Below are 57,671 nucleotides of genomic sequence, written 5' to 3'. Positions count from 1 at the left end.
CAAGGGGTGATTCCCGGGCTGCCGTGGAACCCCGACTCGGAGAAAGCCGCGCTGGAGGCGGTGCAAAAGGCCGGCTGGACGCCGATCGGCGCTTCCCAGCTGGGCTACGACGGCAAGACCGACTTCAGGGGCACCTACTACGGGGAAAAGGCCGGCTACACCACGGCCCAGGCGGAAGTCCTCGGCAAGTACGACGACCAGGGCCACCTGACCTCCATCGGCATTGCCTTTCGCGGCACCAGCGGGCCCCGTGAGTCGCTGATCGGCGACTCCATCGGCGATGCGATCAACGACCTGATGGCGGCGTTCGGGCCAAAGGACTACGCGAAAAACTACGCTGGCGAAGCCTTCGGCAAACTGCTCGCCGATGTCGCGGCCTTCGCCCAGGCCAACGGCCTGACGGGCAAGGACATCCTGGTCAGCGGCCACAGTCTTGGCGGCCTGGCGGTCAACAGCTTGGCGGACTTGAGCGGCGATCACTGGTCGGGGTTCTACCAGGACTCCAGCTACGTCGCCTACGCTTCGCCGACCCAGAGCGCGGGGGACAAGGTGCTGAATATCGGCTACGAAAACGACCCGGTGTTCCGCGCCCTCGATGGTTCCTCGTTCAACCTGGCGACCCTCGGCGTGCATGACACGGCGCAGGAGTCGGCGACCAACAACATCGTCAGCTTCAACGACCATTACGCCTCGGCGGTCTGGAACCTGCTGCCGTTCTCCATCGTGAATATTCCGACCTGGCTGTCGCACCTGCCCACCGGTTACGGCGACGGCATGACGCGGATCCTCGAGTCGAAGTTCTACGACCTGACGAGCAAGGACTCGACCATCATCGTCGCCAACCTGTCGGACCCGGCGCGGGCCACCACCTGGGTCCAGGACCTCAACCGCAATGCCGAAACCCACAAGGGCAGCACCTTCATCATCGGCACCGACAGCAACGACCTGATCCAGGGCGGCCAGGGCAACGACTACCTGGAAGGTCGCGCCGGCAACGACACCTTCCGCGATTCCGGAGGCTACAACATCCTGCTGGGCGGGCAGGGCAACAACACCCTGGACCTGCAGCAGTCGGTGAAGAACTTCAGCTTCGCCAACGATGGCGCCGGCACCCTGTATGTGCGCGATGCCAATGGCGGCATCAGCATCACCCGCGATATCGGCGCGATCACCAGCAAGGAGCCGGGGTTCCTCTGGGGTCTGTTCAAGGACGACGTGACCCACAGCGTCACCGACAAGGGCCTGCTGGCGGGGAGCAGCCTGACCCAGTACGCCTCTTCGGTGAAGGGCGACGCCGCGGCCAATACCCTGACCGCTCACGCGGGCGGCGACTGGCTGTTCGGCCTGGACGGCGATGACCACCTGATCGGCGGCCGGGGCAACGATGTGCTGGTCGGTGGCGCGGGCAACGACCTGCTGGAGGCGGGCGGGGGCAGCAATACCTTCCTGTTCAGCGGCGACTTCGGCCAGGACCGCGTACTGGGCTACCAGAGCAGCGACAAACTGGTGTTCCTCGGCGTCGAAGGCGTCGTCGCCAACGACGACTTCCGCGCCCACGCCAGCACCCTGGGCAACGATACCCTGCTGACCTTCGGCAGCGACTCGGTGACTCTGGTGGGCGTGAGCCTGGACAGCCTCAACGGCGCAAGCATCACCATCGCCTGAAGCCGGACCGCGCGGGGTGGCGATTTTGCCTCGCGCGGTCACGGTTTTTCCTTCCTGCATTCCTCGACAGCATTTTTCGTAAAGGTCACCGGTATTCAGCCGAAGAGTGACCTATCAGTCGAAAAACCACTCCAATACCTGTCCCCTGTGACACGGCGGTCGATAAAACATCGGCCTGTGGCCAGGCGGGTCGATGGCGCGCGTGTGCTCCAGGGCCATTAAAGTCCACAGGAGCTTGCACGTTACCCAAGGCAGGCAGCCGTTGCCGAGGCAGCGGCCGATGCTCATTCAATGGCAACAATGAACAGCGGGAGAAACACAAGGTGAGTGATAACCAGAGGTTTGGCATCGGTCTGGCGCTGGTCCTGATAGCAGGCAGCGTTATGGCCGAGGACTTGCCTCAGCAATCGATCCTGAAGCGCTACGGCGTGACCCCGGACCAGCTACCGGCCGCTGCGCCGGCCACAGGCAAGGAAGTGGAGCACGAACCGAGCAGCCGCTTTCATATCGACGCGGAGCGGCCTTGGGCGAGCGTGACCTTGGGGGAGGGTAAAAAGCCTGAAACCACCGGCAATATCAGCATTGATAATGCGGCGGCCCGGGAGTTCGAGCGGTGTCAGCGGGTGCGCGGAGAGCTGCAGAAACGCGGGGAACAGCACTACATTTCCTGTGATAACAGCGTACCGGGGCAGAATTCGGCACCCTGGTCGCCCTGAGGGCGACCAGGTTCGATCGGTCAGTCCTCTTGGCGGACGGTGGCGACATCGGCCGCCTTGATGCGGATTTTCTTACCGGCGATGTCTTCGAATTCGTAGAACCCGTCGACGGTCTTGGCGTTAGGCATGTCCTTGGTCAGGTATTGCGTGCCGTTCTGCAGCGTCACCACGGTCGGTGAGGCGCAGCCGCCCAGTGCCAGGAAGGCTGCAACGGCCAACGGCAGGCCCAGGTATTTGACGTTCATAGACAAACCTCTCTTCATGAATCCCGTGAGTCCACCCACGATTGGCGGCTCGCGACTATATGGCTATCCGCCCTTGGTGTGATTAACCGCAAGAAAGTTCTGCGGCCCCGTAAAAAAACCTGTAACGCCACTTATCCAATAGTGTTTGCCAGGGCAGGTCGGCAGCTGTTATCTGTATGCATAACCAGTATCAACCTCTTTGCGGCGCGCCTGTCCTGTGACTTCCAACCCTCTGGAAAACCCTCTTTATTACCTGCACAACTTCCAGCAGGTGCTGGCCTGGCTCGAACTGCGCTACGCCGATGTGCTGTCACCTGAAGAGCATAGCTTCATCGACGACTTCGCGGCCCTGGCCCAGCCATCCCAGGCCTTGCTGGTGCGCATGATCATGCGCAAAGGCTGTCATTTTCGCATGTCCCGGCTGGTCTATGAAGAAATCGGTGATACCCGCGCGGCCGTCGCGCCGCTGGTGCGCCTGGGCTGGGTCGACGAACAGGCGCCGCTGACCCTGGAAGAGCTGTTCAACCTGTTGCAGAAGGCGGAAATCTTTCATGGCTTTCGCGCGGCGATCGAGCAGCCCAAGGCCCGCAAGTCCGACTGGCTGGCGGCGTTGGCGCCACTGTTCGACGAACCGCGGAGCCTGGACCAATGGTGCCCGGGGCTGGAAGACGGGGTGTGCAGCCTGACCGTCATGGCGCTGTGCGACCGCTTGCGCCTGATGTTCTTCGGCAACCTGTATCAGGACTGGTCGGAGTTCGTGCTGGCCGACCTGGGCATCTTCACCTACGAGAAGGTCGAGTTTCGCGACGATGCCCGGGCGCTGCGCAGCCGCGCCGACGTCGAGGGTTTTGTGTACCTGGAGGATTGCCGGCAACGCTTCGAAAGCGGTGAGGCGCTGGATGAGGTGCTGGCGAGCATCCAGGCGTTCGCCAGCGACAATCCCTGGTTGCAGCGGCGTCGGGCCAAGCTGCTGTTCCTGCTGGGGCAGCACTGCGAGCGACTCGCGCAATGGCCGCTGGCGGCCGCCATCTACCAGGCCTGCGCCGACCCCGGGGCGAGAGCGCGGCTGATCCGCGTCCTCGAGCGCAGCGGCGATTACCCGCAGGCATTGGCCCTGGCCGAGGCGGCGGCACTGGCCCCGCACAACGCGGCCGAGCAGCAACAACTGCTGCGGCTGCTGCCCAGGTTGCGGCGCAAGCTGGGCGGTCCGGCCACGCCGCGTGGCGGCACCCAACCGATGCTGCGCCTGGACCTCAGCCTGCCGCGGGCCGATCCGGCGCTGTCGGTGGAATTCCATGTGCAAGCCCATCTCCACGAGGAGCAGGCGCCGGTGCACTACGTGGAGAACAGCCTGATCAATTCGCTGTTCGGGCTGCTCTGCTGGCCGGCGATCTTCGCGCCGCTGCCCGGGGCGTTTTTCCACCCGTTCCAGCGCGGGCCGGCCGACCTGTTGAGCGAGGACTTCCACAGCCGGCGCGCCGAGCTGTTCCAGGCCTGCCTGGGGGAGCTGGATGACGGGCGTTATGCGCAGACCATCCGCCAGCGCTACCTCGACAAATGGGGCGTGCAATCGCCATTCGTGTTCTGGGGCGCCCTCAGCGAAGAACTGCTGGAGCAGGCGCTGGCCTGCCTGCCGGCCGAGCACCTCAAGCACTGGTTCGACCGCCTGCTGCAGGACATCAAGGCCAACCGCGCCGGCATGCCGGACCTGATCCAGTTCTGGCCGCAGCAGAAAACCTACCGGATGATCGAGGTCAAGGGCCCCGGCGACCGGCTGCAGGACAACCAGCTGCGCTGGCTGGAGTTCTGCCGGCAGCACCAGATGCCGGTGGCGGTCTGCTACGTGCAATGGGCGGAGCAGGACGGGTGAACTACCGCATCGCGGTACGGGCGCTGTGCGAATTCACCGCCAAGGTCGGCGACCTCGACCTGCGCTTCACGCCGTCGCCCACCGCGCTGGAAGGCATCCAGGGCCACCGTACGGTGGCGGCGCGGCGCAGCGCGAACTATCGGAGCGAGGTGTCCCTCGAAGGCTGCTTCGGCGCGTTGACGGTCAAGGGCAGGGCGGACGGCTACGACCCGGACGCCAACCTGCTGGAAGAGGTCAAGACCTACCGTGGCGATCTGGAACGCATGCCGGCCAACCATCGCCAGCTGCATTGGGCCCAGGCGAAGATCTATGGCTGGCTGCTGTGCCAGCAGTTGCAATTGAGCAGCATCCGCCTGGCGCTGGTGTACTTCGACATCCTCAGCGAGCGCGAGACGTCGCTGGTGGAAGAGCACGAGGCCCAGGCCCTGGAGCAGTTCTTCAACCGCCAATGCAGCCTGTTCCTGCAATGGGCCGAGCAGGAACAGGCCCACCGGCATGCCCGCGACCAGGCCATGGCGACGCTGAGTTTCCCCCATCCCGACTTCCGTCCGGGGCAGCGCAGCCTGGCCGAGTCGGTGTACAAGGCGGTGAGCACCGGGCGCTGCCTGATGGCCCAGGCGCCGACCGGGATCGGCAAGACCCTGGGCACAGTATTCCCCATGCTCAAGGCGATGCCGGGGCAACAGTTGGACAAGCTGTTTTTCCTCACCGCCAAGACCCCGGGACGCAAACTGGCGCTGGACGCCGCCGGGGTGCTGTTCGAGCGCAGCCCCGGACTGCCGTTGCGGGTGCTGGAGCTGGTGGCCCGGGACAAGGCCTGCGAGCACCCGGAGCTGGCCTGTCATGGCGAGTCCTGCCCGTTGGCCAAGGGTTTCTACGACCGTCTGCCGGCGGCGCGGCAGGCGGCGAGCCAAGTGTCGCTACTGGATCAGCAGGCGGTGCGCGAGATCGCCCTGGCGCATGGGCTGTGCCCGTATTACCTGAGCCAGGAAATGGCCCGCTGGAGCGATCTGCTGGTGGCGGACTACAACTACTACTTCGATTTCAGCGCCTTGCTGTTTGGCCTGGCGCAGGCCAACCAATGGAAGGTCGCCGCCCTGGTGGACGAAGCGCACAACCTGGTGGAGCGCGGGCGCTCGATGTACAGCGCCAGCCTCGACCAGTACCAATTGAACGCCGTGCGCCAGGTTGCCCCGGAGCCGCTGAAGAAGCCGCTGCAACGACTCAACCGGGAATGGAATGCCCTGCACAAGGAGCAGCTGCGGCCGTACCAGGCCTATGACCAGGCGCCGGCCGCTCTGCTCAAGGCGCTGTCGCTGTGTATCTCGGCGATTGGCGATTACCTCAACGACCACCCGCAAGGGTTGGACTGCCGGCTGCAGGGGTTCTATTTCGACGCCCTGCAATTCGCCCGGGTGGCCGAACTGTTCGACGGGCAGTTCCTGTTCGATATCAGCAAGCGCGAGCTCAATCCCCGCCGCAGCCTGTCCGAGCTGTGCCTGCGCAACGTGGTGCCGGCGGGGTTCCTGGCGCCGCGACTGAGCGCGGCGCGCAGTACGGTGCTGTTCTCGGCGACGCTCAACCCCTGGCATTACTACCGCGACCTGCTGGGGCTGCCGGAGAACACTGTGTGGGTGGATGTCGAATCACCGTTCAGTGCCGCGCAGCTGGATGTACATATCGTCAGCCGGATCTCCACGCGTTTCGCCCATCGCCAGGCGTCCCTGGCGCCCATCGTCGAGCTGATCGCCAGCCAGTTCCGCCAGCGCCCCGGCAACTACCTGGCGTTCTTCAGTAGCTTCGATTACCAGCAGCAGGTAGCCAGCCTGTTGGCCGAACAGCATCCGGATATCCCTGTGTGGCAGCAGTCCCGCGGGATGGATGAGGGGCAGCGCCAGGCGTTTCTCGAACGCTTCGACGCCGATGGCCAGGGGGTGGGTTTTGCCGTGCTGGGCGGGGCGTTCGGCGAGGGTATCGACCTGCCGGGCTCGCGGCTGATCGGCGCTTTTATCGCCACCCTCGGCCTGGCCCAACTGAACCCGGTGAACGAGCAGTTGAAACTGCGCATGGCGGCGATTTTCGGCGCCGGCTACGACTACACCTACCTGTACCCCGGCCTGCAGAAGGTGGTGCAGGCCGCGGGCCGGGTGATCCGCAGCCAGCAGGACCGTGGCGTGGTGATGCTGATCGACGACCGCTTCGCCGAGCCCCGGATCCGGCAATTGCTGCCGGGCTGGTGGTCGCTCGACGCCCCGGGCGGCGAGGGGCTTCAGGGCGCCGGGTAGGCAGCGTCGCGGATCTCCCGGGTGAAGGCCCCCGACATGCCCTCGAAGGCGGTATTGGTCAGCGCCACCACCGTCAGCCTGGCCTGGGGGTCGACAAACCAGCTGTGGCCGTAGACGCCGCCCCATTGCAAGGTGCCCTTGGATTGCGGGGTGCCGGCCAGGGTCGGATCGTCCAGCACCGCCCAACCGTAACCGAAGCCCCAGCCCGGCCCCTGGGCCTGGGCCTGGGCGCCGACCTGGTCGGTCATCATCGCCTGCACGCTAGGGGCTGAAAGCACTGGGCCGCCGCCCTGGCGCAAGGTGTCGAGAAAACGCGCCACATCGATGGCGGTACCGGCCATGCCGGCGCCACCGGAGGGATAGGCGCGCGGGTCGAAAATCCGCTGGAGGGAGAACAGGGTGGTGCTTTCGTCGACCCTGATCGCTGTCTCGTCCTGCATCCGGCTCGGGCGCGGATGGTCATCGCGGTAAGCGGCGCCAAGGCGGGCAGGGTCCTTGACCGAGAATGCGGTGTCGTGCATTTGCAGCGGCCCGGTCACCAGTTCTTCGGTCAGGGCCGGCAGGCTTTTGCCGCTGGCTTTTTCCAGCACGGCGCCGAGCACGTCGAGGGCCAGGGAGTAGCACCACTGCGTGCCCGGCGGGTAACTCAAGGGCACGCTGGCAATGCGTTTGAGGTTGTCTTCCAGGCTCATGCCCGGCTCGGCCAGGCCATCCGAAACGCCCGCCGTGCGATACGCCCCGTGCTCGGCCTCGAGAAAGCCGTAGCTCAGGCCGGCGGTGTGGGTCAGCAACTGCTTGAGGGTGATCGGCGGTTGCGTGTCATCGGCCAGTTTTGGCTGGAAGTCCGGCAGCCATTGGCTGACTGTATCGTCCAGGGACAGCTTGCCTTGTTCCACCAGGCGCATGGCGACCGCGGACACCATGGGCTTGGTGACCGAGGACAGGCGCAGGATGGTGTCACCGGTCATGGGCCGGGCCGTTTCCCGGTCAGCGAAACCGGCGGCGCGCTGGTAGACCACCTGGCCATCGCGCATCACCACCACCACGGTGCCGACGATCCGCTGTTGGTCTATGGCCCGTTCGATGGCGGTGTCCATGCGCCTGCCGAGTTCCTCGTCCGGCGTGGCGGCGCTGGCCAGCGAAGCGCCGAGGGTGGCGGCCAGGGCAACCAGGCCTTTATTGGGTAGATCCATGGGGGCAGCCTCTATAATCACAATGTCCGTTATGATTAACCGGCATTCGCTCTAATTTCAATAGTGATCATTATGATAAATAACCCTGCTGCCGTGGTGCGTCGTCGCGGACGGCCGATTGCCTTCGATCGCGACCAGGTCCTGGCCCTTGCGGCCGAGGTGTTCTGGCGCCTGGGTTATGAAGGCGCCTCGATGCCGGAGTTGTCGGCGGCCATGGGCATCACGGTGCAAAGCCTGTATGCCGCGTTCAGGTCCAAGGCCGAGCTTTACCAGCAGGCGTTGGCGCATTACCAGCGCAGCACCGGGGCCTTTGCCGAACGGGCACTGCGCGAGGAGACGGATGTGGTCGACGGCTTCCTCCGCCTGCTGCGCGAGGCGGCCCATGAGTACAGCCTGCCGGGCCGGCCGCGGGGCTGCATGATCTCCACCGCGACCCTGACCTGCGCGGTGGAAAACGATGGGATTCGTGAGTTTGTGAGCACCTTGCGGGCCAACACCCTCAAGGCCTTCGAAGCGCATATCGAGCAGGGCATCGCCAGCGGGCAACTGCGCGCCGATACCCAGGCAGCGGCGCTGGCCCGGTATATCGGGGCGATCATTCAAGGCATGTCGGTACAGGCCCAGGATGGCGCGGATTGCGCTGTGTTGCTGGCGATCGGCGAGCTGGCGGGGCGGGAAATAGAACGGGCCAGGGCGTGACGGGCATGCCGGCCCAATGCGCGAACCTCAGCGGTTGCCGAGGCCTGTGCCATCCTGTGAAACGCGGACGAACCGGCGCAGGGTTTCACCCGGCCCGGTGCGGAACTCGGTGGGCCTGGGCTGGCCCTCGTCCGCGGCGATGAAGACGAAGTCATCGCCTTCCAGTCGATAGCTGGCTGGCAAGTGCTTGCCGGTGTCGGCGCCCATGGAGTCGACCCAGGTAATGGACTTCGGCGTGGTCCGGGTGTCGAGGGTGAAACTACCCGCGAGCAACAACTCGCCCTCAAGCGTCACGACGCGAAACCCTTGCCCCTGGATCAGGGTAAGAGCTCCTGGGGGGCCATGTTCGTCAGGTGGGTTGCTGACCCCGTTGTCCTCGTACTCCACCTGTTCCCAGGCACCTTGAAGCTGTTGCAGGTCGAACTGGTCGTCGCAGGTCATCGTCGTTCGGGCCTTCTGTCTTCGCTGGATGGGAGGGGGTCAGTTGAAGATGTTGCGACCGATGCAGTACGTCAGCAGGTCCTGATCGCTCTCGACTTCCAGCTTGCGCATGGCGGAGATTTTCTGCGCGCTGATGGTCTTCGAACTGCGGTTCTGGCTTCGGGCAATGTCACTGACACTCTTGCCGGAAACGAACAGCCGCAAGATTTCAAACTCCTTGGGCGAGAGCATGGAAATCCGGTCGTCGATGCTCGCGCTGGATTCAATAACCGAGCTCGGCGCAGGTTCGAGACTCTGATAAGAACCTCTTTCGACAATGGTCTTGAGCGCCACTTGGATTTCATTGTGCAGCTGGCTTTTCTGGATCACCCCGACCACCCCCAGCTCATGCAGGCGCGTGAGGATCAACTGGTTGGAGATCATGGTCAGGATCAGTATCTGCAGGCGCGGGAAGTGGCGCTTCAGGTATTCGACCAGCTTGAGGCCGTCGCCGTAGGGCGAGTCCCCGGGCATGTTGTAATCGGTGATGACGATATCGACCGGCTGCTGTTCGAGGATCTCGATCAAGCCCTGGGAGCTGATCGCCTCACCGACTATTTCAAAGTCGCTTTCCCGCTCCATCAACTCGCGAACGCCGAGCAGAACAATCGGATGATCGTCGGCGATGACTACTTTATATTTTTCCATGACTAGCCACTCGTAATACGCCGGTTGGTAGGGAGCAAGAGTAAAGGATTGCGTTCATCAAATCTTGTCGCGTCTCATTCAAGTGCATTAAGAATATCCGTCAAGCTTTGTATCAGGCTTTTCACCTCCAGGGTCACGGAAGAAGTGATCGCGCTTTGCAGTATCCGGGATTCCAGTTCGGCGCAGCTTCTCGCCAGTCCGCTCAACTGCACGGCACCCAGCGCCCCGGCAGCACTGTGCAGCCGCTCGGCGAGCCGCTTGGCATCCTGGGCGTCGAGGGCGTCCGTCACGCTCTGGACATCCTGGCGCATGGTGCTGATGAACAGCTCGCGCATTTTCGGGGACAGCTCGATCATGGTGTCGCCGGTCGTGGGAGGAGGCGTTGCATCGATCATCGGTTGCGGTTCCTGGGCAGGCGCATTCGCGCAGAGATTCGACAGGTATTGGTGCAGGGTCTGCAGGCTCAAGGGTTTGACCAGCCAGGCACTCATGCCGACGGCCATGCAGCGGGCGCCTTCTTCGCGCATGGCATTGGCCGTGACCCCGACGATCGGAATCTCCCGGTCACGCTCACGCAGGGCACGGGCCAGTTCATAGCCGTTGAGCAGCGGCATGTTCACATCGGTCAGCACCAGGTCGAACACCTGCGGCTGCCAGAGCTGCAAGGCTTCTTCGCCATTGGAGGCGGCTGTCACGGTGCAGCCCAGGGCTTCGAGTTGCTCCTTGATGATCGCCTGATTGATCGCGTTGTCCTCGGCCACCAGGATATGCAGGCCGAGCCTGCTGCTCAGGTCGCCTTCGGGAGCGGCGGGTGCGATGGTTTTTCCGTGCAGGGTCAGCGAGACAGCCCTGGCAATGGCCCGTACATCATGGACATCCACGCTGCAACCCTGCAGAGGCTGGGCCGGAGGGTGCTCGCCGCTGACGCACAGGACCCGGGGGCCGGCCCAGGCGGGCAGGCTGTCGGAGGGTAGAACATCGACCAGCAGGTTGGCCTGGCGCGACTCTTCGACAAAGGCCGGCAATGGCTTGGCGACCACGCCGAGGCGATTCAGCCAGTCACAGGTGCTCTGCGTCAGTTCCACGGCGGGCGCCCGCACATACACCGCCTGGGTGGTTGGCAGGATGTCCGCGCAGTCTTCCAGCGAGCCTGGCATGACTTTCAGCCCCAGCCGCAGCGAGAAGCTGCTGCCCAGGCCGGGTTCGCTGACCACGCGCATCTGGCCGTCCATCATTTCCGTCAACCAGCGGCAAATCGCCAGGCCGAGCCCGGCACCGGCCTCGCTGGAAGCGTCGCGTACCTGGTAGAAGGTGTCGAACAGGCGTTCCTGTTGGGCTGGCGAAATGCCGATGCCGGAGTCGGTGACCTGCCATTCCAGGCTGGCCTGGCCATCCATGCATTCCAGGACCCTGACCCGCAGCACCACGCGCCCGGTGTCGGTGAACTTGATGGCATTGCTGAGCAGGTTGTTGAGGATTTGCCGGATACGCACCGGGTCGCCCAGCAGTTGGTCGGGCAACGTCGCATCGACACAGGCATACAGCAGCAAGCCTTTGTTTTCGGCGAAGACACTGTAGGCGTGCAGGGTGTCCTCGATCATCTGCAACGGGCAGAACTCCTGGGACTCGATCGCCATCTGCCCGGATTCGATCTTGGAAATATCCAGGACATCGCTGATCAATTGGAACAGGGTGCTGGACGAGCGCTGGATGGTTTGCAGGTGCTCGCGCTGCCGGGCATCCAGGCGCGTCAGCCCGAGCAGTTCCAGGGTGCCCAGAACGCCATAGAGCGGGGTGCGTATTTCGTGACTCATGGTGGCGAGGAACAGGGTCTTGGCTTCGCTCGCCGCAGCGGCGGAGCGTCGGGCCTGCTCCAGCATGGCCGCGCCCTCGATGTGACTGGTCACGTCGTGGAAGGCACAGAGCAAGGCATCCTCGCCCTGGTAACGGGTGGGCACGAAGCCTACCTGCAGGTGAGTACCCTCGATGTCCAGCCGGGCTTCACCGGCGACGGACAGGTCCTGTCGGCTCTCCAGGGCCGCTCGCAGTCTTGTGCTGCCTTGCCACTGCTGGGCTTTCCGGTTTTCCAGCAGGACCTTGAAGTCCGAGCGGCGCACCACGCACAGGCCGGTGGGCGCGCTATCGATCACGGCCCGGCTGAAAGCCTCGCTTTCGATGGTGCGTTGATAAGCCTCATAGACCGGTTTGACGATCCGCGACTGATACCGCCGACTGACCAGCCAGCCACAGCCAATGCCGCCGATCAGCAGGGCCAGCAAGACCGGCAGGGGCCACAGGGTGTAGTTGAAGTAGCTCTTGAAACCGACGGTGTAGAGGGCGGTCCAGGGCTCGGCGGAATGGCTCGTCACTTTGAAGACCATGCCGTCGCCGGTGATGTTCAGCCCGTCATGCAGCGTGACGCCCGGTTGCAGCGAACCGCTCAGCACCTTTCCGGAGGGGGCGACCAGGGCGATATGGTCATAGGTCGACCACGGCATGAGTCGCTTGATGTCATTGACCAGATCCATGCTCAACAGCGAGGCTATGCCGACCTGGTTACCGGTGCCCTGGACGCGTGACCATTGCGGCCCGAGATGGGCGCTGACATAGGCCAGCAGCCGGACGGGGGCCTCATTGTCTTGCTGCGGGGCAAGGGGGTGCCAATCGACCGCGCCATCGGTCCGCGCCGAATCTTTCGCCAGCAGAAGCTTGAGTGTTTGCAGGACGAGTGCCTTGTTGGGGGTGTCGTTTTTCCAGAGCGGGTCTCGTGAATGCCCGGCTGCTGGAATGCCGATATTGAAGTTGTCCTCGGCATCGAATAGAAAAAACGGCGGTGACTGGTAATGGGACGTGGACCAGAAGGCGCTGTAATAGTCGGTCAGGTGCTCTCCCAGCTCGGATAGCCTGGCCAAGGTGTCAGGCTCGACGTTCTGGTGATTGACCGACAGGCTGAAGGGCGTGGAAAAGGCAAATTCCTGGCCCAGGTAGTTGTGCGGTCCCTCTTCGGGCAAGGCGCTTTTCAGGTACGAACCCGAGTCGTTGGTGTGAAAGGGCACCTTGGTGCTTTGCACGGCCACGCCGCGGAGGAAGTCTTCATGTTCGCGGATGTCTTCCATCATCCGCGCAAAGTGCGCCTTGAACCTGTCGTGTTGTTCTTCGAGCAGTTTGTGCGACGACCAATAACTGATGGCGATCAACAGCAGGGTCAAGCCGAGAAAAATCAACAATCCCTTGTTCAGGCGAGTCGAGTATCGCTTCAGATTCTCGAGAAGCGTGTCCTGATGGTTCATCACTGGTATCCAAAAAAGCATGAAAAAGTCGAAGCCTTGAGGATTTTACCTTTAAACAACGACTTGTCAGTGATGTGGGGCATGTAATCCTGAAGGGGTGGATGTCCTCGGTTCAATAACTGGCGGCTGGACCGTCGTTCACCAGCAACTGTTGAAACTGTTCGGAGGGGACTGCGCGCGAGATCAGGAAGCCCTGCACCTGGCTACAATCGATCTTGCGCAACAGCGCCAGCTCTTCGGCGCTTTCCACGCCTTCGGCCACCACGGTCAGGCCCAGTTGGCGACCCAGGGCAATGATGCTGGTCAGGGCCTTGGTCAGCTCTTCGCTGGCGTGGCATCCCTGGACCAGGGCGCGATCGATCTTCAGTTCGGTGAACGGAGTCGAAACCAGGTTCATGTACGAGCTGTAGCCCTTGCCGAAGTCGTCCTGGGACAGGCCGAAGCCCTTGATGCGCAAACGACAGGCGCCGGCATAGAAGTTACTGATGTCCTGGGGCACCGAACACTCCATGAGTTCGAAACAGATCTGCCCCGGTACGCCCTGATGCTCCATCACAAAGTCGAACAGGCGGTCCGCCAGGTCGTGGCTGTTGAGCAGGTGGGTCGGCAGATTGATCGACACCGGAATATCGTAGTCCTGCTGGCGCCAGCGTGCCTGGGCCTGGATCGCCTGGCGCAGGACCAGCCACAGCAGGTCCTCCTCGAGATCGAAGGACTTGAGGGCGGGCAGGAAAGTGTCGGGCAGCATCATGCCTTGTGTCGGGTGCATCCAGCGGACCAGGGCTTCGGCGGCGACGATGCGGCCGTTGAACAGCGATTTCTTGGGTTGGAACCAGGCCTCGAACTGCTCTTCCTCGATGGCCTGGGCCAGCGCGGCCCGACTGAGCATGGAGGCCGGCAAGGGGCGCGGCGAGCTTGGTTGCGAAATGCTCAATTGGGTGGTCAGGGTTTGCAGGGCAGCAAGGTTCACCGGTTTCGAAATCAGGCCGATGACTTTCACCCCGAGATTCTTGGCAACCAGGCTGGCGCTCATCAGCATGCGCCGCGAAGCCGAGCTCATGATCGCCAGCGCCGGCTTGGAGTGCAGGGCCGCCAGCCTCTGGATGAACTGCACGCCATCCATTCCCGGCATCAACAGGTCGGTGAGCACCAGGTCGAACTTGCGCCATTTCAAGCGTTCCAGCGCCTCTTCGCCATCCCGTGCGCCTTCCAGGTAATAGGGGCCCAGCTCACCGAACAGATGCTGCAGGTACATGTGCTGGAAGGGATGGTCTTCAACGATCAATATGCTACAGGGCTTCATTCTTCGCTCTTTCATAGGGCGCTAGGTAATTGAACAGGGCGCGTAATGCAAAAGGTTTGACCAGGCAATGGTTCATTCCGGCCGCCAGACATTGCTCTTCTTCTCCACGCATCGCATTGGCCGTGGCGCCGATGATCGGGACCGTACAGCCACGGCGTCGCAGCTCCTTGGCCAGTTCATAGCCATTCATCACGGGCATGTTGACGTCGGTGAGGACCAGATCGAACCGCTCGGGATTCCACATCGACAGGGCTTCCTCGCCGTTTGACGCAAGTTCCACGCTGCAGCCCAGCTCTTCCAGCTGATCCCTGAGGATCAGCTGGTTGATGACGTTGTCTTCGGCCACCAGCACGTTCAGGTTCAGTTGTTTCAACGTCCAGTGTTCGTTGTGGTTCTCGGCCTTGGCCACCCACAGCCCCTGGGCCTGGCTGACCGCCTGATGAATGGAGCGCAGGTGGTTCAGGTTCACGTGCCAGCACCCGGTACGAACCTGGGGTTCGTTATTGCCGGTGCCGGTGGCGAGGATCAGCGGACCGGGCCAGTCGGGTTGCAGGCGCTGTTCCAGTTCGCCGGGGTGAACCTCGACCAGCAGACAGTCGCTGGTCGGCGCGATCTTCGAGGGATGGCAGAGCTGCACCCGCGCGCCCCACTGGCGCAGCCAGCCGCCGATGGATTCCGCCAGCTCCCGTACGCTGGACATCACATAGATGGTTTCCGGCAGCAGCTGCGTGGCGGGCAGGGTGACCGGCCCATCGATCGCCGCTTCCAGGGGCAGGGTGAGGGAGAAGCTGCTGCCCAGCCCCAGTTCGCTGACCATGCGCAGGCTGCCGTTCATCAATTGGGTGAGGCGCTGACAGATCGGCAGGCCCAAGCCGGTGCCCGCCACCACGTTGGCGTTGCCGCCGGTTTGATAGAAGGGTTCGAAGATCAATGGTTGATGATCCTGGGCAATGCCTTTGCCGGTGTCGGAGACCTGCCACAGGATGCTGGAGCGCTCGCCATCGCGGCTCAGCAGGTTGACCCGCAGCACGATGCGCCCCAGGTCGGTGAACTTCACCGCGTTGTTGAGCAGGTTGCTGAGGATCTGCCGGATGCGGGTGACGTCGCCGATCAGTCGCTCGGGGATTTGCGGGTCCACGCAGGAGTAGAGCAGCAGGCCCTTGTTCGACGCCGCCGCGGAATAGCCCTGGATCAGCTCGTGGACCAGGTCCAGTGGCGAGAACTCATTCAGTTCCAGGGCCAGTTGCCCGGCTTCGATCTTGGACACGTCCAGCACATCGCAGATCAACTGCAACAGGGTCGAGGAAGAACACTCGATGGCGCGCAGGTAGTCGCGCTGCTGGGTATCCAACTGGGTGCGGGCGAGCAGCTCCAGGGTGCCCAGCACGCCATACAGCGGCGTGCGTATTTCATGGCTCATGGTGGCGAGGAACAGGGTCTTGGCTTCGTTGGCCGCGTCGGCCATCTGCCGGGCTTCTTCCAGCGCGGCTTCCACCTGCTTGCGCGCGCTGATGTCGCTGAAGGCGCAGAACAACACGTCCTCGCCCTTGTAGCGGGTGGGCGCGGAACTCAGGTAAAGATGGCGCCCGTCGGTGGTCTCGAAGTAGTCGAAGCGGTTCGGTTCGTGGCTCTTGAAGGCTTGCTGGATCCAGCCGGCGCAGAGTATTTCCCGTTCGATACCGTCGCCCAGCCACTGCTGCGCCAGGGTGTTTTCCAGGACCACCTGGCCATCGGTACGGCGCAGCACGCACAAGGCCACGGGCGCGGTCTGGATCACGTCGCGGCTGAACAGCTCGCTCTCGACCAGGGCCTGGATACGGCTCAGCGCGGGGGTGATGAAGCGGTGTTCGATGCGGCGGGTCAGCAGGCAGATCAGGCTGATGCTGAACAGGCAGAACACCAGGGTGCCGGCCAGCTGGGGCCAGAGCGCGATCAGCAGGGCGCGCAGGCTGAAGGAGTAGACCAGTTGCCAGTCGGAGGTCATCAGCTGCTTGCGGATCACCAGGTGATCGGGCCACCAGCCACTGCCGACAAACCCGAAGAAGTTGCTGCCTTGCAGTTGCTGCAGGGCCTGGCCCAGGCGGCCGGCCGGGGTGTTGGTGAACAGCAGTGCGCCTTCGGAGTTGAACATCATGAACTCGCCGGCGCTCTGGTCGCTGAGGGCCTTGAGCACTTCCCGTCCATCCATTTCCAGGCCCAGCCAGCCGGAGTCATCGGAGCGCTCGTCGAGCCGGGTGAAAATGTACAGCTGCGAAGTCTGCGTGGACTGATCGGTGAGCCACAGCTCGTTGGTGTCCGGACGCTCCCCATGGTTGAGCGCCTCAAGCTTCGAGAGGATGGTACTGGGCAGGTTGGGGGAGGTGGGGTTGCTGCTGTAGAGGCGCATGACCCGAGCCTCGGGACCGGAGCTTACATACAGCAGGTTGACCTGCTTGGCCTTGAAATATTCGCGCATGCGCTGGCTCAGCCAGATGCTCCAGGGGTCATCGATGTCGCCCAGTTGCAGGTGCAGCTCTTCGCTGGAGGGCAGGTACACCAAGGCCTGGGCTTGTTTGGAACGGCGCACCGCGGACAGGCTGAGGCTTTCCAGCAAGGCCTCGCGGCTGGTGAAGAAGGTCTGGGCTTCGGCGATGGCGCTGCTCATGTAGCCGCGGCGCCGGGAAATGTCGTTGCTGAGGGTGGAATTGAGGAAGTTGTAGACGGCACCGAGGATGCCGACCAAAAGAATGAGCGCGAAAAGACGCAGCAACCTGCTGGCGGCTTCTGGACTGGAAAATACGGGACTGATCTGATGAAGGTAGGTCTTTAATCTCATTGACCCACTCTAAATAAAGCCTCAGAAATCCGGGATAGGACGATCCTTAAAGTCGCCGGTATTTCGCCGCTTCCAGCCCTGTTCACGGCGAAAAAAACCTGGCATGGGCGCCAGGTTTTTTCGGTGTGTTGCGGCTCGCGACAGCAGGTTCAGACCACTGCCAGTCGCTGCTTGCGCAGAGGCGCGGGGAAGGCTCGGTCGATGGCCACCAGGTCTTCGTCGTTCAGGCATAACCTGGCCGCCTCGGCGTTCAGCCGGACATGTTCGGGGTGCACCGCCTTGGGAATGGCGATCACGCCGTCCTGACGCAGGACCCAGGCCAGCGAAACCTGGGCCGTGGTCACGCCATGGCGTTCGGCAACCTGCTGTAGCACAGGGTGATGCAGCAGCTTGCCGGCCTGGGCGATAGGGCAGTAAGCCATGAGCGGCAAGCGCTGCTGTTGCGCGGCGGGCAGCAGGTCGAATTCGATGCCGCGTTCTTCGATGTTGTACAGCACCTGGTTGGTGGCGCAGGCCGGGCTCGCCAGTTCCTCGAGGTCATCGAGGTCGAAATTGGACACGCCCCAGCGACCGATCTTGCCGTCCTCGCGCAGGCGCTCGAAAGCCTCCACCGTTTCTTCAAGAGGGTATTGCCCACGCCAGTGCAGCAGGTACAGATCGATGTAGTCGGTACCCAGGCGGCGCAGGCTGCGGTCGCAGGCTTGGGGAATGCCTTTGCGGCTGGCGTTGTGCGGGTACACCTTGCTGACCAGGAACACCCGGTCGCGCTGGCCGGTGATGGCGGCGCCGACCACTTCTTCCGCGCCGCCCTCGGCGTACATTTCGGCGGTGTCGATCAGGCTCATGCCCCGTTCGATACCGGCCTGCAGTGCGGCAATCTCGGCGTTGCGCTGGTGGCGCTCCTCGCCCATGCGCCAGGTACCCTGGCCAATCACCGGGACGGGCACGCCCGCCAGCTCGAGTGTTCGCATGACAATCTCCTGAAGGTTGGCGAAGGCCCAGAGAAGCAAAGCCGTGTCGAGCGGTCAAGGCGACGCAGAGGCTGGCGGGTGTTTCCCGAGAAAGATCAGGGGAGGTTAGACCGATTATTTCCTTGGGTCATGGCGTGCGCCGGAAAGGCGTTACCGTGACGCGTTTGTCCGTCATGCGTTCACGGGTAAAGTTGTCGATCACGGTCAATGTGTGCAAGCGACGGCCGTCGAACAGCGCATCAGCAACGAAGTCCATGTTCCTTACCTCGTTGATTACACTGGCGGTGCGCCGTGGCGAGCCAAGGCAGGCGAAGTTCGTCTGTAGAATGCAGAAACCAGGGCAAAACCCTGGTTTCTGGTGACACCCGTCCCCGAAGAACGACCTATAAAGCGATTAGGTCGTCAATCGGATACCCGTAGCCGGTCTATTCGGAGTTTCCCTAGACAGGATATGGCCGGGTTGACCTTCTCGGTGCTTCCCTTACTGCAGGAATGGCACAGCCAAAGCGTCTGGTATTAATGCAATCGCCGCTACAGGGCTGCCAGAAAACTGAGGATTCGGGCTTGTGACTTGCGTTGGACCGCTCCATGTGTGCCCATCTGACGAAGTTATATAATAGAACTGCCCGGAGTTGGCGCCGGCACCTTGGTACGAAACGTAAATCTGGCTACCACTACTTCCATTAACAACTGCCACGGATGGCGATTGAGCAATGCTCACTCCAGGGATTTTGATGGGTGAAGACCAACCTTGTGAGTTGGACGGATTAGTCGATGTTACATACCAAAGTGCACCGTCATTGCTGCCGCCTTGATAGAATATATAAAGAGTCTGACTGCCGTTGACTGTATAAACCACTGCTGCTGGCGCATAGGACATATTCACTCCGTTGGCTGGAACATTTCCTTGCCAACTACTGCCACCGTCCGAGCTCCACGTATACCACATCTGGCTACTATAACCAGAGCCCGAAACGAACACATAAATATTGTTGTCCCATACCACCGGGCACGGAGAGTAGCTCATCCCAATGTTGGGAACATTCTTGTCTTGGCTCCATCCCCCACCCCCCTGGCTTGGATTCCAGATGCTATACCACAACTCACCATCCTCGGACCGCCCTTGATGAAAAATGTATATGGAGTTACCATATTGTATTGCAGAGGGAGAGTCCCACATCTGCGCATTAGTACCGGCAGCATACGATTGGCTTTCTGACCAGCCTCCCTCTCCGCTAAGGATGCTATAATAAAGCCCAAGATTATTACCTGGTCCTTTGTAGAATAAATAGAGAGTGTTGTTAGGGGAGAAGACTACAGCCGATGGTGTGTTCGACATGCTAACCTTGTTAAGTCTGGTCGCCCAGGACCAAACCTCATCAATAAACACGCTATATGACACCGCTCCCGTGTTGTTGTAATCTTGGGTAAAGCAATAAAGTTGCCCATTGTAAACGGCCATGGATGTATTTTCTGTGACGCTCAAATTGTTGATTTGGGCATCCGGAGACCAGTTTGTACCATCAAAAATAGAACACCATAGCTGGCCATTGAAATCCGCGCCCTCATGGAAAACATATATCTTCCCCTCGAAGGTCGTAGCGGAGACGCTCCCGGAAATATTGGCACCCGGCACAGTGTTGTTACCGGACCACGTACTTCCATTACTAGAGGTAGCATAGACTAGAGCTGCGTTGCTTCCTTCTGCTGCGGGATTTGCAAAACAATACAAGACATTATTTAGAACTGTCGCAGACGGTGATGCTGCGCAGTCAAGTCCTGTGGATAGGAATATGCTCTGCGACCAATGAACCCCGTCTGTAGATGTCGAGTAATAGACCTCCTTGGCATTTCCTTCCCCTTGGTAGAAGATATATAGGGTTTGATTTCCAGAAACAGGAAATACGACTGCGGAGGGTGATGCTGATAGTCCGCACGCGGGCACCTGAGTAGGTTGGGACCAGTTTACTGCATCGGTTGACGTGATATAGAGAAGCTCTCCATTTCCACTGCTGCTCTGATAGAACACGAATAATGTAGCGACCGCATTGACAGTAAACTCAACGGCAGACGGACTGCAGGACAAGGTTACATTGGGGATCGGCACGGATTGGCTCGACCAGGTGCTGCCGCCAATATAGGTGTTGTAATAAAGGCTGCCGCTGTTTTCGTAGAAGCAATAGAATTGATTGTTGAAGTTCACGCCAGATGGAAAGTTGTTCATGTTCTCAACGCCTTCCACCACTTGGATTATCTTTTTCGCCACATCCTGGATTATATCTGAGCATGCGCTGAAGATTATCGACTTAGGGTTCGATAGATCAGTGGCAAGGAATACAAGGCCGTCAGCTGCAGGGGAGTTTGTGTTCATGAGTTTCTCCTTGAGTTTTTTGTAAATCCAAATACAACATGTGAAACTCCGGCTGAAGAGCCCGGATGTCTGCCTTCTGGATTGATTTCCAATAGATGGATCATGCTGCTCTATAGCGAATCATAAAGACCTCCTTATTTAGCTGAATGAATATGTCAGCATCGGCCAAGAATATAACTAGCCCTACCTCGTACAGTTGACCGATGTTCTGAAGGGCCTGCTCGGCCGACCATGATCCGTACGCCTACTTGAAGGACGTACTCACGCTCCCGCCCGCTTACCCAAGTACGCAGAGGCCACTTATCCGCCTCTTAAATGGTTGAAATAATTGTTAACTGCTGCACAACCAGTCATCTCCCGTCATGCAGCAGTAATACCAGCGTTAACCCATAAGAACGAAGTTCATAATCTCACCAGTAATGGGACTGGCGAGGGCCTGGGCGGGAGCATTTGCCGCAGCCTGGCCAGCCGCTTCGATGGCCATATTGCGGATATCTCCTGTGGTGGGCAGCCCGACGAAAGCCAATGCCCCATTGACGGCTGCTAGGGTGTCGTTTATTTCGGTGCCAGTTGAGGATTGGATCGTCGTAGTAGTAGCAGGTACATACACAACATTGGTCGTTGGCTGCGGGGAGGACCAGTTCGATCCGTCTGATGTCGAGGTGTAGTAGATCACACCAGGTGGATTCACGCTCGGAGTCGACCCCCAGGAAGGGCTGCTCATGAAGAACACGTAGAGCACTCCATTGAACTCGACGGGGTAGACGAACTGGGCAACAAAGTAAGGAACAACACCATTAGTCTGCGTCTGGAAGGTTGCCGTCGAGCCGATAGTGTTGAGGCCAGACCAAGTCGTGCCATCGTACGTACTGAAGGAAACTGGGAAGTTGGTATACGGGGTTCCCTTTCCGCTGCTGTCGCCGGTGTATCCACCCGTTTTGGTTACGTAGAACACATACAGCGTGTCATTGAAAACAATGGCTCGGGGCGGGGTTCCAGGATCGATACCATTAATCGTCTGGGGATCAGCCATTTGGATACCATGCCACTCGCTGATGATCGTCGATGAAATATTCGGCACGGGGTACTGAGTCCACGTGCCGTTGGCATAGGTGCAATATTGCAACGCGACTGCGTCTCCACCGACAGCTCCGGAGCTTCCTGCGGCTTGATAGAAAACATACGGTTGAGCTGTCCCACTCCCGGATGCAAAGGAAACGGCAGATGGGGATAGCGACATGAATCTATCGGCGTTGCTTCCCGCTGGGACAACCTCGTTGACGCTGCTCCAACTGCCTGAAGGGCTCATCGATGCGTAATATAAGAAGCCCGAGTGATTCGAACCCTGCCAGAAGACATATAGCTGGTTAGGATCGCTTGGAAAATCGAGGGGCGGCATAGCGACGACAGCCACGTTGTCATTAGTGTAGATGTCGCTACTGATTTGGCTGGGGCTCGACCATTGCAAACCATAAGCGCTATTGGTTGAAGAGGGGCTGGCGTATGTGCCATCGGTGGTTGTGTATTGGATGTAACCGCCTGTGGCCGCAGGCCAGAAGACGTAAAGCAACTCGTCGCCCGAGGAGTCGGAGGAGGGGAATGTCGCCGCAATCGGCAGCACTGACGATGAGGGGGAAACACTGGCTGCAGCCGCTTCTGCGATTACAGTATTCCAACTCCAGCATTTCACATCGAAGGTGCGACTGAAGAACAGTTGGTTATCGGCGGTGATCGACCAGCCCTTGAAGGGTGAATAGTTGGAGGCATCTACGCCTTGGGTTACACACCACAGGTTGTTGTCAAAGGCTACGACCGACGGTCCTGTACTGCAGTTCATACGGCTGATCTGGGTGGCGGGTGCAAGCTTCATAGGAACCGTCTCCGCGGTCTGGGTAGTAACCTCGGGGAAGATATCGTAGTAAGTAGTCCCGTCATGCTGGTACATCAAATAGATTTGTCCATTCGCGACGCAGGCTAGAACCCCCTTGGTAGTCACGGTCAAGCTTGGACTGGTCTCAATTTGCCCCCACGTTGTGCCGTCGAGCGAGTAGCTACATTGTAGTGTGCCGGCGTCGTTACTGCCGGAACTCACCCAGAATAGGTACAATACGCCATTAAAAGTCACAATTGCCGGCGAGCAGGCGCTCGACACAGATGAAGCGCCAGGGATGTTCTGCGCACTCCCAGTCGCTATATTCGTGAGGTAGTTGATCGCCCCGCTGCCTGTATTGAAAAATACGTAGGGCGTACCATTAAACGTGACTGAAGCCGGAGAGTTAGCCATGGATATAAAGTTTGCATCACCGCTGAGGAAGCTGGAATTTTGCCCATAAGCGTCCCCAGCGTTATAGCCCACTGCTGCGATTGCTGGAGTGCCAAGGTCAACATTTTGAGCATCAGCAGTTGGCAATGGAACCTGCATGTAGGCCAGAGCCCCAGAGGTGTAGTTTAGTTCAGGAGAGCTTTCCAAGTATGTGCTGTTATAGAAAACGTAGATGTTGCCGTTAGCAATCGTTGCACTTGGAGCACCCGTCATCGCCGGGTAGTAGACATTATCAACGCCGCCATCGGAAGTGGTTTGATCCATGCAGAAAGCCCCCTCCATTAAACATCCTTGCGACGTACTCATGGGCATACATGTGCAATAGCCTATCTGTCCAGCGTTGGTGCCACTATTGTTGTGGTAGATATAGAGATACGAGACGCTGCTGAAAGAGTTGTAGTACATCATGGCGTTTGCCCAGCCATCGATGGTCTGGACCGTTGTGGTGCCAACCGGGGACCAAGACGAACTGCTTATATCATGAACGATATAGGCGAGTACTCCCGGGCTTGACGCTAATTGGAAGAAGATATTCAGTTTCCCGGAGCTCTGTAGCCAGTAGCTGGAAGGTGAATCGGTGATGAAGACGCCGGACACGGCCGCCTGCGTCCAGGACGTGCCGTCGGAACCTAAGAGGCAGTACATCAGCGGCACGCCACTACCGGAATCAATACCGCCGTAGAACACGAACAGTTGGTTGTTACCGGACGAGTCGGTGCATGCGCATGCCGATGGCGTTCCAGAAATGATGGCCGAAGAGGTCACTCCCTTCGGGACGATCTGAGTCGATGTTGACCACGTTCCAGTCGAACCGGAAAGGCAAGAGTAGAAAAGCGCACCGGAACTGCCTTCCCCCTGATAGAACACATATAGGTCGTTGTTATATACCGTGGCCGTGGGAGACCCAGTTAGTTGCACGCCGTTCACTGCATACGGTGTGCACCAACCCAAAGCATCACTATCAGTTACGTTCGGAGTAGATGTAGTGCAATAGAGCTTGCCGCTGGCGGTGTCCTGATAGAACAGATAGACCAAGCCATTGAAGTAGGCCAAGGCCGGCGATCCAGTGGCTGTGGTGCCGGAAATTGGGAGCGACGAGTTGGTAAAGGACCATTGTGTTGGTCCGCCGCTGCTCGCAAAAATTCCCTTCGCCGTGTTCACCGCCACAATACCAATCGAGCCAGTGCTTTCCGTAATTGGGAGTACCGCGGGCGAACCGGTGACGGAGGGAAATTCATTTCCCGGCTCTACGACGGCAGGCAGCGTAGCCCCCGGGGTCCACTGCCCATTTTCGTATACCGCATACTGAAATGCTGACGTAACGCCGGTCCAGTTGGAGTCAAACGAAGAATAGAAGAGCCAGGGTTGAGGCGCTGAAAAACCCGGTAGGTCAACTGCAAGCAGAAACGCCCCGCCTGGTCCGACAACGTTGCCATCGCTCCCAGCTCCGAGTGGAGTAGCTTGCGAAGTACCTGTACTGTCACTCATGGATGATACAAATGCCGCCAATGACCCTAGGAGGGCAGCCTCATTGGGAATGTTGCCGGTTGGATAGACGTTGTTCAACCCATTAATTATGGAAGTGAAATAGATATCCGATGTAGATGCCATGCTGTTATTGAATGATTCGGGCGGAAATGTCGCTAGGGTTGAACCGTATCTATCATCCACTGTTTTGCCATTTGACAGTGTCGACGCTGAACTCCAGGAAGTCCCATCGAAGGATACGTAGCAAGTAGAGAAGCCTTGATATCCTGCTGGTCCATAGCTTTGATAGAATACATAGAGGAGTGGGTCGGGTGCACCCGGCGGGGTATGAACGATGGCGCTGGAAGATAATACACAAATAGTTGATCCGTTAGCGGAAACAACCGGAACTGTTACGGGAGAGCCAAACCCTCCCGCTGAGTCGGGATAAGCAATGTAGCTTGGCTGCTCACTATTTTCATCCACATAGAAAAGAAGTATCTGCTCTGTGTCAGACCCAGGCGCTGAATAAACAACTGGTGAGAGCTGTCCAGTCCCAATGTTTGGGCCAATACCATTGGGGGCGAGATCAGTCCATGTCTGTCCATCGGACGTTGTAACGCAGCCAATTTCCAAGCTTGACGAATAGAACTCGGAATTCGTGCCAGTCTTCGCATAAAACAGGTACAGTTGAGGAGCTTGCTCTCCGGGCGGAGTGAAGACAACAGGATATACACCCCAGGTACCACCCACCATAAAACCATCTTGACAAACCATAGGGACGTTGATGATGGGGATTTGCGTTGGCTGAGACCAAGACCATGTTTGACTGCTAAAGATGTTGTAGTAAATAAGTCCGGTTTGCCCCTGGCTTCCCGGTTCGCCGCCATAGAACGCATAGACATTACCACCGAACATCACGGCCGAGATGGCGGTAGACGGTTGACTCGGTGGAGGATTGGTCATTGCGCAGAGCTGATCCGCACTGAGAGTCCCGTATTGCCTGGCGCTATAATAAGGGTAACCTCCAACACCGTCGTCTGAGGTATACAACGACTGTCCCTGGAAGAAGCTGTACATCGTAGTTCCATTAACTACGAGCGAGGGAACTGAATATACATTCCCAATGCCAGGTATATCCGCATAAGGCGACCAGTATAGCTCTTGCTTAGTGTTGATTTGATTGATCCCGGTACTGACGGCGTCACCCGTTACGTTTCCGAAAAAGTCAACGGCTATATCAGACCAACCTTTGTCATTTGTACCCAGCGCAATTCCGTAGTTGACTGCCCGCAGGATATTTTTGGTTGCTTTGTAGATAATAGGCATAAAAAGTTCCTTCTTTTAATCAATTGTGATTAATAGTCGATAGTTAAGTAATGTTGCTTCGGCAATCTAGCGTGCAGGCGAAAAGATCAAAGTGTTACGTCACCTTCAATCACAGAGTCTGCCTACCATGATCCGTACATCTACTTCCGGGGTGTACTTACCGTACCCACCCGTTACCACTCTCTTTGCGCATGATTGATGCGGTCCTCGACGAACACTGTTCAGAGGTCGATGAACAAGCCCATGTCCAATGCACTGATAATGCGAGGGCGTGCAGCCGTCTGAGCCCCAGTACACAGAGGCCACTTATCCGCAGTGCTGCGAATAAGCAGTGGCCAGCCGTATGTTGTATTGATTCTTTGCGTAATCGGGTCCGTTGTAGGCCGCTGCAAAAACGGCCCAGTCCTTCGTCCTCAACGCGTCGCGGAATGGAGGTCGATCGATGAACTGCACGAATGCCGCCAGCTGTTCATCTGCTCCCGCACGATGTGCTTCGGCGAAGTCGCGCACTGTCGAAAAGCCGCACGCGGGATAGTTGAAGCCCATCAGCTGGAACGTCCCCCAACTGGCGGACTCCAATGCCGCGTCGTGGTCCAGGGCCATAGCGGCATTAAGCCTGGCCCATTCTCCTTCCAGCGAACCGGCATACTTGGACTTGTCCCAGTGCGGATAACTCAGGTCGGGAGCAGTGGCATCGAAGTGCCCGCTCGTAAGTCGGTGAAAGATGTGCCCTTCGAAGAGCACCTTCGGTTCATTGGACGGCGGTGGAAGGAAGCCGGTGCCAGCCGACTCAACGCTGGCGACAGCCTGCAAGCAGGCGACTTCCACGCCAAGATTCCGTGCCGATGCGGCCCATGCCTGATCCGAGATAATTAGACTCATGCTTGTTTCCTCTAAGGTAGTGGTGCGGGTGAACTCGTGCTGTTGCCGCTGGAATCGCGCGGCGCAGTGGCAACAGGTAGATGGAGGGTGGCTGACGTCTGTGGAGTCCCCGAGGGTATTGACAGCGTGTACTGGGCCGGAGGCAGGTACACGGTCTTGTCGGGCAGGTTGAACTGATAGTGATGGAAGAGCGTGGCGCAGATCAGTCCTGCTCCCAGCACAACCAGAACGATGCCGGGAGAGGACGTGTTCAGCGCTACCTTCAATTGCGGTGTTTCTCCGCTGAGGGAGGTGGCTGGCTCTTGTAATCGACCAAGCACGAAGACCGCACCGACCAGACACAGCACCATTCCGGTCAAGAAGCCGAGGTTCAGCAACGAGGCCTGACGCAGAATCACCGCGTTGGTGGCCTGCTCTCTTGCTCGAAGCGTTTCACGCTCGAGAGTTACCAGGGCGTTCCACCGCATCAGCTCGGCCTTGGCTGCGCTTTCCAAGTCGTCAAGGGACGCCGATGCTTCCTCGACTTCAGGGGCAGTTTGCAGCTCGACGTGCATCAGGTGTATCTGGACGAAGCTACTCAGAAAGAACAGAAGCCCCATCACAGCAATGGCTCGAGTCATGAAGGGGAGGACCTTCAATTGCCATTGGTCGTTGGTCGTCGGCAGTGTTTCGATGGAAGCGTTCATGGTCCGTTTCTCTCCTCGCAATTGAGACGTTGCACTGCGAACCTCTCGGCGTGGTGTCATGCAGATAGCCAGCTGTAGCAGCTCCGTTGCTATCGACTTTCAGCCGCCTTTTCCCTTCACCTGAAGCCAGTGGATGACGGCATACCGCGGGGCGGTAATGAGCTCGCCAGAGGATTTGGTTCGACGATCAGGAGGCTAGTTCGAGCGTTTGGAACCTCGCTAGTACCAACGAGGTTTCCACTGCTCTCGTATGCTGAACCGCAGACATCGACGTCGGCGCCAACACTGCAAAACAGTGCGCCGGGATATCGACGTGGCGAACAAGTTGGGAAAGCCTTTGGTTCGGCGGGGGGACTTTCTTATCGTCTGACTTGCGGAGTCCCGTATTGTCGGTCGCTGAATCACCGCGGTACTCAAGGGGGGAGGACGAGGCCCAGGCGCTGGCACCAGAACACGGCTACAGACACCGAGTCAGTTCAGCGCCATTCAACGAGTGGTGCAACAGATTCACCGGATTGAGTCGTCGCTGATTGCTCGGCCCACGGAGCTGTAGAACGAGAACCAGCGATGGCTCGACTCGATGTGGCAGGGGGGAATTCAGTGCCAGAGCATTAGCTCAAGACTTCCGCCGCCTTGTGCCGTTCACCTGCGATGCCAAGACTGCGGCACAGGACATCACTGGCCAGTTGGATCGCCTGCTCACATCGCTTCAATGCCCATTCGAATGGGGCTTTCCATGCCTTGGCATAGGCATGCCAAGTAATTCCCAGGGTCTGAGCGCGAGCCAAATCTGAACAAGGGCGACGACCACTGCCCTGGCACTTTTGACAGGGCCCGGAACGTCCATGAACAAGCTGATACCCGGCTCCCTGACATATCGAGCAAATCACCGCGGTACTCAATTCGCCCAACACGCCACGAGTAAGGCGTTGATAGACGGAGCTGGGAGAGGGCCATCGTTGTTCTTTAGCCACTTCCATCGCGCTTCGATAGGAAGTAAGGCTACTTGCCGGGCTTTGCGAGCGATGCCTAAACGCGGTCAGATCGAGTTCCGCTATGTCATGAGCCAGCTGGGTAGTTAAAGCCTGAATTGCACGTACCTTGCATTGGTCCAGAACTTGCCGCAACAACATTCGCTCTATATCTCGTTTGTTGTGGGATGCGCTATCCGGCCACCAAACGTAGCAGAACAACTCTCGAGAGAATTCATCGTTGATCATCCTCAATGCAGCTGATACTTCTCGTGAGGATAATCCTGAATAGCCTCTCTGAATTACGCTCCATTCTGAACTGTTTTGACCCATGCAGCACAGTAAAGTACGACCGTCCATAGTCCTCTCCATAGAAGTCACAGCGACTCGGATGTCGTCCTGCCGGGCTCACTCACTATGGCGTTCGATAGGTCTCCGCTCGAGCGCTAGACGAAGTCGTTACCCCGTAGGCAACCCGCTCAGGGACACAGATGGACATCGTGCTGAGAGCAATGAATGGGAGTCCCCAAAAGTGTGATTTCAGGCCCCACGCCTAGTGAACTTGCCGGAGGAACTGGTCCGACGGTGAGGACGCTAGTTCGAGGTTTTGGAACCTTGCCAGTACCAATGCGTTGGATCTGCGACCTCGTGGACGTCGCAATCTGTGCGAGTCCAGTAAGCGCAAAGTTGTTGCTGATATTGACCGTGACCAGTTGTGCGCGATGACCACGCAGGCAGAATGCAATGGGAGTAAGAAACGCTTCCGTTAATGGCCGACCTCGGTAACTTCAAGAGACCAGGGTGGTCTGTCCCGGGCCGGGTGGACACTGACTCAAGGTGGAAATGTCCACCGCAAGGAGTGGTCATGACTCAGGCCGGACGTTTTCCCGAATCCTTCAACCGCGAGGCGGTAGATCAGGTACTCGCCGGTACACCACTTCGTCATGTAGCCGAGGCGCTGGGCATCGCTGAAAGCCTATTGGGCAAATGGAAGTGCCAGTACGAACAGCAAGGTGACGGTGCTTCTCCGGGTAATGGCAAGCAGCGCGGTGAGAGTGCCGAGCTTCGTCGTCTTAGGTCACCATGGAGCGCGATCGCAGCGCCTTCAGCGCCCTTCGTGCTGGCGGCGATAAGCCCCCGGCTGCACACCCACAGCCTTGGCGAAGGCCCGGGTAAAGGCGGCGACCGATTGATAACCCACCGCCGCGCCGACCTGTTCCACGGTGTGGTTGGCCTTGAGCAACTGGCAGGCATGGCGCATGCGCAGCGCCAGCAGGACCTGGCCCGGGGATTGCCCGGCCAGTTCGTTGAAGCGCTTGAAGAAGGCCGAGCGCGACAGCCCGGTACAGGCTGCCATGCTTTCCAGGGGCCAGGGCTGTTCGGGGTGCTCGATCAACTGTTCCAGCAGCGCCGCGAAAGCCGGATGGCGGGCCAGCGCCACCAGCCCGCCGAGACCCTGGTTGTCGGCCACCTGCTGGCGCAACACATAGAGGAACAGCAGATGGCTCAGGCGCTCCAGCAGCGCCGAGGAGGGCGCGGGTGTGCGCTGGCATTCTTCCAGGATCAGCTCGAACAGGGCCCGGGCCGCGCTCAGGGACGGGTCGCCGGCGCGCAGCACGATCCAGTCCGGCAGGCCGTCGATGATCAGCGACGACAACCCGGACCTGAAGTGAAAGAAGCCGCAGACCAACCCCACGCCATCCTCGGCGTCAGCGTCGAGCGCCTGCATGGCCATGCGCGGCAGTTCACGGGCGGCGCCCTGCGCTTGGGCGCTGGACAGGCGATAGTCCAGGTCACGCAGCAGGAACACCGCGTCCCCGGCATTCAGGCGCTGGGCCTGCTCCTGGCCCTCGATATGCAGCCAGCAATGGCCCTGCACGATCAGGTGGAAGCTGGCCCGGGCCAGGCCGTGGGTGCTGGCGTGCCAGCCGCCGCAGTAGCGGCCGACATGGAACAGGCTGGCGTCGAGTTCGAGGCTTTCTAATAACCAATCAACCAGTGGGCTGGACGAAATCATCTAATGGAAACACTCAGGAGCAAGTAATCGCTACTTTAGAATATGGATCGGAATTCTTATAACCAACAGACTTGCCGGACACCTACACAACAGGAGTCCACCGCATGTCGCGCATCACTCTACACAGCCTGCAAAGCGCTCCCGAAGCGGCCCGGCCGTTTTTGCAGAACGCCCAGAACACCTCAGGGTTCATCCCCAATCTGCTGGGCATCCTGGCCAATGCCCCGGCGGCGCTGGAGACCTACATTAGGGTATCGGAGCTCAATGGCAAGGCCGAGCTGAGCCTGGCCGAACGGGAAGTGGTGCAACTGGTGGCCGCCACCACCCACGGCTGCGATTTCTGCGTGGCCGGGCATACCGCGGTGGCGCAGAACAAGGCCAGGCTGCCGGACGAAGTGATCAGCGCGTTGCGTGAGCTGACTCCTTTGCCGGAGGAAAAACTGCAGGCGCTGGCCGTCTTCGCCGCCGAGGTGATCGCCACCCGCGGCAACGTCAGCGAACCGACATTCGCGGCGTTCAAGGCCGCCGGCTACAGCGAGGGCAATGCCCTGGAAGTGATTCTCGGGGTGAGCCTGGCGACCCTGTGCAACTTCGCCAACGTGTTCGCCCGCACGCCGCTGAACCCGGAGCTGGCCAAGTACCGCTGGCAAGCGCCGCAGCAGTGAGGCAACGGCTGGATTCAAGGCAGGGCCCTGTGGCCGATGCCGCGTAAAAAAGGAGAAAACCACATGCTCGACCCCGCATTGAGTCAATGGCTGGACGCCGAGGCCCAGGCCCTGGACTTGGGCCACTGCGACCCACAGCAGGTGCTGGCACGACTGGCCGAGGCCCAGGTGCTGCGCATCGGTATTCCAGCCGGGCAGGGCGGCAGCGACGGCGACCTGGGCGCTGCCGTGGAAGCGGTCGCCGCGGTAGCCAGCCATTCCCTGGCGGCGGCCTTTGTGTTCTGGGGCCAGCGGGCCTTTATCGAATACCTGCTGAAAAGCCCCAACACGGCCTTGCGCGAGCGTCTGTTACCGGACCTGCTCAGCGGCGAGCTGGCGGGAGCCACCGGGCTGTCGAACGCCATGAAGTTCCTCTCGGGCATCGAGGCCCTGCAAGTCCGCGCGTTGCCACGGGCTGGCGGCTGGCGCCTGAACGGGCGCCTGCACTGGGTCACCAATCTGCGTAAAAGCGGCTTTGTGGTGGCCGCGGCCATCGAGCACGAGCAGGGCGGCGCGCCCTTTATCCTGGCGATCCCCGCGGCCCTGGATGGCCTGCAACGCTCCGAGGATCTGCAGCTGATGGGCTTGCAGTCGAGCAATACCGCGGCGCTGGAACTGCAACAGGTCGAGGTCGGCCACGACTGGTTGCTGCACGAGGACGCCAAGGCCTTTCTGCCGGCGGTGCGCCCGGCGTTTCTCGGCCTGCAATGCGGCATGGCCATCGGCCTGGCGCGGCGCGCGCTGGATGAAGTGCAAGCGCATCTGCACAGCGGTCGTTCGATCCTGCGCGAGCCTTTCGAGGAGCAACGCCAGCGGTTGGAAGAGCACGTCGACCAGCTCAAGCGCGGCCTGCTCGACGGGTGTTTCCTCAGCCAGCCAGCGGCGCTGTTCCGGCTGCGCATCGCCCTGGCCGAAGCCGCGGCCAACGCCGTGCAGCTGGAGTTGCAGGCCAGTGGCGGCAAGGCCTACCTGAGCGAACATGGCAGCGGTTTTGCCCGACGCTGGCGCGAGTCGGCCTTCGTGCCGATCGTCACCCCGAGCCTGGTGCAATTGCGCGCCGAGTTGCGGCGTCAGGCCCGGGATGCGGCGGCATGAGCGCGGCCTTGCTCGAAGCCCGGCAGATCAGCCTTGGCTACCCCGGCGAACACGGCTCGCAAGCGGTGCTGGAAGGATTCGACCTGCGCTTGCAGCCGGGGGAAGTGGTGTCGATCCTCGGCCCCAGCGGCGTCGGCAAGTCCAGCCTGTTGCGGGTCCTGGCCGGCTTGCAGGTACCCCTGGGCGGCAGCGTCAGCCTGCTGGGCCAGGCGCTGGATGGCCCGCATCCACGGGTGGCGGTGGCTTTCCAGGACCCCAGCCTGCTGCCCTGGCTGAACCTGGAGCACAACGTCGCCTTCGGCCTCGACTTCGCCCGCCAGCCGGCGCTGAGCGCCCGGCAACGCCAGGTGCGGATCGACCAGGCAATCGCCGAGGTCGGCCTGCAACATGCCCGTGGGCATTACCCGGCGCAGCTGTCCGGCGGCATGGCCCAGCGCACCGCGCTGGCCCGTTGCCTGGCCCGCCAGCCGCAGGTGCTGCTGCTCGACGAACCCTTTGGCGCGCTGGACGAAGTGACCCGCGCCGACATGCAGCAACTGCTGCTCAAGGTGATTGCCGAGCACCGCACCGCGGCGCTGTTGATCACCCACGACATCGACGAAGCCCTGCTGCTTTCCGAGCGGATCCTGCTACTGGGTAACAGCCCGGCGCGGACCCTCGGTGAGTGGCGCATCGACCTGCCTCAGCCGCGCGCCGAGCTGGTGGAAGAACTGGGCGCCCTGCGTATCGAGATTCTCAAAACCCTTCGGCGGGCGAGCCGCGCTCCACAACCCCAAGCCTTAGCTCTTCCTCTGTAGGAGCGAGGCTTGCCCGCGAAAAATCTCAACGTTGACGGGGTGTCTGGAGCCCTGCGCCGCACTGACGTTTTTATCGCGAGCAAGCTTCGCTCCTACAGAAGAGGTGGTGATAGCTGGGTTCAACCCCTTGCCCGAATTGTCGGAGATACACCATGTGCCTGGATGACTTCACCCATAGCCGTCGCGACTTCCTCAAACTCAGTGCCTTGCTCACCGCTGGCGGCGCCTTGCCGTTGCTCAACAGCCTGCAGGCCCGCGCCGCCGCGGAGCCGGACGCGCCGGTGCGCATCGGCTACCTGCCGATCACCGACGCCACGCCACTGCTGGTGGCCCATAACAACGGCCTGTTCGAAGCCGAGGGTATCCGCTCCGAGCGCCCGGTGCTGCTGCGCAACTGGGCGCAGGTGATCGAGGCGTTCATTTCCGGGCAGGTCAATGTGATCCACCTGCTGTCGCCGATGACCGTCTGGGCCCGTTATGGCAGCAAGGTGCCGGCCAAGGTGGTGGCCTGGAACCACGTTGGCGGCTCGGGCCTGACGGTGGCGCCGGGCATCACCGAGGTCCGGCAACTGGGCGGGCAGGCGCTGGCGATTCCGTTCTGGTACTCGATCCACAACGTGGTGGTGCAGCAGCTGTTGCGCGACAACGGCCTGACTCCGGTCAGCCGGCCGGCCAGCAGCCCGCTGGCGGAGAACGAGGTCAATCTGCTGGTGCTGCCGCCGTCGGACATGCCGCCGGCCCTGGCCAGCAAGCGCATCGCCGGCTACATAGTCGCCGAACCCTTCAATGCCCTGGCCGAGGAACTCAAGGTCGGCCGGGTGCAGCGCTTTACCGGGGATATCTGGCGCAACCACGCCTGCTGCGTGGTGTTCATGCACGAGCAGGACCTGAACCAGCGCCCCGAATGGTCGCAGAAGGTGGTCAACGCCATCGTCAAGGCGCAGCTGTGGACCCGCGACAACCGCGCCGAGGCGGCCCAGTTGCTGTCCCGGGACGGCGCCAACCGCTACACGCCACACGCGCCCCAGGTGTTGAGCCGGGTCCTGGCGCCGAGTGCCGGCGAGCGCCAGCAGTACCTGGCCGACGGTGCGATCCGCCACGAGCACTGGGACGAGCAGCGCATCGACTTTCAGCCGTACCCGTTCCCCAGCTACACCGAGGAGCTGGTCAAGCGCCTCAAGGACACCCTGATCGAAGGCGACAAGGGTTTCCTGGCCAGCCTCGACCCGCAGCACACCGCCCGCGACCTGGTGGACGAGCGCTTCGTACGCAACGCCATCGCCACGGTCGGCGGGCTCAAGGCGTTCGGCTTGCCCGACAGCTTCGAACGCAGCGAGGAGTTCAGCCTCTGATGGCCAAGCGATCCGCATCGAGCCTGCCTTGGCTCCTGGGCGTGGCGGGGCTGCTGTGCCTGCTGCTGTTGTGGTGGCTGGGCGTGCGCCTGTTCGGCAGCGCCGACGGGCTGGCGGCGCGCTTTGCGCCGGCGGCGACCCTGGCCAGCCTGCTGGAACTGCTGGGCCGCGCCGAGCTGTATGAGCACGTGCTGGTCAGCCTCAAGCGCATCCTGGTGGGCCTGGCCCTGGCCTTGCTGGTCGGCGTGCCCCTGGGCCTGCTGATCGGCAGCTATCGGCACCTGGAGGCAGCCACCACCCCGGCGTTCCAGTTCCTGCGGATGATCTCGCCGCTGTCGTGGATGCCGGTGGTGGTGATGCTGATGGGGGTAGGGGACCAGCCGATCTACTTCCTGCTGGCCTTCGCCGCGGTCTGGCCAATCCTGCTCAACACCGCGGCCGGGGTGCGCCAGCTCGACCCGCGTTGGCTGCAACTGAGCCGCAGCCTCAGCGCCACCCGCTGGGAAACCCTGCGCAAGGTGATCCTGCCCGGGGTGCTGGGCCATGTGCTGACCGGTGTGCGCCTGGCCATCGGCATTTTGTGGATCGTCCTGGTGCCTTGCGAAATGCTCGGTGTCAGCGCCGGCCTGGGCTATTTCATCCTCGATACCCGCGACCGCCTGGCCTATTCGGAACTGATGGCCATGGTCCTGCTGATCGGTGCCCTGGGCTTTGCCCTGGACAGCCTGGCCCGTGGTCTGCACCGACGCTGGACGCACTTGCCGTAACGCCGCGACGGGCGCATTGTCAGTGGGAAGTCTGAAGTCATGCTGGCGTTCGATCCGGCGTTGACGCACCGGCGTATAGAGAAGCGGGCGCCAGTGGCCGGCGTGGGCGTCCAGCCTATCTGGAGGTGCGCCATGAGCCAGTACCAACGCTTGTTGCTGGTCATCGACCCGACAATGCGCGAATCCCCCGCGATCCCCCGTGCAGCCGCCCTGGCCAAGGCCAGCGGCGCGACCCTGCATATCGCAGCCTTGCTGAAACCGGCGTCGATTCTTTCCCTGTTCGAGCACAACGTGCGCAATGAGGCGCGCGAACGTTACCGCCTGGAACATCAGCACTGGTTGCTGGATGAGGTGCATCGGCTGCGTGCCCATGGGGTCACGGTCAACGGCGAGGTGACCTGGGCCGACGACCTGCTGGAGGAAATCCTGCAGCACGTCGCGGAAATCCAGCCCGACCTGCTGATCAAGGACGTGCAGCACGAACCGGCGCTGAAACGCGCCTTTCTCACGCCGATGGACTGGCACCTGCTGCGCCAGTGCCCGGTACCCCTGTACCTGATGGGCCGCCATGGCCACACCTTGCCGCAGAGGGTGGTGGCGGCGGTCGACCCGTCGCGGCCGGAGTACCAGCGCAACGGGCTCAACGACCGGATCATCCACGAAGCCAACAGCCTGGCCCTGCAATGCGATGCCGAGCTGCACCTGCTGCATGCCTATGACGTATCGTCGGTCTACCTGGGCGATGCCGGGGGCGGTGGCCTGGTGTTGGCGGACCTGACCCGGGAACTGCGGGTCACCCTGGAAAAAGCCTTTCTCGAACTGGCCGAGCGTTATGGCGTGCCCGAGGAACGGCGGCATTTCATCCTCGGACAACCGGTCACGGTGCTGGCCAATTTCGTCACCGAGAACCAGGCCGACGTGCTGGTCATGGGCCGGGTGCATCGCGAGGGCCTGGAAAAACTGGTGGGCAGTACCACCGAGCACGCGCTGTATCAGGTGCCCTGCAGCCTGCTGGCGCTGTAGCCGGGCTGCCTTGGGAGGTGAGACATGAGCGAATATCCGTCATTGCAGATGACCCTGCGCAACCGTCAGGCCGCTGGGCAAGGGCTGGTTGCGTCGTTGCAGAAATACAGTCGCCGGCCCGAGGTGATAGTGCTGGCGTTGCCCCGGGGCGGGGTGCCGGTGGCCTGGGAAATCGCCCGGGCCCTGGAGGTGCGGCTGGACCTGATGCTGGTGCGCAAGCTCGGCGTGCCCGGTCATGAAGAGCTGGCAATGGGCGCCATCGCCAGCAGCGGCATCCGCATCCTCAATCAGGACGTCCTGAGCAGCCATTACATCGGTGATGCCGAGCTGCAATCGGTGACCCAGCGGGAAACCCAGGAGTTGCAGCGTCGTGATCGGGTCTACCGCGGCGACCGGGCTGCGCCCGACCTGCGTGGCCAGGTGGTGATCCTGGTGGACGACGGGCTGGCCACCGGTGCCTCGATGCACGCCGCGGTCCAGGCCACGCGCCTGCAGCACCCGGCGCGGATAGTGGTGGCCGTGCCCCTGGCGCCGCAGGAAACCGTGGACACCCTGAGTTTCGAGGTCGACGAGCTGATCTGCCCGATCACCCCGCTGTGGTTCGTGTCGATCGGCAACGGCTATGCGGACTTTGCCCAGACCTCGGACGAGGAGGTGATCGAGCTGTTGCAGCGCGCCTGGCAGCGGCCGTGCGAAGGCGCTGCGGCATGAGCCTCTCGGCGGCCTGAAACCGGGTGCCTCGGAACCAAAACCGGTGTTGCCCCTCCAAGCTGTGCCCGGCGCTGCGTGCAGGCCGGGCGAGGGATCCATGGGCGAGGGATTTTTGCCATTGAGGTGACGACCGCAACGGTCCGACACAGGGCAAAACATGAAACGAGGCTTCAAGCTTCTCTGCGCAGTGCTACTCGCCGTCGGCCTCGCCGGTTGCATCGCTGCCCCCATCGAAATGACCGCGCAGACCGAGCAACGCCTGCGCGCCCAGGCACCGATCCGCTTTCTGCTGACCTTCGACGACGGCCCCAGCGCTTCCAGCATTTATAACCCGACCGAGCGGGTACTCGATGACCTGCTCGACAACCCGCTGCAACCGGCGATCAAGGCGGTGTTCTTCGTCCAGACCCGCGCCTCGCGGGCCGGCGGCAGCGACATAGGGCGGCGGATAATGGCCCGCGAGCACGCCGAGGGCCATGTGCTGGGCTTTCATACCGCCACGCCGAGGCACACCAACCATCGCTCGCTCGACCCGCCGGAGCTGGAGCAGTCCCTGAGCGACGGCAGCGCCGATATCGCGTTGATCACCGGCGTGTCGCCGAGCCTGGTGCGCCCACCATTCTGGAACTACGACAAGCGCACCTTCGCCGCCTACCAGCGGCATGGCCTGCATGTGTTGCTGACCGACCTCAGCGCCAACGACGGCAAGGTCTGGGGGTTCAACGCCAGCCCACGGCGCCGGGCCAATATGCTGCGCCAACTGTCGGAGGTGCGCGAACGCATTGCCCTGGGCCAGCTGCCGACGGTGGACGGAGCGATCCCGGTGGTGGTGACCTTCCACGACCTCAATCGCTACACCGCCCGGCATACCCGGGAATACCTGCAGATCCTGCTCGACAGCGCCCAGGCCACCGGCCTCAAGACCGCGCCCAAGCCGTTCTACGACGATACCGCGGCGCTGCAACGGGCGGTCATGGCCCGCACCGTCACCAGCAGCGAGCAGCCGGTGCGGTTGCCGGGGCTGTGGAACTGGCTGTGGGACAGGAATTCCCATTGAGCAGGCGTGACCGTTCGCATGGGACAAGACATGACCGTCGGTCCGCCAGTGCCTTGCCAGGATCGAATAAATCTCTGGTTTTACAGTCACATGGGTGGTTGCAGGCGCCGGCGCCGCCGGTTCGCACAGGGCCCGGCGCGTTGCCGGGCAGCTTTGCCAACCCATCGTTCTGACCCAGGTTCTAGGACACTTCCCATGAAGCGATTCGCGACACTCACCCTGACCCTTTGCTCCACGCTGCTGCTGGGTGGCTGCTACCCCCATTGGGACGACGGCCGGCGCTACGATCGCGACCATGACCGCTGGCGCGACCACAGTCGTTATGACCGCGATTACTACCGCGACCGCGATCATGACGACGACCGTTACGACCGCCGCTACGACCGGCGGGACAAGGACGGGCGCTATCGTCGCGACCGTGACGATGACGACGATGACGATTGAGTCGCAGGGCGGTTTTCGCCTGATATGACAACGGCGCCCTTGGGCGCCGTTGTCGTTTGTGCCGGGCGTTACTTCACCGCATAGAACTTGCGCACATAGGCCGTGCTGTGCCACGCGCAGGGCGTGCCCTGGGCAACGAACAGCGTAGCGCCGGGGCCGGCGGTCAGTCGGCTGCCATCCGCGCCCTCGAGGGTCACGCTGCCTTCCACCAGGTGCATCAGCTCATGGAGCTTGTGGGGCCGGCCATGACGGCGGTAAGGCGTGGAGTCCCAGACACCGATCCGCAGGTCGCAGGCGTCGTCCTCGAAGGCGTTGCGCGAGCGGCATTGCGGTTCCGGGCCGATCAGGATCTGCGGCTCGGGGGCCGCCGAAGGCGAGAGCATGGCCCGCGGGTCAAGCAGCGTCAGGCCCGGTTCGGCGCCCGCGGCGGCGCGTTTCACTGCGCAGAAGGCCCAGAGCGTGTCGGGTTCGGCCTCGAGCTTGAAGGTGCTGCCACGGCCGATCACCGCGCTGGCGCCCGGGGCCAGTTCCAGGGCCGGTTCCGCAGACGGCTCGGCGCTGTGGAGCAGCACCTTGCCGGCGTGCACCACGAGCATTTCGATGTGGGGGAAATCCTCGATGGCAAAACTGGCGCTGGTGCGCACGACACCGGCGGCAATCCCGTCGCTGCCGTTGTAGGCGACCAGCCGATCGGCGCCGAAAGGGTCGTGGCTGCCCAGGGCAGCGGGGGTGAACAGGCTGGCGTCGAAGCGACCGTCGGCGCCTGCCAGCAGCAAAGCGGCGGGTGTGGACATACAGATGACTCTCTGGGAAGTGGAAAAGGTGCCGCGCGGCGGGCGCCCGCGGCGTTGTGGATCAGCCGATGGCCTGGGTCACCAGGGCGAACTGGCGAACGCCGCCAAGCGCCCGGGGCGGAGTGCCGCGGGCCATCTGCGCGACCTGGTCGACCTGTTTCAGGCCAGCGCTTTGCAGCCAGTCGGCCAGGCCGCAGTCGGCCGGAATGTCGATGCGCACGAAGGCATCGGGAACCTTGCTCAGCAGGCTGGCGATCATCTGCCGGGCCTGCTCGGGGTTTTCTGCAATCACTGGGCCGATGCAGCGACCACGGCCGAACGGCCGCAGCAGGGCGAAGGCGCGCAACTGGCCGTCGCGCTCGATGCCGACGCTGTGCTCGACCACCGCGAACAGGTCTTCCAGTACCTGCTGGCGGTCCAGGCCGCTGCCGGCGTTGGCCAGGCTCAGCTGGCGCAGGCGGTCGGCCTTGCGCAGCGGCCGGCAGCTTTCGCCGGCGGGCAGGGCGCCGACCTCAGGCGCCTGCGCCTGGCCCTGATGCTGCTGGATCATGCCGAACTCGACGAAGCCCTGGCTGGCATACAGCGGCGCGCCGGCCAGGGTGGCGTTGAGGACCGGCGTGCGCGACCCGCAGGCGTGCAGGGCCTTTTCCATCAGGGTGCGGCCGATGCCCTGGCCCTGGTAGCCGTTGCTGACGATCACCAGGCCGATGGTGGCGTAGTCACCCTGGAGGCAGGCGAAGGCGCTGCCGATCAGGCGCTCGCCGTCTTCCACCACGAAGCCCTGGCTGACCCGTTGCAACATCGCCCAGTCTTCCAGGCGATGGGGCCACTTCAATTGCACCGACAGGGCGTGGGCCGCCGGCAGGTCGGCGACAGTCATCGGGCGATACACATAAGCGGGGCGAGGGGTGGCGGACATGGCAAGACTCCGTGGAAAAGATAAGCGCGATCGCCGGCTTTGCTGTGCGGCGATGCGCCTGTATCCCATCTGCGCCGAGACCTGGCAAGAGCCCGGCAGCGATTCGGCAGAATCCCTAAAAGAGCGGCCGGCAGACCACAGTAACTACTTAAAAGGGGCATAAGGTCGGCAGCAAATGCTTGCGCTTTTTTCCTAGGATGGAGGCCTGGTTTTCACCGGCCGGACCGGCCTTCGCCGACCTTATTGCCGCCTTTAGTGGAGTGCTCCATGGATAGCTTCGATCCTCGTCTTGTCGCTGTGCGCAGCGCTCATTTCATCGCCGGCCAGTACCGCGACGCCGCGCCCGGGCTGGAAGTCTTGCGCCCGTCGGACGGCCAGGCCTACGGGCAGTTGCCGATCGCCGACGCCGAATGGGTGGACGAGGCGGTGAACAACGCCTGGCAGGCCTTCGCCCGCTCCGACTGGGCCAGCCGTCCGCCCCGGGAGCGGGCGCGGGTGATGCGGCGCTGGGCCGACCTGGTGGAAGCCGACGCGGCGATCCTCGCGCCGCTGGAGGCCGTGGGTTCGACCCGTCCGCACCAGGACGTGATCGCCTGGGACATTCCTTATGTCGCCGAAGGTATCCGCTTTTTCGCCGAGCTGGCGGACAAGCACGGCGGTTCGCTGGCCGCCACCCAGACCGACCGCCTGGGCATGCAGATCGCCGAACCCTATGGGGTGATCGCCGCCATCGCGCCGTGGAATTTCCCGCTGAGCATGGCCTCGTGGAAAGTCGCCCCGGCCCTGGCCGCCGGTAACGCGGTGGTGCTCAAACCGTCGGAACTGACGCCGTACTCCAGCCTGCGGTTCGCCGAACTGGCGCTGCAAGCGGGGATCCCGGCGGGCATCTTCAACGTGGTACAGGGCGACGGCCGGGTCACTGGCGATGCCCTGTGTCGCCATCCGCGAGTGGCCAAGGTGACCTTTACCGGCTCCACCGCCACCGGTTCGAGCATCATGTCCACCTGCGCCCTGGTCGGGCCCAAGCCGGTGACCCTGGAGCTGGGCGGCAAGAGCCCGCAACTGGTGTTCGCCGACGTGCCGGACATCGCCAGGACCGCGCGCACCGTGGCCATGGCCATTACCGGCAACGCCGGGCAGGTCTGCGTCTCCGGTTCGCGGTTGCTGATCGAACGCTCGATCATGCAGCCCTTCGTCGAGCACCTGCGGACGTACTTCGAACAATTACGCCCGGGGCCGACCTGGTCGTCGGCCAGCACGCTGTCGCCGATCATTTCCCGGCAGCAGGCCAACCGCATCGACGGCATCGTCCAGCGTTCGCGCCAGGCCGGCGCCGAGGTGCTCTGTGGCGGCGGCTTGTTCGATGGCCTGGGCGGCGCCTACTACCAGCCGACCCTGTTGGCCGGCCTGGACAACAGCAACCCGGCGGTCTGCGAGGAGATCTTCGGCCCGGTGCTGACGGTGCAGGCCTTCGACGACGAAGCCGAGGCCCTGGGCCTGGCCGAGCACGCCACCTACGGCCTGGCCGCCGGGGTGCACACCGCCGACATCAACCGCGCCCTGCGCCTGGTCCGGCGCCTGGAGGCCGGCACGGTGTGGGTCAACCGCTACGGGCGCAGCAACGACTACATCCTGCCCACCGGCGGCTACAAGCGTTCCGGCATCGGCAAGGACCTGGGGCGCGAAGCCTTCGAGGCCAACCTGCGCTTCAAGAGCGTGCTGATCGATATCGCCGGCTGAAAGCCATGACCGGCAGGCGGCGGCTGAGCGGGGCGGTACGAAGTATGCATTGAACCTTCCGGCGCGGCCGAAGGCCGGCCGCCACCGGTTGGGGATTGACCGGGACACACTCTGCGATTCAGCGAAACGGGCGCTTCCAGACGGGGGCGCCCGTTTTTGTTGGGGCGGCGCAGGTTCTGCGGCGGTCGGGCCCTGGCTTGAGCCCCGGCGGCTGGAAAAGGTCCATAAAAGCGCATGAATACGGGCTTTGCCCAAGGCTGGCGCGCCCCGCAAAGTCTGCTGAGGGCACCCCGAAAAACGGTGGTTTGTATCGAGCAGCCCGCGCTTTTAACGCCATCTGCTGATTTCACGGTGTTGTAATGAAGCTGTGATTGCAACGCTGCATCAGGGCTCCGGCAGCCGCGCTCTTGCGTGTCACGCCATGACCTCAACGAACTTCAGGACCGCACTCAATGAGCTTTCTTCGTCCCAAATTCATTACGTTCGACTGCTACGGTACGCTGACCAACTTCCACATGGGCACCATGACCCGCGAGCTGTTCGCCGACCGCGTCAGCCCCGAGCAGATGGACCAGTTCGTCAAGGACTTCTCGGCCTATCGCCTGGACCAGGTGATGGGCGACTGGAGGCCCTACGACGAGATCCTCAAGACCGCGCTGGCGCGGACCTGCAAGCGCTGGGGCGTCGAGTACCGTGACGAAGGCCAGCTGTACTACGACGCGGTGCCGACCTGGGGCCCCCATCCCGACGTGCCGGCCGGCCTGTCGAAGATCGCCGACAAGATCCCCCTGGTGATTTTCTCCAACGCCAGCGACAGCCAGATCATGTCCAACGTCGACAAGCTCGGCGCGCCGTTCCACAAGGTCTTCACCGCCGAACAGGCCCAGGCCTACAAGCCACGCCTGGCGGCCTTCGAGTTCATGCTCGACAACCTCGGCTGCGGCCCGCAAGACATCCTCCACGTGTCTTCCAGCTTCCGTTACGACCTGATGCCGGCCCACGACATGAAGATCAAGCACAAGGCCTTCGTCGCCCGTGGCCACGAACAGCCGGCCAACGCCATCTACGGCTACCAGCAGATCCCCGACATCGGCGGCCTGGCCGCGCTGGTCGGTCTCTGATCGGTCATGGGCGCTCTTCAAGGCATGGTCAGGGAGTCAGGCATGGGCAGTGAATCCTATTGGCTCGACAGTGCGCCGGCGTTCACCGGGGCACAGGCCGGCGCGTTGCCGGACAGCGTCGACGTGGCGATCGTCGGTGGCGGGTTCACCGGGTTGTCCGCGGCCCGCGCGCTGGCCATGAAGGGCGCCCGGGTGGTGGTGCTGGAGGCCGGCCGGGTGATCGGCGAAGCCTCCGGGCGCAACGGCGGCCAGTGCAACACCGGGGTGGCCCAGGATTATGCCGCCCTCAGCGCCAGCCTCGGCGCCGAGCGGGCGCGGGCCTATTACCAGGCCTACGAGCGGGCGGTGCAGAGCGTCGTGGCGCTGGTGGAGCAGGAGGGCATCGGTTGCGACCTCAAGCGCAACGGCAAGCTCAAGCTGGCGGCCAAGCCCTTGCATTACGAAGGGCTGGCGCGCACCTGCGAGCTGATTCGCCGCGAGGTCGATGCCGATGTCGAGTTGCTGTCCGCCGAGCAGGTGCGCGGCGAAGTCGATTCCGCCGGTTTTCACGGCGGCCTGTTGCAGCGCAACGGCGTACAGATGCATGTCGGGCGCTTCGGCGTCGGCCTGGCGCAGGCGGCGGCGCGCCATGGCGCGCTGATCTATCAGGACTGTGCGGTCAAAGGCTGGCAAGGCAACAGTGGCGGCTACCGGCTCGACACCGCGCGCGGTTCGTTGCAGGCGCGGCAGATCCTGCTGGCCACCGGCGCCTGCCAGCATGGCGACCTCGGCTGGTACCGGCGGCGCATCGTGCCGGTGGGCAGCTTCGTGGTGACCACCGAGGTGCTGCCGCAAGCCCTGGTCGAGCGGCTGCTGCCGCACCAGCGTTCCTATGTCACCAGCCGCACCATCGGCAACTACTTCCGCCTGACCCCGGACAACCGCCTGCTGTTCGGCGGCCGGGCGCGTTTCGCCATGTCCAGCCCCAGCTCCGACGCCAAGAGCGGCAAGGTGCTGCAGGCGGCCATGGTGCAGATGTTCCCGCAACTGGCCGGGGTCGGGATCGACTACTGCTGGGGCGGGCTGGTGGACATGACCAGCGACCGGCTGCCCCGGGCCGGCGAACGCAACGGCATCTACCACGCCATGGGCTACAGCGGCCATGGCGTGCAGATGTCGGTGCACATGGGCCAGGTCATGGCCGAGGTCATGGACGGCAAGGCCAGCGCCAACCCCAACCCCTGGCAAGACCTGGCGTGGCCGGCGATTCCCGGGCACTTCGGCAAGCCCTGGTTCCTGCCGTTGGTAGGTGCTTACTACCGCTTCCAGGACTATCTGCACTGAGTTTGCTGCACCGTCGTTTTGCGTTTCCAGGACGCTCCGGTCAACCGCGAGCACTCGAGCCTTCTCATTATTCGACAGGTAGAACTGCTATGACTGACAACAAAGTCGATCCGCAACTGATTTCCGGCGAAGAAAGCCTGCGGGTTTTCGAGGGCCTGAACCGTGGCATGTCCCGCCGCAGTGCCTTGCGCATGCTTGGCGTGGCCGGTGTCGCCGCCGCGGGCGCCGGCAGCCTGTTCGGCAGTGCCGGCACCTTGCTCGCCAGCGACAGCGCGGCGCCGGGCAAGGGCAAGCCGGGCGGACGCATCCGCGTCGCCGGCATGTCCAGTTCCACCGCCGACACCCTCGACCCGGCCCGGGGCGCACTGTCCACCGACTATGTGCGGCACTTCATGTTCTACAACGGCCTGACCCGCTTCGACAGCCACCTGGTGCCGCAGCTGGAGCTGGCCGAGCGTATCGACAATACCGACGCCACCCTGTGGATCATCACCCTGCGCAAGGACGTGACCTTCCACAACGGCAAGGGCCTGACCGCCGCTGACGTGGTGTTCTCGCTGTCGCGGCACAAGGACCCGGCCACCGGCTCCAAGGTCATGCCGCTGATGGAGCAGTTCGCCGAGATCAAGGCCACCGGCACCCATGAGGTGCAGATCCGCCTCAAGGCGCCGAACGCCGAGCTGCCGTCGATCCTCGCGGTCTCGCACCTGCTGATCGTGCCCGAAGGCACCACCGACTTCAGCCAGGGCATCGGCACCGGGCCGTTCAAGGTCAAGGAGTTCAAGCCGGGCGTGCGTTCGGTCTCCGCGCGCAACCCGAACTACTGGAAGCCGGGCCTGCCGTACCTGGACGAGATCGAGTTCATCGCCATCGCCGACGAGCCTTCGCGGGTCAACGCCTTGCTCTCCGGCGATGTCAACCTGATCAACGAGGTCAACCCGCGCTCCACCGCGCGCATCGCCGCCAGCGCCGGGCACCGGGTGGTGGACGCGCCGTCGGGCAATTACACCGACCTGATCATTCGCCAGGACCAGTTGCCTGGCCAGAGCCCGGAATTCACCCAGGCGCTGAAGCACCTGCTGGACCGCGAACAGGTGAAATCCGCGGTGTTCCGCGGCTACGCCGTGGTCGGCAATGACCACCCGATCGCGCCCGGTTCGCGTTACTACAACGCCGACCTGCCGCAGACCGTGTACGACCCGGAAAAGGCCCGCTTCCTGCTGAAGAAGGCCGGCATGGAGAAGGTCAGCATGCCGCTGGTGGCCTCGCCGGCCGCCACCGGTTCGGTGGACATCGCTGTGCTCCTGCAGCAGTCGGCCAAGCAGGCCGGGCTGACCCTCAACGTCAACCGCCTGCCCAGCGACGGCTACTGGTCCAACCACTGGATGAAGCACCCGCTGAGCTTCGGCAACATCAACCCGCGGCCGAACGCCGACGTGATCTTCTCGCAGTTCTTCCAGTCCAGCGCGCCATGGAACGAGTCGGGCTGGAAGAACGAGCAGTTCGACCAGTTGCTGATGCTGGCCCGCGGCGAGACCGACGACGCCAAGCGCAGCACCATGTACGCCGACATGCAGACCCTGGTGCACGACCACTGTGGCATCGGCATCCCGGTGTTCATCAGCAACATCGACGGGGTCGACCAGCGTATCAAGGGCTATGGCAGCAACCCCCTGGGCGGCTTCATGGGCTACATGTTCGCCGAGCAGGTGTGGCTGGACGCGTGAGGGGCGAAAGCGGGTTCCGTCGGGGCTGCAAGGCAGGAGGGAAGGGCGATGAATAGCAACACACTGTGGTTGATCGGGCGGCGCATGGGCGCCGCGGTCGTGACCTTGTTGATCGTCTCCATGGTGGTGTTCGCCATCACCGCGGTATTGCCGGGGGACGCGGCGCAACAGGCCCTGGGGCAGTTCGCCACGCCGGAACAGGTGGCGGCGCTGCGCCTGAAACTGGGCCTGGACCAGCCCGGTGTGGTGCGTTACCTGCACTGGTTGCTCAGCCTGCTGGCCGGCGACATGGGCACCTCGGTGTCCAACGCCATGCCGGTCAGCGAGCTGATGGCCGGGCGGGTGCCCAACACCCTGATGCTGGCGGCGGTGACCGCGGTGGTCTCGGTGCCGGTGGCGCTGACCCTGGGCATCGGCTCGGCCATGGGCCGCGGCGGGCGCCTGGACAGCGTCCTGAGCTTCATCACCCTGGCCCTGGTGGCGGTGCCGGAGTTCCTGGTGGCAACCCTGGCGGTGCTGGTGTTCGCGGTGAACCTGGGCTGGTTGTCGGCCTTGTCCTACGCCAGCGAAATCCACTCGCCGCTGCAGTTCCTGCGCACCTACGCCTTGCCGGTGATGACCCTGTGCTTCGTCATCGTCGCGCAAATGGCGCGCATGACCCGCGCCGCGGTGATCGACCAGCTCGACAGCCCCTACGTGGAAATGGCCCGGCTCAAGGGCGTCAGCCCGGTGCGCATCGTGCTGCGCCACGCCTTGCCCAACGCCATCGGGCCGATTGCCAACGCGGTGGCGCTGAGCCTGTCGTACCTGCTGGGCGGGGTGGTGATCGTCGAGACCATCTTCAACTATCCCGGGATCGCCAGCCTGATGGTCGACGCGGTGACCAACCGCGACATGGCGCTGGTCCAGGCCTGCACCATGCTGTTCTGCACGGCCTACCTGGGCCTGGTGCTGATTGCCGACCTGTGCGCGATTCTTTCCAATCCGAGGCTGAGAAACCAATGAGCAATCTCATGCTGAAGTCGACGCCTGCCACGCCCGACCTGGCGCTTGGCAAGGTGTCCCACGGGCCGTCCTGGCTCGGCCTGACCGGGGCCGCGATGTGTGTGCTGTGGCTGCTGGTGGCGCTGTTCGGCCCCTGGCTGGCGCCGCACCCGGTGGGCGAAGTGGTGTCCGCCAATGTGTTCGACGCCATGGGCGCGGCCTATCCGTTCGGCACCGATTACCTGGGCCGCGACATGCTCAGCCGGGTGCTGGTGGGCGCGCGGTTCACCGTCGGCCTGGCGCTGATTTCCGCGGTCCTGGCCAGCGGCCTGGGCACCGCCTGCGCCTTGCTCTCGGTGGTCGCGCCGAAATGGCTGGATGAAGTCATCAGCCGCCTGATGGATGCCTTCATCTCCATCCCGAGCAAGATGCTGGCGCTGATCATGGTCTCGGCCTTCGGCTCCTCGGTGGTGCTGCTGGTGTGCACCGCGGTGCTGAGCTTCACCCCCGGGGCGTTCCGTATCGCCCGCAGCCTGGCGGTGAATATCGAGGCCCTGGAGTATGTGCAGGTGGCCCGCACCCGGGGCGAGCGCCGGCTGTACATCGCCTGCGTGGAGATCCTGCCGAACATGCTCAACCCGGTGCTCACCGACCTGGGCCTGCGCTTTGGCTTCATCGTCCTGCTGCTCAGCGGCATGAGCTTCCTCGGCCTCGGCGTGCAGCCGCCGGACGCCGACCTCGGCTCGCTGGTGCGCGAGAACATCGGCGGCCTCAACCAGGGCGCGCCGGCCATCGTCATCCCGGCGCTGGCCATCGGCACCCTGACCATTGGCGTGAACCTGTTCATCGACAGGATCTCGTCGCGCCGCAGCCGCCGTCCGGGAGGTCATTGAGATGAGCCAGTTGATTCGAGTGGAAGACCTGCGGGTGGTTGCCGGCGGCGAGAGCGGCGAAGTGGAGATCGTCAAGGGCGTGAGCTTCGCCCTGGAGCAGGGCGAGGTGCTGGCGTTGATCGGCGAATCCGGCTCCGGCAAGACCACCATCGCCCTGGCCCTGCTGGGTTATGCCCGCCGCGGTTGCCGCCTGGCGTCCGGGGTGGTGCGGGTCGGCGAACACGACATGCTGGCCCTGGGCGAGGAGCAGTTGCAGGGCCTGCGCGGCAATCGCGTGTCCTACATCGCCCAGAGCGCGGCGGCGGCCTTCAACCTGGCGAAAAGACTCCTCGACCAGGTGGTGGAGGGCGCCCTGATCCATGGCCTGGACAGCCGCGCCAACCTGGAGGCCAAGGCCATCGCGCTGTTCCGCGACCTGGCCCTGCCGGACCCGGAACACATCGGCCAGCGTTACCCGCACCAGGTCTCGGGCGGCCAGTTGCAACGGGTCATGGCGGCCATGGCGCTGATCAGCGACCCGCTGCTGGTGATCCTCGACGAGCCGACCACCGCGCTCGACGTCACCACCCAGATCGACGTGCTGCGGGCCTTCAAGCGGGTGGTGCGCGAACGCGGAGCGACAGCGGTGTATGTGTCTCACGACCTGGCGGTGGTGGCGCAGATGGCCGATCAGATCGTGGTGCTCAACGGCGGCCAGATCCTCGAACAGAGCGCCACCGCGCCGCTGCTCGAGGGCCCGGCCCACGACTACACCCGCAGCCTGCTGGCGGCGGCGCGCCCGGACTCGACCATTCGCCCGCCCAGCGATATCGCCGAGGACCAGCCGCTGCTGACCATCAAGGGCCTGACCGCCGGCTACGGCAACAAGAACCTGCAAGGCATGCCGATGATCCGCGTGCTGGAGGACATCGACCTGACCGTGCGCCGTGGCCAGGCCATTGGCGTGATCGGTGAGTCGGGCTCCGGCAAGTCGACCCTGGCGCGGGTGGTGGCCGGTTTGCTGAGCCCGGCCCTGGGCCAGCTGAGCTTTGACGGCCAGCCCCTGGGCGGCAGCCTGTCGAGCCGCACCGACGAGCAGTTCCGGCGGATCCAGATGGTGTTCCAGAACGCCGACACCGCGCTCAACCCCATGCACAGTGTCAGCGCCATTCTCAGCCGGCCGCTGAAGATGTATTTCGGCCTCAAGGGCGCGGCCTTGCGCCAGCGCATCGACGAACTGCTGGACCTGGTGCGGCTGCCGCGCAAGCTCGCGGACCGGCGGCCCAGCGAGCTGTCCGGCGGGCAGAAACAGCGGGTCAACCTGGCCCGCGCGCTGGCGGCCAAGCCCGACCTGATCCTCTGCGACGAGGTGACTTCGGCCCTGGATACGGTGGTTGGGGCGGCGATTCTCGAATTGCTGCGCGACCTGCGCCAGGAACTGGGGGTGTCCTACCTGTTCATCAGCCACGACATTTCCACGGTGCGCGCGCTGTGCGACGACATTGTGGTGATGTACAGCGGGCACAAGGTCGAGGCGGGCAGCCGCGCGGCCTTTGCCCAGGCGCCGTTCCATCCCTATACCGACCTGCTGATCCACTCGGTGCCGGAGCTGCGCCAGGGCTGGCTGGAAAGCTGCGGCAGCACCTGCGCCAGCCTGCCGCCGATCGGCGTCAAGGCCAACGTGCCGGAGCTGTGCACCTTCCTCAATCGCTGCCCGGTGCGCATCGACGGGTTGTGCAACCGCACCGCGCCGAACCGCCGCGCCATCGACGGCGGCAGCGAGATCCTCTGCCACCGCGACAGCGGCGAGTTGCTGCAGAGCCAACAGAACTTCAATGGCATGACCGAGGGAGCCTACGCATGAAGGGGCGTTTTGTACGGTTGGGCGAGCGCGAACGGGCGCCGGTCAGACTGTGGGTGGATGGTGCGCCGATCGAGGCGTTGCAGGGCGACACGCTGATGGTGGCGTTGCTGACCCAGGGGACGGCCCTGCGCCAGTCGGAGTTCGATTCCGGCCGGCGCGCCGGCTTCTGCCTGATGGGCGCCTGCCAGGACTGCTGGGTCTGGACCCGTGCCGGCGAACGCCTGCGCGCCTGTTCCAGCGAGGTCCGCGAGGGCCTGGATATCCTCACCACACAACCGGAGGCGGTATGGCCACTGCACGGCTGAACATCCCGTCCGGCGCCGCGCCGCGGGTCGTGATAGTCGGCGCCGGCCCGGCCGGTGTCCGTTGCGCCGAAACCCTGCTGGCGGCCGGCCTGGTGCCGACCCTGGTCGACGAGAACCGTCGCGACGGCGGGCAGATCTACCGCCGCCAGCCCGAAGGTTTCCGCCGCGACTACGCCACCCTGTACGGCAGCGAAGCGCACAAGGCGCGGGCCCTGCACGACAGCTTCGAGCGCCTGCGCCCGCGCATCGACTATCGCCCGGACACCCTGGTGTGGAACCTGACCCCGGGGCAACTGTGCTGCGTCAGCCAGGGCCGGCACTTCACCCTGGACTATGACGCGCTGATCCTCTGCACCGGCGCCACCGACCGCCTGATGCCGCTCGAAGGCTGGCAACTGGCGGGCACCTACAGCCTCGGCGGCGCGCAGATCGCCCTCAAGGCGCAATCGGTGTCCATCGGTCACCGCGTGGTGTTCATGGGCAGCGGGCCGCTGCTGTACCTGGTGGCCAGCCAGTACCTCAAGGCCGGGGCGCAGGTCGCCGCGGTGCTCGACACCTCGTCGCTGGGCAAGCGCATCGGCGCCTTGCCGAAACTGCTGGCGCGCCCGGGATTGCTCTGGACCGGCATGAAGCTGCTGGCGCAACTGTGCCTGGCCCGGGTGCCGGTGCACCTGGGGATCCAGCCGGTCCGGGTGCTGGGCGATGCCCAGGGCGGGGTCAGCCTGGTGCAGGTCAAGACCGCCAAGGGCGACAGCCTGGATGTCGAGTGCGATGCCCTGGCCCTGGGCTATCACCTGCGTCCGGAAACCCAGCTGGCCGACCTTGCCGGTTGCCGCCTGGCCTTCGACCCGGCGTCCAGCCAATGGCTGCTGGAGCTCGACGAGGCCGGGCGCACCAGTGTCAGCGGGGTCTATGCCGCCGGCGACGGGGCGAAGATCCGTGGCGCCGACGCCGCCGAACACGCCGGGCGCCTCGCGGCGCTGGCCCTGCTCGAGGATCTGCAACTGCCGGTCAACGCCGCGGAACGCGACGAACAGCGCCAGGCCCTGGCGGTGATGGACCAGTTCCGCCTCGGCCTGGCCCAGGCCTTTCCCTGGCCGAGCGCCCAGGCCGAGGCACTGCCGGACACCGCCATCGTCTGCCGTTGCGAGATGATCAGCGCCGGCGAACTGCGGCGCACGGTGCGCGAGAAGGGCGCCTGCGAAGTCAACCGCGCCAAGGCCTTCAGCCGGGTCGGCATGGGCCGCTGCCAGGGTCGCTACTGTTCCCAGGCCGGGGCCGAGGTGATCGCCGCCGCGGCCGGGGTCGCGGTGCAGGAGGTGGGCCGGCAGCGAGGCCAGGCCCCGGTCAAGCCCCTTTCGATGCTCACCGGGGAGGTGACGCCATGACGGTGCAACAGTCCGATGTACTGATTGTCGGCGGCGGCCTGATGGGCTCGGCGGCGGCGTTTTTCCTGCGTCAGCGCGGCCAGTCGGTGACCCTGCTGGAGCGCGACCAGATCGGCCAGTACGCCAGCGGGGTGAACTTCGGCAACGTGCGGCGCCAGGGGCGTTATCTCGGCCAGCTGGAGCTGGCCAACCGTTCCTGGGCCCTGTGGAGGCGCCTGCCGGAACTGATCGACGACGACCTGGAATTCATCGCCAGCGGCCATATGCGGGTGTGTTACCGCGAGGACGAGATCGCTGAGCTCGAGGCCTATGCCGCGGCACCCGAGGCTCGGCAGCTGGACCTGAAGATCTACCGCGGCCGCGAGCTGCACGAGCGTTTTCCGTTCCTCGGGCCGGACGTCAAGGGCGGCTCCTACGCGCCCCATGACGGCCATGCCAACCCGCGCCTGGCGGCCCCGGCCTTTGCCCGGGCGGCGGTGCGCGCCGGCGCGCGGATCGAAGAACGCACCGAAGTGGCCGAGGTGCAGAAGGTCGGCGGCGGGTTCCGGGTCGGCACCACCGACGGCCGCCAATTCAGCGCCGAACGCCTGCTGATCACCGCCGGCGCCTGGGGCCAGAAACTCTCCGAGCAGTTTGGCGAGCCGGTGCCGCTGGACACCAACGGCCCGCAGATGGCGGTCACCGAGCCGGTGCCTTACGCCTTGCCGACGGTGATCGGGGTCTACACCAAGATCCCCGAGGAGGTGATCTACTTCCGCCAGATTCCCCGCGGCAACATCATCATCGGCGGCGGCTACCGCAGCAAACCGGACATGCTCACACGGCGCGCCCAGGTCGAACCGCGCAGCATCCTCAACCAGATCCAGCAGATGCGCCGGCTGCTGCCGGGCGTCGGCAACCTCAACATCATCCGCGTCTGGAGCGGCATCGAAGGTTATCTGCCCGACTCGCTGCCGATCATGGGTCCCAGTGGCCAGGTCGACGGCCTGTACTACGCCTTCGGCTTCTGCGGCCACGGCTTCCAGCTCGGCCCGGGCGTCGGCGACGTGATGGCCGAGCTGATCGCCACCGGCAGCACCAGCACCCCGATCGAGCCCTTTTCGATTCGCCGCTTCGCCGGCACAACCGCACAACGGAGCAAGGCCTCATGAAACCCCGGGTACTGGAGATCCTCAAGCGCCTGATCGCCTTCGACACCGTGTCCTCGGAGTCGAACCTGGCGCTGATCGAATACGTGCGCGAGCTGCTGCTGGGCAAGGGCATCGAGTCGCTGATCGTCAAGGACGAAAGCGGGCGCAAGGCCAACCTGTTCGCCAGCACCGGGCCGCGGGAGCTGCCGGGGATCCTGCTGTCCGGGCACACCGACGTGGTGCCCGTCGCCGGCCAGGCCTGGACCCTGCCGGCGTTCCAGGTCACCGAGCAAGGCGGGCGCCTCTACGGGCGCGGCAGCTGCGACATGAAGGGGTTTATCGCCCTGGCCATAGACGCCATGCTCGATGCCGCCGACAGCACCTTGAGCCGGCCGCTGCAACTGGCGCTGTCCCATGACGAGGAAATCGGTTGCGTCGGCGTGCGCCGCCTGCTGGACGTGCTGCACCTGGCGCCGGTGCGGCCGTTCCTGTGCCTGATCGGCGAGCCCACGCGCATGCAGTTCGTGCTCGGGCACAAGGGCAAGGGGTCGTACCGCGCCTATTGCCGTGGCCAGGAAGCGCATTCCTCCCTGGCGCCGCTGGCAGCCAACGCGATTCACCTGGCCTGCGATTTCATCGCCGGTTTGCGCGACAGCCAGCAGCGTCTGCGCGAGCAGGGCGCGCGGGATGCCGACTACGACATTCCCTACAGCACCGTGCACGTCGGGCAGATCGGCGGCGGCAAGGCGCTGAACATAGTGCCGAACCTGTGCACCCTGGATTTCGAGGTGCGCAACCTGCCGGCGGACGATCTCGAGCAGTTCCTCGAACAGATGCGCGAACGCGCCGAGCTGATCGTGCGCGAGGCCCGCAAGGTCTCCGAGGTGGCGGCCATCGAGATCGAAACCCTCAATGTGTACCCGGGGCTGGAGACCCATCCGAGTGTCGAGGCGGTGCGTTTGCTCCACGCCTTCGCCGCGCCGGGCACTGGCTACGCCAAGGTCGGCTTCGGCACCGAAGGCGGCCTGTTCAGCCAGCGCCTGGACATCCCGGTGGTGGTCTGCGGCCCGGGCTCCATCGAGCAGGCGCACAAGCCCGACGAGTTCATCGAGGTCAGCCAGATGGATGCCGGCCAGCGTTTTCTCGAAGGCCTGCTGGGTTCCCTGAAACGTTGAGCGGTCACCTGTAGCCGCTGCCGGAGGCTGCGATCGGGCGCTAGCCCGCCAAGCCTGTATCCCGGATCGATCTGACGCACCGTGGTTATCTGTTTTGCGACGGCTGCGCCGCCGATCGCAGGCTGTGCCAGCGGCTACAGGGCGCTGTTCATGTTCTCGGTAGAGCCTGCTGCGCCGCCGCGTTTTTCAGCATCCGACGCTGTCGGCCCGGCGCTTTCAGCATCCTGGGCTGTGGCGCCTGCTTAGACTGGAGGCTGTCTCGGAACAGGACTCGACCATGCTCAAGAATCGTTTGAAAGACCCAAGCCTCTTGGTGGAACTGGCCTATATCGACGGGCAGTGGGTGGCCGCCGACGATGGCGCGACCCTGGCGGTGCTCGACCCGGCCAGCGGCGAATGCCTGGCCCGGGTGCCGGCCCTGCAGGGCGCGCAGACCCGCCTGGCCATCGCCGCCGCCGAACGCGCCTGGCCGGCCTGGCGCGCACGCGCGGCGGCGGAGCGGGCACAGCTGCTGGAGCGCTGGTACCAGGCCATGCTCGACAACCTCGACGACCTGGCCCTGATCATGACCGCCGAACAGGGCAAGCCTTTCGCCGAAGCCCAGGGCGAAATCCGCTACGGCGCCGGTTTCGTCAAATGGTTCGCCGAGGAGGCGCGGCGCATCTGCGGCGACACCCTGCCGGCGCCCGCTGGCGACCGGCGCCTGCTGACCCTCAAGCAGCCCGTGGGGGTCTGCGCGGCCATCACCCCGTGGAACTTCCCCAACGCGATGATCACCCGCAAATGCGCGCCGGCCCTGGCCGCCGGCTGCCCGATCATCGTCAAGCCTTCGGACCTCACGCCGCTGTCGGCCCTGGCCCTGGCGGTGCTGGCCGAGCGGGTGGGGATTCCGCCGGGGGTGTTCAGCGTGCTTACGGGCATGCCGACCGGCATCGGCGAAGAGCTGACCGGCAACCCGGCGGTGCGCAAGATTTCCTTTACCGGTTCCACCGCGGTCGGCCGCCTGTTGATGCGCCAGAGCGCCGAGCACATCAAGCGCCTGAGCCTGGAGCTGGGCGGTAACGCGCCGTTCGTGGTGTTCGACGACGCCGACCTGGAACAGGCGATCGCCGGGATCATGCAGAGCAAGTTCCGCAACGCCGGGCAGACCTGCGTCTGCGCCAACCGCATCCTGGTCCAGGACGGCATCTACCAGCGTTTTGCCCAGCGCCTGGTGGAAGAGGTGGCCAAGCTCAAGGTCGGCAACGGCCTGGAGCCGGGCGTGAGCATCGGCCCGCTGATCAATGCCGCGGCGGTGAGCAAGGTCGCCCGGCATATCGACGATGCCCTGGGCAAGGGCGCGACCCTGCTGTGCGGCGGGGTTCCCCAGGGCGAAAGCCAGTTCGTGCAGCCCACGGTGCTGGGCGAGGCCAGCACCGAGATGCTCCTGGCTCATGAGGAAACCTTCGGCCCGGTGGCGCCGCTGATGCGCTTCCACGACGAGGCCGAGGCGCTGGCCATCGCCAACGCCACGCCCTACGGGCTGGGCGCCTACTACTTCACCCAGGACCTGCGCCGCTCCTGGCGTTTCGGCGAAGCGCTGGAGTTCGGCATGGTCGGCCTCAACACCGGGATCATCTCCATGGAAGTGGCGCCGTTCGGCGGCATCAAGCAATCGGGCCTGGGCCGCGAAGGCAGCAAGTACGGCCTGGACGAATACCTGGAAATCAAGGCTTTCCACATCGGCGGCCTGTGACCGGCCCGCACCGACTTCGAGGAGACATGCGACATGAGCAAGGCATTCAGGATCGCCGCCATCGCCGGTGACGGAATCGGCAAGGAAGTATTGCCAGAAGGATTGCGGGTGCTGCGGCAGGCGGCGCGCACGTGGCAGCTGGACCTGCAGATCGAGGTGCTGGACTGGGCGCACTGCGATTACTACCTGGAGCACGGGCGGATGATGCCCGAGGACTGGTTCGAGCGGCTCAAGGATTTCGACGCCATCTACTTCGGCGCCGTGGGCTGGCCGGACAAGGTGCCGGACCATATTTCCCTGTGGGGTTCGCTGCTCAAGTTCCGCCGCGACTTCGACCAGTACGTGAACATCCGCCCGGTGCGGCTGTTCCCCGGGGTGCCGTGCCCGCTGGCCGGGCGCGAGCCGGGGGACATCGATTTCGTGGTGGTCCGCGAGAACACCGAGGGCGAGTATTCCTCGGTGGGCGGCAAGATGTTCGAGGGCACCGAGCATGAGTTCGTGCTGCAGGAGTCGGTGTTCACCCGGCGTGGCGTGGACCGCATTCTCAAGTACGCCTTCGACCTGGCCCAGACCCGGCCGCGCAAGCGCCTGACGGCGGCGACCAAGTCCAACGGGATTTCCATCAGCATGCCGTACTGGGACGAGCGCACGGCGCTGATGGCCGGGCAGTACCCGCAGGTGAGCTGGGACAAGCAGCACATCGATATTCTCTGCGCGCGTTTTGTCCTGCAACCGGAGCGTTTCGACGTGGTGGTGGCCTCCAACCTGTTCGGCGACATTCTTTCCGACCTTGGCCCGGCCTGTGCCGGCACCATCGGCATCGCGCCCTCGGCCAACCTCGATCCGCAGCGGCGCTTCCCGTCGCTGTTCGAGCCGGTGCACGGCTCGGCGCCGGACATCTACGGGCGCAATATCGCCAACCCGATCGCGATGATCTGGTCTGGCGCGCTGATGCTGGATTTCCTCGGCAACGGCGACCAGCGTTATCGCGCCGCCCACGACGGGATTCTCGAGGCCATCGAACAAGTGATCGCCCAGGGCCCGATCACCCCGGACCTGGGTGGCCAGGCCTCGACCCAGGAGGTGGGCGCGGCGATTGCCGATAGGCTCTGAGCCCCGTCTTGTAGCTGCGGGGGCGGGCGGCGCTCTGACCTGGCGCGCCCGCCAAAGCCTATTCCGGATCAGCCTGATACACCGCTGTCAGCGGTTTGCGACGGCTGCGCCGTCGATCGCAGGCTGCGCCAGCGGCTACAGCGAGGGCGGGGTTCCTGCGTGCTTTGCCAAACGCCGAACCCTGTAGCCGCTGCCGAAGGCTGCGATCGGGCGCCAGCCCGCCAAACCTGCGTCCCGGATCGCCCTGACGCACTGCGGTCAGCGGCTACACGATCGCGGGGGCTTTCAATAACCCTGGCTGCGGTCGATCTGCCCGAGCATCGGTTCGCCGCGCTGGTGGCGGCGGATATTGTCCAGCAGCACGGCGAAGGCGCTTTCCGGCTGGGTCATGGCGGCGATGTGCGGGGTCAGGAGGATCTGCGGGTGATCCCAGAACGGGTGTTCGGCCGGGGCCGGCTCCTGTTGCAGGACGTCGAGCACCGCGCCGCTGAGCTGGCCGCTGGCCAGGGCGTCGAGCAGGTCCTGCTCCACCAGGTGGCCGCCACGGCCCATGTTGATCAGCGCCGCGCCGCGGGGCAGTTGGCGGAACAGCTCGCGGTCGAGGATGCCCTGGGTCTGTTCGGTCAGGGGCAGCACGCACAGCAGGATGTCGCACTGGCTGAGAAAGGCCGGCAGCTGCTGGTTGCCGGCGAAACACTGCACGCCGTCGATGCGATGGGCGCTGCGGGCCCAGCCGGACAGGGCGAACCCCAGCGGCCGCAGGGTGGCGAGGATCTGCTGGGCCTGTTGGCCCAGGCCCATGACCCCGACCCGGCGTTGCGCCGCCGGTTGCAGCAGGTGCGCCTGCCAGCAGCGGGCGAACTGCTGCTGCCGGTAGCGCAGCATGTCGCGGTGCAGGCTGAGCACGGCGAAGCTGGCGTATTCGCACATGCCCCGGGTGATGCCCGGGTCCAGCAGGCGCACCACCGGCAAGTCCGGCGGCAGGCGCGCGAGGTCCAGCTGATCGACCCCGGCCGAGAGGGCGAACAGCACCTCGAGGTTAGGTAAAAGGCTCAGGTCGTCCGGCGCCTGCCAGGCCGCCAGGTAGCGGATGTCCTCGGGGTTGCCGAGGTCCGGCCAGGCACGCCATTGAATGTCCGGGGCCTGTTCGGCGAACAGCGCTCGCCAGTGTTCGCCACGCACGGGGTCAGCTTTATAGAGGAGGGCCATGGGCGGTTCCTGATCGATGGAGGGATGGGTTTCATGATGCCGCAACGGCAAAGCAGGATCTGTCGAAAGGCCGCGTGCGAAAGCCTTGTGCCGCGC

The 57,671-nt window shown here is 63.4% G+C and carries 45 protein-coding genes and 1 pseudogene (1 of these 46 only partly in view); 28 read left to right on the top strand and 18 right to left on the bottom strand.

The window, feature by feature from the left end; all coding sequences use genetic code 11:
* Positions 1-1,665: the 3' portion of a polyurethane esterase gene (locus tag C4K38_RS16540; RefSeq protein WP_053279314.1), read on the top strand. 189 nt of this gene lie to the left of the window's left edge; only the last 1,665 of its 1,854 coding nucleotides appear in the window; the start codon falls outside the window, past its left edge; it ends in the stop codon at positions 1,663-1,665.
* Between the two features lie 323 nt (positions 1,666-1,988).
* Complete coding sequence (locus C4K38_RS16535) at positions 1,989-2,381, top strand: hypothetical protein (RefSeq protein ID WP_053279313.1); 393 nt, start codon at positions 1,989-1,991, stop codon at positions 2,379-2,381.
* 20 nt (positions 2,382-2,401) lie between these two features.
* On the opposite strand, the gene C4K38_RS16530 is transcribed toward C4K38_RS16535, so the two are convergent.
* A complete protein-coding gene (locus tag C4K38_RS16530; RefSeq protein WP_053279312.1) occupies positions 2,402-2,626 on the bottom strand; it encodes a YgdI/YgdR family lipoprotein in 225 nt (74 codons plus the stop codon).
* 217 nt (positions 2,627-2,843) lie between these two features.
* On the opposite strand from C4K38_RS16530, the gene C4K38_RS16525 reads away from it, so the two are divergent.
* Together C4K38_RS16525 and C4K38_RS16520 are read left to right on the top strand one after the other, a co-directional pair.
* Positions 2,844-4,496 (top strand): VRR-NUC domain-containing protein, encoded by a 1,653-nt coding sequence (locus C4K38_RS16525; protein WP_053279311.1) that lies wholly within the window; start codon positions 2,844-2,846, stop codon positions 4,494-4,496.
* A complete protein-coding gene (locus tag C4K38_RS16520; RefSeq protein WP_053279310.1) occupies positions 4,493-6,781 on the top strand; it encodes an ATP-dependent DNA helicase in 2,289 nt (762 codons plus the stop codon). The genes C4K38_RS16525 and C4K38_RS16520 overlap by 4 nt, the downstream gene beginning before the upstream one ends.
* On the opposite strand, the gene C4K38_RS16515 is transcribed toward C4K38_RS16520, so the two are convergent.
* Positions 6,766-7,974 (bottom strand): serine hydrolase domain-containing protein, encoded by a 1,209-nt coding sequence (locus C4K38_RS16515; protein WP_053279309.1) that lies wholly within the window; start codon positions 7,972-7,974, stop codon positions 6,766-6,768. The genes C4K38_RS16520 and C4K38_RS16515 overlap by 16 nt on opposite strands.
* A 72-nt stretch (positions 7,975-8,046) precedes the next feature.
* Between C4K38_RS16515 and C4K38_RS16510 the strand changes: the two genes are divergently transcribed.
* The gene (locus C4K38_RS16510) at positions 8,047-8,673 is read left to right on the top strand and encodes a TetR/AcrR family transcriptional regulator (protein WP_053279308.1); all 627 of its coding nucleotides are present in this window, start codon (positions 8,047-8,049) and stop codon (positions 8,671-8,673) included.
* Positions 8,674-8,700: 27 nt separating this feature from the next.
* Here C4K38_RS16510 and C4K38_RS16505 read toward each other — a convergent pair whose 3' ends face one another.
* From C4K38_RS16505 to C4K38_RS16455, 12 genes are all read right to left on the bottom strand, one after another.
* Positions 8,701-9,114 carry a TIGR03067 domain-containing protein gene (locus tag C4K38_RS16505; RefSeq protein WP_053279307.1) on the bottom strand — a complete coding sequence of 138 codons (414 nt, stop codon included), beginning with the start codon at positions 9,112-9,114 and terminating at the stop codon, positions 8,701-8,703.
* Positions 9,115-9,153: 39 nt separating this feature from the next.
* Positions 9,154-9,801 carry a response regulator gene (locus tag C4K38_RS16500; protein WP_053279306.1) on the bottom strand — a complete coding sequence of 216 codons (648 nt, stop codon included), beginning with the start codon at positions 9,799-9,801 and terminating at the stop codon, positions 9,154-9,156.
* A gap of 74 nt (positions 9,802-9,875) precedes the next feature.
* The gene (locus C4K38_RS16495) at positions 9,876-13,091 is read right to left on the bottom strand and encodes a hybrid sensor histidine kinase/response regulator (protein WP_053279305.1); all 3,216 of its coding nucleotides are present in this window, start codon (positions 13,089-13,091) and stop codon (positions 9,876-9,878) included.
* A 112-nt stretch (positions 13,092-13,203) separates the two neighbouring features.
* A complete protein-coding gene (gene pvrR / locus C4K38_RS16490; RefSeq protein WP_462687213.1) occupies positions 13,204-14,346 on the bottom strand; it encodes a response regulator cyclic di-GMP phosphodiesterase PvrR in 1,143 nt (380 codons plus the stop codon).
* Positions 14,347-14,380: 34 nt separating this feature from the next.
* Entirely contained in the window at positions 14,381-17,209 is a 2,829-nt protein-coding gene (locus tag C4K38_RS16485; RefSeq protein WP_053279303.1) for a response regulator, read from the bottom strand.
* A 149-nt stretch (positions 17,210-17,358) separates the two neighbouring features.
* Complete coding sequence (locus tag C4K38_RS16480) at positions 17,359-18,180, bottom strand: aldo/keto reductase (RefSeq protein ID WP_053279302.1); 822 nt, start codon at positions 18,178-18,180, stop codon at positions 17,359-17,361.
* Between the two features lie 127 nt (positions 18,181-18,307).
* Positions 18,308-18,436: a hypothetical protein gene (locus C4K38_RS32730; protein WP_269458477.1), complete on the bottom strand. Its 129-nt coding sequence runs from the start codon at positions 18,434-18,436 to the stop codon at positions 18,308-18,310.
* A gap of 225 nt (positions 18,437-18,661) precedes the next feature.
* A complete protein-coding gene (locus tag C4K38_RS16475; RefSeq protein WP_124345289.1) occupies positions 18,662-20,551 on the bottom strand; it encodes an exo-alpha-sialidase in 1,890 nt (629 codons plus the stop codon).
* Positions 20,552-20,933: 382 nt separating this feature from the next.
* Positions 20,934-25,670 (bottom strand): hypothetical protein, encoded by a 4,737-nt coding sequence (locus C4K38_RS16470; RefSeq protein WP_124345288.1) that lies wholly within the window; start codon positions 25,668-25,670, stop codon positions 20,934-20,936.
* Between the two features lie 306 nt (positions 25,671-25,976).
* Positions 25,977-26,552, bottom strand: a complete 576-nt coding sequence (locus C4K38_RS16465; RefSeq protein WP_053279300.1) for an N-acetylmuramidase family protein — start codon at positions 26,550-26,552, stop codon at positions 25,977-25,979.
* An 11-nt stretch (positions 26,553-26,563) separates the two neighbouring features.
* Positions 26,564-27,238: a hypothetical protein gene (locus C4K38_RS16460; protein WP_053279299.1), complete on the bottom strand. Its 675-nt coding sequence runs from the start codon at positions 27,236-27,238 to the stop codon at positions 26,564-26,566.
* A gap of 611 nt (positions 27,239-27,849) precedes the next feature.
* Positions 27,850-28,569 carry a hypothetical protein gene (locus C4K38_RS16455; protein ID WP_124345287.1) on the bottom strand — a complete coding sequence of 240 codons (720 nt, stop codon included), beginning with the start codon at positions 28,567-28,569 and terminating at the stop codon, positions 27,850-27,852.
* A 409-nt stretch (positions 28,570-28,978) separates the two neighbouring features.
* Here C4K38_RS16455 and C4K38_RS32900 point away from each other — a divergent pair.
* Positions 28,979-29,227: pseudogene (locus tag C4K38_RS32900) on the top strand (transposase); the annotation flags it as partial.
* An 87-nt stretch (positions 29,228-29,314) separates the two neighbouring features.
* Here C4K38_RS32900 and C4K38_RS16445 read toward each other — a convergent pair.
* Positions 29,315-30,226, bottom strand: a complete 912-nt coding sequence (locus C4K38_RS16445) for an AraC family transcriptional regulator (RefSeq protein WP_053279298.1) — start codon at positions 30,224-30,226, stop codon at positions 29,315-29,317.
* Positions 30,227-30,330: 104 nt separating this feature from the next.
* On the opposite strand from C4K38_RS16445, the gene C4K38_RS16440 reads away from it, so the two are divergent.
* From C4K38_RS16440 to C4K38_RS16400, 9 genes are all read left to right on the top strand, one after another.
* On the top strand, positions 30,331-30,891 hold the full coding sequence (locus tag C4K38_RS16440; protein ID WP_053279297.1) for a carboxymuconolactone decarboxylase family protein: 561 nt from the start codon (positions 30,331-30,333) through the stop codon (positions 30,889-30,891).
* A gap of 63 nt (positions 30,892-30,954) precedes the next feature.
* Positions 30,955-32,025 carry an acyl-CoA dehydrogenase family protein gene (locus C4K38_RS16435; RefSeq protein WP_053279296.1) on the top strand — a complete coding sequence of 357 codons (1,071 nt, stop codon included), beginning with the start codon at positions 30,955-30,957 and terminating at the stop codon, positions 32,023-32,025.
* A complete protein-coding gene (locus C4K38_RS16430) occupies positions 32,022-32,822 on the top strand; it encodes an ABC transporter ATP-binding protein (RefSeq protein ID WP_053279295.1) in 801 nt (266 codons plus the stop codon). Before C4K38_RS16435 ends, C4K38_RS16430 begins: the two co-directional genes overlap by 4 nt.
* 152 nt (positions 32,823-32,974) lie before the next feature.
* Positions 32,975-34,174 carry an ABC transporter substrate-binding protein gene (locus C4K38_RS16425; protein WP_053279294.1) on the top strand — a complete coding sequence of 400 codons (1,200 nt, stop codon included), beginning with the start codon at positions 32,975-32,977 and terminating at the stop codon, positions 34,172-34,174.
* A complete protein-coding gene (locus tag C4K38_RS16420) occupies positions 34,174-34,941 on the top strand; it encodes an ABC transporter permease (protein ID WP_053279293.1) in 768 nt (255 codons plus the stop codon). The genes C4K38_RS16425 and C4K38_RS16420 overlap by 1 nt, the downstream gene beginning before the upstream one ends.
* 132 nt (positions 34,942-35,073) lie before the next feature.
* Complete coding sequence (locus tag C4K38_RS16415) at positions 35,074-35,964, top strand: universal stress protein (protein WP_053279292.1); 891 nt, start codon at positions 35,074-35,076, stop codon at positions 35,962-35,964.
* 24 nt (positions 35,965-35,988) lie between these two features.
* Positions 35,989-36,675: a phosphoribosyltransferase gene (locus C4K38_RS16410; protein WP_053279291.1), complete on the top strand. Its 687-nt coding sequence runs from the start codon at positions 35,989-35,991 to the stop codon at positions 36,673-36,675.
* A 157-nt stretch (positions 36,676-36,832) separates the two neighbouring features.
* Positions 36,833-37,732: a polysaccharide deacetylase family protein gene (locus C4K38_RS16405; RefSeq protein WP_053279290.1), complete on the top strand. Its 900-nt coding sequence runs from the start codon at positions 36,833-36,835 to the stop codon at positions 37,730-37,732.
* A gap of 195 nt (positions 37,733-37,927) precedes the next feature.
* Positions 37,928-38,176, top strand: a complete 249-nt coding sequence (locus C4K38_RS16400; protein WP_041983638.1) for a hypothetical protein — start codon at positions 37,928-37,930, stop codon at positions 38,174-38,176.
* Between the two features lie 68 nt (positions 38,177-38,244).
* Here the strand turns inward: C4K38_RS16400 and C4K38_RS16395 are convergent, their stop codons facing one another.
* Both C4K38_RS16395 and C4K38_RS16390 read right to left on the bottom strand, forming a co-directional pair.
* A complete protein-coding gene (locus C4K38_RS16395; RefSeq protein ID WP_053279289.1) occupies positions 38,245-38,970 on the bottom strand; it encodes a cupin domain-containing protein in 726 nt (241 codons plus the stop codon).
* A gap of 61 nt (positions 38,971-39,031) precedes the next feature.
* Positions 39,032-39,889 (bottom strand): GNAT family N-acetyltransferase, encoded by an 858-nt coding sequence (locus C4K38_RS16390; RefSeq protein ID WP_053279288.1) that lies wholly within the window; start codon positions 39,887-39,889, stop codon positions 39,032-39,034.
* Positions 39,890-40,156: 267 nt separating this feature from the next.
* Here C4K38_RS16390 and C4K38_RS16385 point away from each other — a divergent pair, with 267 nt between their 5' ends.
* The 13 genes from C4K38_RS16385 (at position 40,157) to C4K38_RS16325 (ending at position 56,366) form a co-directional block, all read left to right on the top strand.
* Complete coding sequence (locus C4K38_RS16385; RefSeq protein ID WP_053279287.1) at positions 40,157-41,629, top strand: aldehyde dehydrogenase family protein; 1,473 nt, start codon at positions 40,157-40,159, stop codon at positions 41,627-41,629.
* A gap of 452 nt (positions 41,630-42,081) precedes the next feature.
* The gene (locus C4K38_RS16380) at positions 42,082-42,750 is read left to right on the top strand and encodes a haloacid dehalogenase type II (protein WP_009049179.1); all 669 of its coding nucleotides are present in this window, start codon (positions 42,082-42,084) and stop codon (positions 42,748-42,750) included.
* 42 nt (positions 42,751-42,792) lie between these two features.
* Positions 42,793-44,073, top strand: a complete 1,281-nt coding sequence (locus C4K38_RS16375; protein ID WP_053279286.1) for an NAD(P)/FAD-dependent oxidoreductase — start codon at positions 42,793-42,795, stop codon at positions 44,071-44,073.
* Positions 44,074-44,162: 89 nt separating this feature from the next.
* Positions 44,163-45,800: an ABC transporter substrate-binding protein gene (locus tag C4K38_RS16370; protein ID WP_041983646.1), complete on the top strand. Its 1,638-nt coding sequence runs from the start codon at positions 44,163-44,165 to the stop codon at positions 45,798-45,800.
* A gap of 48 nt (positions 45,801-45,848) precedes the next feature.
* On the top strand, positions 45,849-46,805 hold the full coding sequence (locus tag C4K38_RS16365; RefSeq protein ID WP_016705155.1) for an ABC transporter permease: 957 nt from the start codon (positions 45,849-45,851) through the stop codon (positions 46,803-46,805).
* Positions 46,802-47,677 carry an ABC transporter permease gene (locus C4K38_RS16360; protein WP_028684087.1) on the top strand — a complete coding sequence of 292 codons (876 nt, stop codon included), beginning with the start codon at positions 46,802-46,804 and terminating at the stop codon, positions 47,675-47,677. Before C4K38_RS16365 ends, C4K38_RS16360 begins: the two co-directional genes overlap by 4 nt.
* Before the next feature lies 1 nt (position 47,678).
* Positions 47,679-49,520 (top strand): ABC transporter ATP-binding protein, encoded by a 1,842-nt coding sequence (locus C4K38_RS16355; protein ID WP_053279285.1) that lies wholly within the window; start codon positions 47,679-47,681, stop codon positions 49,518-49,520.
* Complete coding sequence (locus C4K38_RS16350; RefSeq protein WP_009049173.1) at positions 49,517-49,825, top strand: (2Fe-2S)-binding protein; 309 nt, start codon at positions 49,517-49,519, stop codon at positions 49,823-49,825. The genes C4K38_RS16355 and C4K38_RS16350 overlap by 4 nt, the downstream gene beginning before the upstream one ends.
* The gene (locus C4K38_RS16345) at positions 49,807-51,213 is read left to right on the top strand and encodes an FAD/NAD(P)-dependent oxidoreductase (RefSeq protein ID WP_016705158.1); all 1,407 of its coding nucleotides are present in this window, start codon (positions 49,807-49,809) and stop codon (positions 51,211-51,213) included. Before C4K38_RS16350 ends, C4K38_RS16345 begins: the two co-directional genes overlap by 19 nt.
* Positions 51,210-52,364 carry an NAD(P)/FAD-dependent oxidoreductase gene (locus C4K38_RS16340; RefSeq protein WP_009049171.1) on the top strand — a complete coding sequence of 385 codons (1,155 nt, stop codon included), beginning with the start codon at positions 51,210-51,212 and terminating at the stop codon, positions 52,362-52,364. The genes C4K38_RS16345 and C4K38_RS16340 overlap by 4 nt, the downstream gene beginning before the upstream one ends.
* Positions 52,361-53,518 (top strand): acetylornithine deacetylase, encoded by a 1,158-nt coding sequence (gene argE / locus C4K38_RS16335; RefSeq protein ID WP_009049170.1) that lies wholly within the window; start codon positions 52,361-52,363, stop codon positions 53,516-53,518. Before C4K38_RS16340 ends, argE begins: the two co-directional genes overlap by 4 nt.
* A gap of 277 nt (positions 53,519-53,795) precedes the next feature.
* Positions 53,796-55,253, top strand: a complete 1,458-nt coding sequence (locus C4K38_RS16330; RefSeq protein ID WP_053279284.1) for an NAD-dependent succinate-semialdehyde dehydrogenase — start codon at positions 53,796-53,798, stop codon at positions 55,251-55,253.
* Between the two features lie 33 nt (positions 55,254-55,286).
* Positions 55,287-56,366 carry a tartrate dehydrogenase gene (locus tag C4K38_RS16325; RefSeq protein WP_053279283.1) on the top strand — a complete coding sequence of 360 codons (1,080 nt, stop codon included), beginning with the start codon at positions 55,287-55,289 and terminating at the stop codon, positions 56,364-56,366.
* 285 nt (positions 56,367-56,651) lie between these two features.
* On the opposite strand, the gene C4K38_RS16320 is transcribed toward C4K38_RS16325, so the two are convergent.
* Positions 56,652-57,575, bottom strand: a complete 924-nt coding sequence (locus tag C4K38_RS16320; RefSeq protein ID WP_009049167.1) for a 2-hydroxyacid dehydrogenase — start codon at positions 57,573-57,575, stop codon at positions 56,652-56,654.
* Positions 57,576-57,671 lie beyond the last annotated feature (96 nt).

The organism is Pseudomonas chlororaphis subsp. piscium, from assembly GCF_003850345.1.
Lineage (GTDB): Bacteria > Pseudomonadota > Gammaproteobacteria > Pseudomonadales > Pseudomonadaceae > Aquipseudomonas > Aquipseudomonas piscium.
Note: the sequence above shows the minus strand (reverse complement) of the source record. Positions and strands in the feature narration are given on the sequence as shown.

Bases quoted from the DNA above. Each gene is read 5' to 3' on its own strand.
- C4K38_RS16530 (WP_053279312.1), bottom strand. From the start codon at position 2,626: ATGAACGTCAAATACCTGGGCCTGCCGTTGGCCGTTGCAGCCTTCCTG.
- C4K38_RS16515 (WP_053279309.1), bottom strand. From the start codon at position 7,974: ATGGATCTACCCAATAAAGGCCTGGTTGCCCTGGCCGCCACCCTCGGC.
- C4K38_RS16510 (WP_053279308.1), top strand. From the start codon at position 8,047: ATGATAAATAACCCTGCTGCCGTGGTGCGTCGTCGCGGACGGCCGATT.
- C4K38_RS16505 (WP_053279307.1), bottom strand. From the start codon at position 9,114: ATGACCTGCGACGACCAGTTCGACCTGCAACAGCTTCAAGGTGCCTGG.
- C4K38_RS16500 (WP_053279306.1), bottom strand. From the start codon at position 9,801: ATGGAAAAATATAAAGTAGTCATCGCCGACGATCATCCGATTGTTCTG.
- C4K38_RS16495 (WP_053279305.1), bottom strand. From the start codon at position 13,091: ATGAACCATCAGGACACGCTTCTCGAGAATCTGAAGCGATACTCGACT.
- pvrR (WP_462687213.1), bottom strand. From the start codon at position 14,346: ATGTACCTGCAGCATCTGTTCGGTGAGCTGGGCCCCTATTACCTGGAA.
- C4K38_RS16485 (WP_053279303.1), bottom strand. From the start codon at position 17,209: ATGAGATTAAAGACCTACCTTCATCAGATCAGTCCCGTATTTTCCAGT.
- C4K38_RS16480 (WP_053279302.1), bottom strand. From the start codon at position 18,180: ATGCGAACACTCGAGCTGGCGGGCGTGCCCGTCCCGGTGATTGGCCAG.
- C4K38_RS32730 (WP_269458477.1), bottom strand. From the start codon at position 18,436: ATGGACTTCGTTGCTGATGCGCTGTTCGACGGCCGTCGCTTGCACACA.
- C4K38_RS16475 (WP_124345289.1), bottom strand. From the start codon at position 20,551: ATGAACACAAACTCCCCTGCAGCTGACGGCCTTGTATTCCTTGCCACT.
- C4K38_RS16470 (WP_124345288.1), bottom strand. From the start codon at position 25,670: ATGCCTATTATCTACAAAGCAACCAAAAATATCCTGCGGGCAGTCAAC.
- C4K38_RS16465 (WP_053279300.1), bottom strand. From the start codon at position 26,552: ATGAGTCTAATTATCTCGGATCAGGCATGGGCCGCATCGGCACGGAAT.
- C4K38_RS16460 (WP_053279299.1), bottom strand. From the start codon at position 27,238: ATGAACGCTTCCATCGAAACACTGCCGACGACCAACGACCAATGGCAA.
- C4K38_RS16455 (WP_124345287.1), bottom strand. From the start codon at position 28,569: ATGGACGGTCGTACTTTACTGTGCTGCATGGGTCAAAACAGTTCAGAA.
- C4K38_RS16445 (WP_053279298.1), bottom strand. From the start codon at position 30,226: ATGATTTCGTCCAGCCCACTGGTTGATTGGTTATTAGAAAGCCTCGAA.
- C4K38_RS16440 (WP_053279297.1), top strand. From the start codon at position 30,331: ATGTCGCGCATCACTCTACACAGCCTGCAAAGCGCTCCCGAAGCGGCC.
- C4K38_RS16435 (WP_053279296.1), top strand. From the start codon at position 30,955: ATGCTCGACCCCGCATTGAGTCAATGGCTGGACGCCGAGGCCCAGGCC.
- C4K38_RS16430 (WP_053279295.1), top strand. From the start codon at position 32,022: ATGAGCGCGGCCTTGCTCGAAGCCCGGCAGATCAGCCTTGGCTACCCC.
- C4K38_RS16425 (WP_053279294.1), top strand. From the start codon at position 32,975: ATGTGCCTGGATGACTTCACCCATAGCCGTCGCGACTTCCTCAAACTC.
- C4K38_RS16420 (WP_053279293.1), top strand. From the start codon at position 34,174: ATGGCCAAGCGATCCGCATCGAGCCTGCCTTGGCTCCTGGGCGTGGCG.
- C4K38_RS16415 (WP_053279292.1), top strand. From the start codon at position 35,074: ATGAGCCAGTACCAACGCTTGTTGCTGGTCATCGACCCGACAATGCGC.
- C4K38_RS16410 (WP_053279291.1), top strand. From the start codon at position 35,989: ATGAGCGAATATCCGTCATTGCAGATGACCCTGCGCAACCGTCAGGCC.
- C4K38_RS16405 (WP_053279290.1), top strand. From the start codon at position 36,833: ATGAAACGAGGCTTCAAGCTTCTCTGCGCAGTGCTACTCGCCGTCGGC.
- C4K38_RS16400 (WP_041983638.1), top strand. From the start codon at position 37,928: ATGAAGCGATTCGCGACACTCACCCTGACCCTTTGCTCCACGCTGCTG.
- C4K38_RS16395 (WP_053279289.1), bottom strand. From the start codon at position 38,970: ATGTCCACACCCGCCGCTTTGCTGCTGGCAGGCGCCGACGGTCGCTTC.
- C4K38_RS16390 (WP_053279288.1), bottom strand. From the start codon at position 39,889: ATGTCCGCCACCCCTCGCCCCGCTTATGTGTATCGCCCGATGACTGTC.
- C4K38_RS16385 (WP_053279287.1), top strand. From the start codon at position 40,157: ATGGATAGCTTCGATCCTCGTCTTGTCGCTGTGCGCAGCGCTCATTTC.
- C4K38_RS16380 (WP_009049179.1), top strand. From the start codon at position 42,082: ATGAGCTTTCTTCGTCCCAAATTCATTACGTTCGACTGCTACGGTACG.
- C4K38_RS16375 (WP_053279286.1), top strand. From the start codon at position 42,793: ATGGGCAGTGAATCCTATTGGCTCGACAGTGCGCCGGCGTTCACCGGG.
- C4K38_RS16370 (WP_041983646.1), top strand. From the start codon at position 44,163: ATGACTGACAACAAAGTCGATCCGCAACTGATTTCCGGCGAAGAAAGC.
- C4K38_RS16365 (WP_016705155.1), top strand. From the start codon at position 45,849: ATGAATAGCAACACACTGTGGTTGATCGGGCGGCGCATGGGCGCCGCG.
- C4K38_RS16360 (WP_028684087.1), top strand. From the start codon at position 46,802: ATGAGCAATCTCATGCTGAAGTCGACGCCTGCCACGCCCGACCTGGCG.
- C4K38_RS16355 (WP_053279285.1), top strand. From the start codon at position 47,679: ATGAGCCAGTTGATTCGAGTGGAAGACCTGCGGGTGGTTGCCGGCGGC.
- C4K38_RS16350 (WP_009049173.1), top strand. From the start codon at position 49,517: ATGAAGGGGCGTTTTGTACGGTTGGGCGAGCGCGAACGGGCGCCGGTC.
- C4K38_RS16345 (WP_016705158.1), top strand. From the start codon at position 49,807: ATGGCCACTGCACGGCTGAACATCCCGTCCGGCGCCGCGCCGCGGGTC.
- C4K38_RS16340 (WP_009049171.1), top strand. From the start codon at position 51,210: ATGACGGTGCAACAGTCCGATGTACTGATTGTCGGCGGCGGCCTGATG.
- argE (WP_009049170.1), top strand. From the start codon at position 52,361: ATGAAACCCCGGGTACTGGAGATCCTCAAGCGCCTGATCGCCTTCGAC.
- C4K38_RS16330 (WP_053279284.1), top strand. From the start codon at position 53,796: ATGCTCAAGAATCGTTTGAAAGACCCAAGCCTCTTGGTGGAACTGGCC.
- C4K38_RS16325 (WP_053279283.1), top strand. From the start codon at position 55,287: ATGAGCAAGGCATTCAGGATCGCCGCCATCGCCGGTGACGGAATCGGC.
- C4K38_RS16320 (WP_009049167.1), bottom strand. From the start codon at position 57,575: ATGGCCCTCCTCTATAAAGCTGACCCCGTGCGTGGCGAACACTGGCGA.